Source organism: Halanaerobium salsuginis, assembly GCF_900114545.1.
Lineage (GTDB): Bacteria > Bacillota > Halanaerobiia > Halanaerobiales > Halanaerobiaceae > Halanaerobium > Halanaerobium salsuginis.
This window is the reverse complement of the sequence record NZ_FOTI01000003.1, coordinates 57,672-115,342: the sequence shown is the minus strand read 5'-3', so window position 1 is coordinate 115,342 and position 57,671 is coordinate 57,672. Positions and strand designations below refer to the sequence as shown.

General features: G+C 33.3%; 50 protein-coding genes (2 of these 50 cut by a window edge). 3 read left to right on the top strand and 47 right to left on the bottom strand.

All coding sequences use genetic code 11. The annotated features are described in order from the left end of the window. The 30 genes from BMZ74_RS02290 to secA form a co-directional block, all read right to left on the bottom strand. Positions 1-466, bottom strand: partial view of an acyl-CoA dehydratase activase gene (locus BMZ74_RS02290; RefSeq protein WP_089859011.1) — the 5' portion only. It extends 296 nt beyond the left edge of the window; only the first 466 of its 762 coding nucleotides appear in the window; it begins with the start codon at positions 464-466; its stop codon lies off the left edge, out of view. Between the two features lie 39 nt (positions 467-505). After that, the gene (locus BMZ74_RS02285; protein ID WP_089859008.1) at positions 506-1,345 is read right to left on the bottom strand and encodes a transporter substrate-binding domain-containing protein; all 840 of its coding nucleotides are present in this window, start codon (positions 1,343-1,345) and stop codon (positions 506-508) included. Positions 1,346-1,384: 39 nt separating this feature from the next. Next, positions 1,385-2,044, bottom strand: coding sequence for an amino acid ABC transporter permease (locus tag BMZ74_RS02280; RefSeq protein WP_089859004.1), 660 nt, complete (start codon positions 2,042-2,044; stop codon positions 1,385-1,387). Beyond that, on the bottom strand, positions 2,034-2,801 hold the full coding sequence (locus BMZ74_RS02275) for an amino acid ABC transporter ATP-binding protein (protein WP_089859001.1): 768 nt from the start codon (positions 2,799-2,801) through the stop codon (positions 2,034-2,036). The genes BMZ74_RS02280 and BMZ74_RS02275 overlap by 11 nt, the downstream gene beginning before the upstream one ends. 76 nt (positions 2,802-2,877) lie before the next feature. Further along, complete coding sequence (locus BMZ74_RS02270) at positions 2,878-4,038, bottom strand: double-cubane-cluster-containing anaerobic reductase (protein ID WP_089859124.1); 1,161 nt, start codon at positions 4,036-4,038, stop codon at positions 2,878-2,880. A 94-nt stretch (positions 4,039-4,132) separates the two neighbouring features. After that, positions 4,133-4,705, bottom strand: coding sequence for a sulfurtransferase-like selenium metabolism protein YedF (gene yedF / locus BMZ74_RS02265; RefSeq protein ID WP_089858998.1), 573 nt, complete (start codon positions 4,703-4,705; stop codon positions 4,133-4,135). Positions 4,706-4,825: 120 nt separating this feature from the next. Continuing rightward, positions 4,826-5,788 carry a TDT family transporter gene (locus tag BMZ74_RS02260; RefSeq protein ID WP_089858994.1) on the bottom strand — a complete coding sequence of 321 codons (963 nt, stop codon included), beginning with the start codon at positions 5,786-5,788 and terminating at the stop codon, positions 4,826-4,828. 52 nt (positions 5,789-5,840) lie between these two features. Then, on the bottom strand, positions 5,841-6,305 hold the full coding sequence (locus tag BMZ74_RS02255) for a C-GCAxxG-C-C family protein (RefSeq protein WP_089858990.1): 465 nt from the start codon (positions 6,303-6,305) through the stop codon (positions 5,841-5,843). A 25-nt stretch (positions 6,306-6,330) separates the two neighbouring features. Then, positions 6,331-6,870: a CD3072 family TudS-related putative desulfidase gene (locus BMZ74_RS02250; protein ID WP_089858986.1), complete on the bottom strand. Its 540-nt coding sequence runs from the start codon at positions 6,868-6,870 to the stop codon at positions 6,331-6,333. Beyond that, the gene (locus BMZ74_RS02245; RefSeq protein ID WP_089858983.1) at positions 6,870-7,451 is read right to left on the bottom strand and encodes a CD3073 family putative ECF transporter S component; all 582 of its coding nucleotides are present in this window, start codon (positions 7,449-7,451) and stop codon (positions 6,870-6,872) included. The genes BMZ74_RS02250 and BMZ74_RS02245 overlap by 1 nt, the downstream gene beginning before the upstream one ends. 39 nt (positions 7,452-7,490) lie before the next feature. Then, positions 7,491-8,759 carry a double-cubane-cluster-containing anaerobic reductase gene (locus tag BMZ74_RS02240; protein ID WP_089858979.1) on the bottom strand — a complete coding sequence of 423 codons (1,269 nt, stop codon included), beginning with the start codon at positions 8,757-8,759 and terminating at the stop codon, positions 7,491-7,493. Between the two features lie 168 nt (positions 8,760-8,927). Further along, entirely contained in the window at positions 8,928-10,358 is a 1,431-nt protein-coding gene (locus BMZ74_RS02235) for a sodium-dependent transporter (RefSeq protein ID WP_281244067.1), read from the bottom strand. 203 nt (positions 10,359-10,561) lie between these two features. Continuing rightward, entirely contained in the window at positions 10,562-11,419 is an 858-nt protein-coding gene (locus BMZ74_RS02230) for a sulfite exporter TauE/SafE family protein (protein ID WP_089858972.1), read from the bottom strand. A gap of 54 nt (positions 11,420-11,473) precedes the next feature. Continuing rightward, the gene (locus tag BMZ74_RS02225) at positions 11,474-12,478 is read right to left on the bottom strand and encodes a proline racemase (RefSeq protein ID WP_089858969.1); all 1,005 of its coding nucleotides are present in this window, start codon (positions 12,476-12,478) and stop codon (positions 11,474-11,476) included. Positions 12,479-12,520: 42 nt separating this feature from the next. Continuing rightward, positions 12,521-12,982, bottom strand: a complete 462-nt coding sequence (locus tag BMZ74_RS02220; protein ID WP_089858966.1) for a glycine/sarcosine/betaine reductase component B subunit — start codon at positions 12,980-12,982, stop codon at positions 12,521-12,523. 25 nt (positions 12,983-13,007) lie between these two features. After that, positions 13,008-13,772, bottom strand: a complete 765-nt coding sequence (gene prdD / locus BMZ74_RS02215) for a proline reductase cluster protein PrdD (RefSeq protein WP_177181341.1) — start codon at positions 13,770-13,772, stop codon at positions 13,008-13,010. A 120-nt stretch (positions 13,773-13,892) separates the two neighbouring features. Then, a complete protein-coding gene (gene prdB, locus BMZ74_RS14740; RefSeq protein WP_089859118.1) occupies positions 13,893-14,612 on the bottom strand; it encodes a D-proline reductase (dithiol) protein PrdB in 720 nt (239 codons plus the stop codon). A gap of 15 nt (positions 14,613-14,627) precedes the next feature. Further along, complete coding sequence (locus BMZ74_RS02205) at positions 14,628-14,876, bottom strand: CBO2463/CBO2479 domain-containing protein (protein WP_089859115.1); 249 nt, start codon at positions 14,874-14,876, stop codon at positions 14,628-14,630. Positions 14,877-14,895: 19 nt separating this feature from the next. Beyond that, positions 14,896-16,842, bottom strand: coding sequence for a D-proline reductase (dithiol) proprotein PrdA (gene prdA, locus BMZ74_RS02200; protein WP_089858963.1), 1,947 nt, complete (start codon positions 16,840-16,842; stop codon positions 14,896-14,898). Positions 16,843-16,865: 23 nt separating this feature from the next. Next, complete coding sequence (prdC, locus tag BMZ74_RS02195; RefSeq protein WP_177181338.1) at positions 16,866-18,149, bottom strand: proline reductase-associated electron transfer protein PrdC; 1,284 nt, start codon at positions 18,147-18,149, stop codon at positions 16,866-16,868. A 485-nt stretch (positions 18,150-18,634) separates the two neighbouring features. Continuing rightward, positions 18,635-20,458: a sigma-54-dependent Fis family transcriptional regulator gene (locus BMZ74_RS02190; RefSeq protein ID WP_218142033.1), complete on the bottom strand. Its 1,824-nt coding sequence runs from the start codon at positions 20,456-20,458 to the stop codon at positions 18,635-18,637. 111 nt (positions 20,459-20,569) lie between these two features. Further along, positions 20,570-22,276, bottom strand: coding sequence for a proline--tRNA ligase (locus BMZ74_RS02185; protein WP_089858958.1), 1,707 nt, complete (start codon positions 22,274-22,276; stop codon positions 20,570-20,572). A gap of 204 nt (positions 22,277-22,480) precedes the next feature. Next, positions 22,481-23,365 (bottom strand): selenium metabolism-associated LysR family transcriptional regulator, encoded by an 885-nt coding sequence (locus BMZ74_RS02180; RefSeq protein WP_089858955.1) that lies wholly within the window; start codon positions 23,363-23,365, stop codon positions 22,481-22,483. Between the two features lie 86 nt (positions 23,366-23,451). Next, positions 23,452-24,678: a S41 family peptidase gene (locus BMZ74_RS02175; RefSeq protein WP_089858952.1), complete on the bottom strand. Its 1,227-nt coding sequence runs from the start codon at positions 24,676-24,678 to the stop codon at positions 23,452-23,454. A gap of 86 nt (positions 24,679-24,764) precedes the next feature. After that, positions 24,765-25,607, bottom strand: a complete 843-nt coding sequence (locus tag BMZ74_RS02170; RefSeq protein WP_089858949.1) for a YitT family protein — start codon at positions 25,605-25,607, stop codon at positions 24,765-24,767. Positions 25,608-25,744: 137 nt separating this feature from the next. After that, positions 25,745-26,485 (bottom strand): WecB/TagA/CpsF family glycosyltransferase, encoded by a 741-nt coding sequence (locus tag BMZ74_RS02165; protein ID WP_089858945.1) that lies wholly within the window; start codon positions 26,483-26,485, stop codon positions 25,745-25,747. Continuing rightward, complete coding sequence (gene csaB, locus BMZ74_RS02160) at positions 26,485-27,537, bottom strand: polysaccharide pyruvyl transferase CsaB (protein ID WP_089858942.1); 1,053 nt, start codon at positions 27,535-27,537, stop codon at positions 26,485-26,487. The genes BMZ74_RS02165 and csaB overlap by 1 nt, the downstream gene beginning before the upstream one ends. Before the next feature lie 86 nt (positions 27,538-27,623). Then, positions 27,624-29,579: a DUF5693 family protein gene (locus tag BMZ74_RS02155; protein WP_089858939.1), complete on the bottom strand. Its 1,956-nt coding sequence runs from the start codon at positions 29,577-29,579 to the stop codon at positions 27,624-27,626. A gap of 70 nt (positions 29,580-29,649) precedes the next feature. Beyond that, positions 29,650-30,748 (bottom strand): peptide chain release factor 2 gene (gene prfB / locus BMZ74_RS02150; protein ID WP_218142032.1). Its coding sequence is split into 2 segments (ribosomal slippage): positions 29,650-30,678 and positions 30,680-30,748, totalling 1,098 coding nucleotides; the frame shifts between segments, so codons are not numbered across the junction. Positions 30,749-30,752: 4 nt separating this feature from the next. Next, positions 30,753-33,317: a preprotein translocase subunit SecA gene (secA, locus tag BMZ74_RS02145; protein WP_089858933.1), complete on the bottom strand. Its 2,565-nt coding sequence runs from the start codon at positions 33,315-33,317 to the stop codon at positions 30,753-30,755. Positions 33,318-33,689: 372 nt separating this feature from the next. Here secA and BMZ74_RS02140 point away from each other — a divergent pair, with 372 nt between their 5' ends. Then, positions 33,690-36,881: a hypothetical protein gene (locus tag BMZ74_RS02140; protein ID WP_089858930.1), complete on the top strand. Its 3,192-nt coding sequence runs from the start codon at positions 33,690-33,692 to the stop codon at positions 36,879-36,881. A gap of 134 nt (positions 36,882-37,015) precedes the next feature. Here the strand turns inward: BMZ74_RS02140 and hpf are convergent, their stop codons facing one another. The 7 genes from hpf to BMZ74_RS02105 all read right to left on the bottom strand — a co-directional run bounded on the left by hpf (position 37,016) and on the right by BMZ74_RS02105 (position 43,593). Continuing rightward, positions 37,016-37,600, bottom strand: coding sequence for a ribosome hibernation-promoting factor, HPF/YfiA family (hpf, locus tag BMZ74_RS02135; RefSeq protein WP_089858927.1), 585 nt, complete (start codon positions 37,598-37,600; stop codon positions 37,016-37,018). Between the two features lie 159 nt (positions 37,601-37,759). Further along, a complete protein-coding gene (locus BMZ74_RS02130) occupies positions 37,760-38,506 on the bottom strand; it encodes a ComFC family protein (RefSeq protein ID WP_089858925.1) in 747 nt (248 codons plus the stop codon). Positions 38,507-38,508: 2 nt separating this feature from the next. Next, the gene (gene sigH, locus BMZ74_RS02125; protein ID WP_089858920.1) at positions 38,509-39,135 is read right to left on the bottom strand and encodes an RNA polymerase sporulation sigma factor SigH; all 627 of its coding nucleotides are present in this window, start codon (positions 39,133-39,135) and stop codon (positions 38,509-38,511) included. Between the two features lie 130 nt (positions 39,136-39,265). Then, positions 39,266-39,745, bottom strand: a complete 480-nt coding sequence (gene rfaE2 / locus BMZ74_RS02120; RefSeq protein ID WP_089858917.1) for a D-glycero-beta-D-manno-heptose 1-phosphate adenylyltransferase — start codon at positions 39,743-39,745, stop codon at positions 39,266-39,268. Next, a complete protein-coding gene (locus tag BMZ74_RS02115; RefSeq protein ID WP_089858914.1) occupies positions 39,735-40,745 on the bottom strand; it encodes a bifunctional heptose 7-phosphate kinase/heptose 1-phosphate adenyltransferase in 1,011 nt (336 codons plus the stop codon). The genes rfaE2 and BMZ74_RS02115 overlap by 11 nt, the downstream gene beginning before the upstream one ends. 9 nt (positions 40,746-40,754) lie before the next feature. After that, positions 40,755-41,279, bottom strand: a complete 525-nt coding sequence (locus tag BMZ74_RS02110; protein ID WP_089858911.1) for a hypothetical protein — start codon at positions 41,277-41,279, stop codon at positions 40,755-40,757. A 58-nt stretch (positions 41,280-41,337) separates the two neighbouring features. Continuing rightward, on the bottom strand, positions 41,338-43,593 hold the full coding sequence (locus tag BMZ74_RS02105) for a phosphodiester glycosidase family protein (protein ID WP_177181337.1): 2,256 nt from the start codon (positions 43,591-43,593) through the stop codon (positions 41,338-41,340). A 218-nt stretch (positions 43,594-43,811) separates the two neighbouring features. Here BMZ74_RS02105 and BMZ74_RS02100 point away from each other — a divergent pair, with 218 nt between their 5' ends. Further along, positions 43,812-45,452: a radical SAM protein gene (locus BMZ74_RS02100; protein WP_089858904.1), complete on the top strand. Its 1,641-nt coding sequence runs from the start codon at positions 43,812-43,814 to the stop codon at positions 45,450-45,452. A 45-nt stretch (positions 45,453-45,497) separates the two neighbouring features. Here BMZ74_RS02100 and galU read toward each other — a convergent pair whose 3' ends face one another. The 6 genes from galU to BMZ74_RS02070 all read right to left on the bottom strand — a co-directional run bounded on the left by galU (position 45,498) and on the right by BMZ74_RS02070 (position 52,907). After that, complete coding sequence (gene galU / locus BMZ74_RS02095) at positions 45,498-46,370, bottom strand: UTP--glucose-1-phosphate uridylyltransferase GalU (RefSeq protein WP_089858901.1); 873 nt, start codon at positions 46,368-46,370, stop codon at positions 45,498-45,500. A 177-nt stretch (positions 46,371-46,547) separates the two neighbouring features. Beyond that, positions 46,548-48,293 (bottom strand): phospho-sugar mutase, encoded by a 1,746-nt coding sequence (locus BMZ74_RS02090; RefSeq protein WP_089858898.1) that lies wholly within the window; start codon positions 48,291-48,293, stop codon positions 46,548-46,550. Between the two features lie 143 nt (positions 48,294-48,436). Further along, positions 48,437-49,138 (bottom strand): hypothetical protein, encoded by a 702-nt coding sequence (locus BMZ74_RS02085; protein ID WP_245750788.1) that lies wholly within the window; start codon positions 49,136-49,138, stop codon positions 48,437-48,439. Between the two features lie 67 nt (positions 49,139-49,205). After that, complete coding sequence (locus BMZ74_RS02080; RefSeq protein ID WP_089858895.1) at positions 49,206-50,888, bottom strand: LPS-assembly protein LptD; 1,683 nt, start codon at positions 50,886-50,888, stop codon at positions 49,206-49,208. A 99-nt stretch (positions 50,889-50,987) separates the two neighbouring features. Then, positions 50,988-51,920, bottom strand: a complete 933-nt coding sequence (locus tag BMZ74_RS02075; RefSeq protein ID WP_089858891.1) for a hypothetical protein — start codon at positions 51,918-51,920, stop codon at positions 50,988-50,990. An 18-nt stretch (positions 51,921-51,938) separates the two neighbouring features. After that, positions 51,939-52,907 (bottom strand): hypothetical protein, encoded by a 969-nt coding sequence (locus BMZ74_RS02070; protein WP_089858889.1) that lies wholly within the window; start codon positions 52,905-52,907, stop codon positions 51,939-51,941. A gap of 252 nt (positions 52,908-53,159) precedes the next feature. Between BMZ74_RS02070 and BMZ74_RS02065 the strand changes: the two genes are divergently transcribed. Further along, the gene (locus BMZ74_RS02065; protein WP_089858885.1) at positions 53,160-53,852 is read left to right on the top strand and encodes a cytochrome c biogenesis CcdA family protein; all 693 of its coding nucleotides are present in this window, start codon (positions 53,160-53,162) and stop codon (positions 53,850-53,852) included. Between the two features lie 49 nt (positions 53,853-53,901). Here BMZ74_RS02065 and BMZ74_RS02060 read toward each other — a convergent pair whose 3' ends face one another. The 4 genes from BMZ74_RS02060 to BMZ74_RS02045 form a co-directional block, all read right to left on the bottom strand. After that, a complete protein-coding gene (locus tag BMZ74_RS02060; protein ID WP_089858882.1) occupies positions 53,902-54,600 on the bottom strand; it encodes a porin family protein in 699 nt (232 codons plus the stop codon). 116 nt (positions 54,601-54,716) lie between these two features. Continuing rightward, positions 54,717-56,672 carry an S-layer homology domain-containing protein gene (locus tag BMZ74_RS02055; RefSeq protein WP_089858879.1) on the bottom strand — a complete coding sequence of 652 codons (1,956 nt, stop codon included), beginning with the start codon at positions 56,670-56,672 and terminating at the stop codon, positions 54,717-54,719. A gap of 309 nt (positions 56,673-56,981) precedes the next feature. Then, positions 56,982-57,419 carry a Holliday junction resolvase RuvX gene (gene ruvX / locus BMZ74_RS02050; RefSeq protein WP_089858876.1) on the bottom strand — a complete coding sequence of 146 codons (438 nt, stop codon included), beginning with the start codon at positions 57,417-57,419 and terminating at the stop codon, positions 56,982-56,984. Positions 57,420-57,453: 34 nt separating this feature from the next. Next, positions 57,454-57,671 carry the end of a DUF3084 domain-containing protein gene (locus tag BMZ74_RS02045; protein ID WP_089858873.1) on the bottom strand. Its footprint extends 1,066 nt past the window's final position, so only the last 218 of its 1,284 coding nucleotides appear in the window; the start codon falls outside the window, past its right edge; its stop codon occupies positions 57,454-57,456.

The window sequence follows — 57,671 nt, the reverse complement described above, 5'->3', positions numbered from 1 at the left end:
TTTTTTCAGCAACAGCCTTTCTAGTTAATTCATCAATCTCAGTAATATCTTCTCCAAGAGAATTAATAGTTACTTCTAAAAACTTTCCAGTCCCAGCTGCACATTTATCATTCATAATAAAGTCAATCACTTTGCCATGCTTGTTAATATTAATTCCTTTACTGTCTTGACCCCCGATATCAATTATAGTTCTAACTTTATTATTAAGAACATAAGCTCCCTTCCCATGACAGGTTATTTCGGTAACTACTTTATCTGCAAAATCAACGGCAATTCTACCATAACCAGTTACAACTATTTTATTAACTTGATTTATTCCATTCTTTTTTAATAATTCTATCACAGCATCTTTTCCCGCTTGTCTAGGGCTCCAGCCAGTTGGCAGGATAACTCTATCTACAATATCTCCATCGAAAAGCACTGCTTTAGTAGCTACAGAACCAATATCAATTCCAAGGGAATACATATTGTTAACTCCTCCTAATATTAAATAAATTTCTATACCTTAATTAGCTATTTTAGCATCTGCTGGTTTTGAACTAAAATCAACCCCATACCAATTTTGGTATATTTGAGCCAATTCACCATCTTCCTTCATCTCCTGAATTGATTTTGTGACAATCGCTCTCAGTTTTTCAGATCTTTCATTATTTTTAACAAAAGGATATGCTTTTTCACCAACCGCTATATTTTCTTCTACCATTCTTGCATCAAGTAAATCATTTTTTATTTTATAAGCAGCTTCTGCTCCAGCTAAAATCATTGCATCAACCTTTCCCTGTCTAAAAGCTGACCATAGTAATTCAGAGCTATCATAGGCTATCATATTTATTTCAATCCCTTGTTCTTTAGCAATTTCTTCAAATAAATTACCTCCATTAGAACCAGCAGAAAAACCACAATTCATACCAGAAATATCTTTCAATTTTGTTATATCTGATCGGTCACTATGGACAACTACTTTCTCTGGAATATAGGCATATGGCTCCGAGAAATTATATTTCTCTTTTCTTTTTTCATTAATTGTAATTGTATTACCTACTGTATCTGCTTTACCAGAGTCAAGATAACCAAATAAAGTATTAAACTCACCTGTTATAAACTCTACTTTTAAACCAGTTTTTTTAGCAATAGCATTCCAAATATCAACTTCATGCCCTTTGTGCTCACCATTTTCAATATAACTATTTGGTATAGAAGATGAACCTGAAGCTACAACAATCTTGGTTATCTTATCTGAAGCAGAATTTATTTCTCCTTGAGCAGACTCTTTGTTACAACCAGTAGTTAAAATACTTACCCCCACAATTAATAGCATTATAAATAAAAATTTAGATTTTTTCATTTTATATTTCTCCTTTTTAGATAGTTTACAAATTTTTTATTATATCTTTAATTTTTTTTGTACCCGTGCTTCAATATGTTCAACTACACAAACTAATACTAAGTAAATTAATGTTACACATAAGTAGGCCTCAAAAAAGCGTAGACTTAAAGCTGCTTCAATTTTTGCTTTAGCCATAATATCAGCCAGACCAACTGTAAAACCTAAAGCAGAACCCTTAATAATACCAATAAAACGATTACCAATTGACGGTAATGCTGTCTCTAAAGCTTGCGGTAGTACGACACGTTTCATTGTTTGATATTTTGTCATTCCCATTGCATAACATGCTTCAAGTTGGCCAATATCTACTGATTCAAGAGCTGCCCTTAAATCTTCTGCCATGAAAGAAGCTGTATTTAAAGTAAGAGCTATCACAGTAGCTTGAAATGCTGTCATTGATTTTAGAGAAGTTATTATGCTTGGCAAGCCAAAATAAAGGATAAATAGCTGTGCCACAAGTGGAGTAGCGCGAAAAAAAGTTATGTATCCTTTCCAGAATAAATTCAATCCCCACACTTTATAATATCTGGTAATTGCTATCAAAATAGATAATATTAAAGTAAAAACTAAAGAAATAATAGATATTGCCAATGTAATACGCAAACCAGGTAGAACAATAGAAAACAAATTAAAAAACCATTGCAGATCAAAATTCATCAAGCCCCACCTCATATTCTATATCAGCTATCTGGCTCACAAATTTTCTTATTCGCCTATTTTTACAGTTCTGAAAAATTTGGTCTGGAGTTCCTATGCTACCAATATGGCCACTCTCTAAAAATATAATTTTATCAGCAACTTCTCGAGCGAATTTCATCTCATGAGTTGCAATTAGCATAGTTTTATTATCTTCTAAAGTTAATTGTTTAATTACACTTAGAACTTCTCCAACCAATTCTGGATCTAAAGAAGAAGTAGGCTCATCAAAAAGAATAACCTGAGCATTAACTGCCATCGCACGAGCAATACCAACTCTCTGCTGCTGGCCCCCTGATAATTCTTTTGGATATGAATCTCTTTTATCAATTAAGCCAACCTTTGCAAGCAAGTTACTGGCTGTTTTTTCCGCTTCTTTTTTCTGCTTCTTTTGCACAATAATTAATGGTTCCATGATATTTTCAAGAGCAGTTTTGTTTTTAAGTAAATTATAATTTTGAAAAACCATAGCAGTTTTTTTGCGAAGTTTTAAAATATCTTGTTTAGTATATTTTTCTGAATCAAAAACAAATCCATCAACTATAATCCTGCCTGCAGTTGGTTTAGTTAAAAAATTTATGCATCTTAAAAGAGTTGATTTACCTGCCCCAGAAGGACCAATTAAAGCAATGACTTCGCCTTTATTTATATTAAGTGAAATATTTTTTAAAACATTAAGTTCACCAAAAATAACTTTTAGATTTTCTATTTTTATCAAAAATATCCTCTCCAATTTATTCTCCAAATAGAAATGGACTAACCTTAAAATGATTTAAAACTATAATTAACTTAAATCAATACATCATTTCTAAAAAAGCTGATATTCTTGTTTTTAGTTGTTCAATGTCAGCTGAAGAATAATCTGTTTCTAGACTCATATATGGAATTTCTTTATCAATATTCACAAATTCTTTCATTCTAAGTGTTTCAACATTATAAGTATGGCATGCTTGAAGAACCATATCAATTACTCCATCTATTTGATATTCAGTAATAATTTTAATTAATAGCTCAAATCTATTATCATTAGGACTCATACAAGAGCATGGAATATTTAAATATTTTTGTGTCAGAGCTTCAATTGGATCACAATTTTCTAAAACTAAATCTTCTTTATCTTTTATTCCAGTACAATTTTCAAAGCAAACTACTACACCACCATTTTTTTCAACTAATTTAACAATTTTCTCAGTAGAGTTTCCCATTGGACATCCAGTAATTAAAATTCTGGGGGCAGAATCTGAAATTCTTTTATCTCCATTTTGGTATAATTGTTTTATTTTATCTATAGCTTTTCTAGTTCGATTATTGGCAACCTGCTTATCAAAGGTAAACTGAGATAAGTTTAATAATCTTAAAACTTCAGATCCAAATAACGGAGGTGGAGTTAGTTTTTGCAATTGATAAAGTTCTTTTAAAACTAATCTTTCAGAATTTTTGAGTTTAATTTCAGCAGCTAATTTTTGATTGTTTATCTGAACGTTAAATTCTTTTTCTAACCTCTTTTTTAACCTAATCATTTCTTGCTTCCAAAACTCAAAATAAATCTCATGAGAATTCATTTGGGGCAGCTGCATTACATGAACAGGTTTTAATTCATTTAAATACTCATACATCTTTTTTTTACCATCACAAGTTATTTCTCCTACTATCAAGTCAGAAAAATGAAAATAAGGACATTTATCAGTTATTGCATAGCCATAACTTGATTTAATAAGAGGACACAAATTGCGAGGTAAATATTTCTCAGCATCTGGAATTGTAGATCCATTTTTGCTGCATAAGCTAACTGGAATTGCATTAGCAGCTGAAATAAGCTCGGTTGGGGTAAATACACAATAAATACCAACAATATTTTTTTGTTCATTTTCTTTTAAATTTTTGATAGCTATGGGACCATAATCATTTAAATCTTCGATATGTAGTTGGGCAAAGTAATCATTTAAACTAGTTATACTTTTCACCTCCTTATATTACATTTTTCTTTGCTGTAAAATAACTATTAAATTATATATAAAATGAGTTTATAATTAATAATTTACTAATTAACTATATTTTAACTATATCTTCTGAATTTAAGGACGCAAGAATCTCATACATATTACTAATATTTCCTATTTTTAATTTTTCTGTTAATCCATAGTAGTCAAGACATGTTCCACAAGATAAAATTTCTACACCTTTATCTGCCAGTATTTCTAGACTTTCTAATGCAGCTTTATTAAGTGTTGGTATTTTAACTCCACTATTCATAAAAATTATTTTAACTGGTAAGGGATCAATTTCTAATAAAGTACTAATAAAGCCCTTCATCAATATTTCGCCCAATTCTGATTCACCTTCACCAAGTAAATTAGAAGTAATAAAATATGTTTTACCAATACTAGCTGCTCTAGATTCGCTTGCGTCTAAGTTATCTACCTGTTTAATAGTCAACTTATAATTACCTTTTTCCGCCAATGTAGTTACTTGACAGCCCATTTTTTTAGCCAATTTTGCAACATTATTAGCAGCAACTTCATTATCTACTAAAACTAATAGTTGTTCTTCCTCAGATAGAGCCTTTTTTGTCATTATAACTGGTTTGGGACAAGTAAGTCCTCTAGCATCTACTTCTTTCATTTTTAACATCTCCTTAGATTTTTATAATAACTAAAACAAAGTTAATTATTAACTCTAGTCTAGTATACAAGATAAAAAAGACTTAAAATTATCTTTTAAAAATTAATAAGTTATTCTTTTTTAATTACTAACTACTTTCTGTTTATTAGGTAGACCATTTTTTAAATACTGGTAGCTTTTATGAAAGAAATTAATATAAGCTAGTAAAACAAATAGAACTAATCCAATAGCTAAAATTTCAGTTATTCCAGCCAAATATTTAAACCAATTAAAGCCAAATTTATTCTGCCAAAATTTTGCTGACATCTTTAACCCTATTGCACTTATTACATAAGGGAAAGTAAAAGCAGAAAAGCTCGGATAAAAACCAATTTTAATCATCCTGGGCAGATAAATTGTAACCCCGAGCAACATAACTATAGTTAATAAGGTAAGTACAGCAGTCAGTGTAAAATTATTTTCTGAAAAAGAACTAAGATAACCAGCCAAGCAAAGAGCTGCTGGAGCAGTAAAAATTGTAATAGTTGGTAAAGCAGGACTTTTAATATTTTTAAAAAATAAAACTCGATAAATAACCACTGGTAAAAGTATTAAATAAGCAACAAAACCAAAATAAAATATAAATTGACCTAGTTTTAAATTATTAAATACTGGTGCAGTTACACTTGCTACTACCAAACCAACATAGACAATGAAAAAGCTGGGAAAAACTTGCTTAAGCTTAAAATTAAATATAAAACGGATAGTAAACCATAAAATCCAGCTTATATGTAGTATAATAGCAAAATACCAGATATAAATTGCTAATGATGGAATAATTTCCTTTAAATAAGTGGCTAGAATCATTAATCCCATAAAAAAGGTTGGAGTAACACTTGCAACAATTGGATTATCAAATTCACTTTTAAGAGTATCTTTACTCATAAAAAGCCTTATAATTAAAAGTATAGTAATCAAAAATGATAATAATCCAGCTAAATAACGGTAGTAAATTCCATGTCCTACTACTAAGTTCCCGAGTCCTGCTAAACCAAGCATTAAACCAGCAATTGGAATAGGCGTTTTTCTAATTAAGTTTTTCATACTTAAATTCCCCCTTTTTAGTAACTAATTTAATATATTTTAGTTAATTAAATTACTCAATAACACCATCCTCAATAAAGCGCTTCATTACCCAGGCAGCAACTTCACCTGAGATTTGAATGCAATGAGCTGCTCTTTCTGGACTGCCAAATTCATCAAAATCTTTAGTTAATACCCGACAACATGTAGATCCATAAGTATCTTTTATATAATCATGTAAAGCTGCATTGGCAGGAAAACATTTTTCCGGCATTACTGCTCCTGGCTTAGTTCTGCCATATTTCAAACCAAGTGCCATAACACCACCACTAACTGCTCCACATAAACACTTTGACTTACCTATTCCAATCGGAAATCCAGAAGCTAGTTTAACAATTTCTGGATCAACTTCTTCTCCTAATAACTCATTAATTGTTGTTAAAACAGATTCAGAACAATAAAAATCCCCTCTTCTGAAATAATCTTCTGCTCTTTTTCTAGCTTCTTTAACTAATTCCTCTTGTTTGTTATTCACCATAATTCCTCCAATTAATATTTTTTATTTATAAGTTTTTAATTTTTCTTTTAGTTAAACCAGGTTTTTCTTCATCAATTGCTATTAAAGGAAGCTTTATTTCTTTTTCTTTTAATACTTTTTTTATTTCTTCAATAAATATACCAGATTCAGCAATCATTTCTAAACTCGCGAGCTCAACTGGTTTAAGATCAGTCACTTCACCCTGCCAGCAAGCTGAACAAGTTTTATTAACTCCACAACTCGGACTCCCTTCAACCCCAATTAAAGCAATGATTTCATAACCAGCAGCCTGATAGTCAATTATTTGTTCTAAATAAGGGTTAAATATTTCTCGGCAATGTTTTCGATAGTATGGAGTTGCGAATTGTTCCTTAACATGCCCCCAGCGCCTGCTACCATATATTGTTAATTCAGGACAAGGTAATTGAATAATACCAAGATCTTTTTCTAATAATAAGCGAATAACTGACTTCATTTCTAAGTTAGTTTTGGCAAGTCCAGATACTTTAGAATTAATATTTAAAATACAATGAGCAATTAATACAATCTTTTTGCTTCTTTCCATTAGTTACCATCAATCTTATTCTGCTTTAAATCGCCAAAGCGGCGAATAATATCATCTGCTAAATATTTAATTAAAAAAGCTACTAATAAACAGCTAGCTACTTTATCAACTAAGTTACCTGTAATTCTAGAAAGAAAGGCAGCTTGAAAAATATTTTGTGTAGAATGCAATAACCAGGCAAAAACAAAGTCAATTCCTCCTCCGGTTACTCCACCAAATAACCAGACTACAATAGGAGTACCAATTAAAGGAGCTATAACTGCCAAAATCAAACCTGTTAAAAACGCTACTAAATAATTAAATCCATATTTCCTTGCAATTAAGCCTACTACAATTCCAATTACAATATTAACTAGAGCAAATGGAATATCTCCTGGATTTGTAATCATTCCTTGAATTAAATTTGTTAAGCCACCCGCCATGGCTCCATATACAGGTCCCAATACTGCTGCCACAAAAATAGTTCCTACTGTATCTAGAAACAGAAGTGGTATTTTAAGCATTGCTACAGTAGTTCCTAAAACAAGATTAACTACAATTCCAAGAGCAGCCATAGTCAATGCCAACGATTTATTATTCATATTTACCTCCATATTTATATCTTATATAATTATAATATACTACAGCATCTCCAAAAATGCTTGAATCCTAGTATTTAATTGTCCACTATCATTTTCACTAAAATCACTTTCAATTTGAGTAACAGGAATATCAGCCTTTTTTAAAGCATCTGCAACTTTATTGTATTCCATATTATATGTCTGACAAAATTGCAAATTATAGTAAATAACTCCATCAACATTATATTCATTAGCAAGTCGCAAAATATCATCAACTCTAGCTTCATTTGGAGTAAAGCAGGCACAATTGATATTCATTGCACGCTCTGATAAGTTAACTAATTGTTCAGCCAAATTTTGTCCATTTTCTGCTACTTTAGACTCAAAATATCTAGTTCCTGTACAAGTTTCTTCACAAACTACTACACCACCATTAGACTCAATAATAGAATGTAATTTCCAACTTGGTAATGGCATTGGTGTTCCAGCAATCAAAATACGAGGTGCTTCAGAATTGACAACGCCTTGTTTATTGGCTATTCTTGCTTCTAATTCTTCACAAAGTTTTTCTGTTTTTTCAATGAATCTAGCTGGATCATCAAAAAAAGCTAATTGTGTTATTAGAAGAGTGTCTCTACCACTAATTGGAGCCGGATTAGCTTTTCTGGTATTATAAAGCCTTTCTAATACAGATCTTTTTTTATTAACTAACTTAATTGCTTCAGCTAATTTTTCAGTAGTTATTTTACGGCCGCTACGCTCCTCTATTTCAAGTTTAAACCTTTCAATTTCTGACTGCCAAAGTTGATGGCCAGATGCAGATTTAGTGTTAGGTAATTCCATTACATAAGTAGAAATATGTTCATTTAAAAATTCCCAGGCTTTCTTTTTACCATCACAAGTTGTTTCACCAACTACAAAATCTGATACTTCAAAATAAGGACAAACTCTTTCTAATTTAAAACCAACTGATGATTTAATTAAAGGGCAGATATCATTTGGTAATTCTAATTCAGCTCTTGGAATAGGAAATTGAGCTCCAGCACATAGCCCAATACTTGCCCCACCAGCAGCTATGATTAATTCATCTGGTACAAAAGCACAAAAAGAAGAAATAACTGGATTCCCTTTATCTTTTTCTGCAACTAATTCTTTAACTCTTACTCCATGAATATCTCCAACTACAAAATCATAATAGTCCATACCTTCTGGTCGGTTATCTTGTTTAATAAATATTTCAGTAAATAATTCTGGAACTGGATTTAAAAATTGATCATGTTTTTCTAAGTCAAGGCCCAGTTTTTCCCACATTTCATAATGTTTTGCCATTGTTTTTCACTCCTGTAATAAGTAATTTTTATCTTAAGAATAAGTTTTGCTTATTTGATAAATAAAAAAACATTTTAAATCTAAGATTTCTATATAAAACTACTTTATTTAAGCAAAATTTCAAATGATATATTGGTAATATTACCAATATATCATTTGATTAATTAGTCAGTTTATAAATTTAAGTTTATTTATTAATAAAATCAACAAATAAACTATTATAAATTGAAAAATAATACTACCTAAACTATAAACTGCAAAAGGATTCCACCAATTGCCTGGATACCAGATAATAGATTGCCAAATCCACCAACCAAAAATAAATATAAATATAATGGGGATCAATTTTATAAACTTTGTCCACCAGGAACCAATATAAAGTTGACTATATTCTGTATTAATTTCATTATTTCTTATCTTTTCTGCACCATATTTAATAATAGTTAGACTAACAAATAAACCACTAACTAAAAGACCTACCCCCCAAACAAAATCCTGATTATTTAAAATTTCAATATTATAAGCTGAAGGGAGCCCTAATAAAAAGGCAACTATACCTGTAATAACTGCAGCTTTTTTTCTGCTAACACCATAATCCATTAAGTTTTTAACAGCCACTTCAAACATTGCTATTATTGAAGTTAAAGATGCCATGACCATTGCTAAAAAGAAAAGTATTGCTAACCATTTTCCGCCAACCATAGTCGGAAATAACTTAGGATAATAAATAAAAGCTAAACCAGTATTACTAGAATTAATAGCTTCCATTGCTGCTTGCTGAGAAGAAAGAGCAAATATGGTTGGTATTATACCTAAAGCTGCAATTATTGAAACTAAATTATTACTAATACCTGTTATAAAACAATTAACTGCAATATCAGAATTTTTTTTAGTATAAATTGCATAAGTTATAATAAATCCCCAACCAGCACCTGTTGACCAGGCAGATTGAGTAAATGCCTCTAACCATAGCTTAGGATTTAATAATTCTTGCAATTTAAAAGTAAATAAGTAATTTATTCCTTTGATTGAGTTTGGTAACAAAAGTGCTCTAACTGCACAAACTATCAAAATTATAAACAAAGTTGGTATTAAAAATTTAGTAACTTTTTCAATCCCATTTGTTATTCCTTTATAAACTACAAATACACATAACAATACTGCTAAAAAATGAAAAGAAATTGTCTGATTTGGAGAATTAATAAAAGTTGACCAGATAAAACTAGTATTAGTTGTTAAATTATTAGTTAAACTCAAAATAAAATATTTAATTGTCCAGCCCATAACAACAGAATAATATGACATAATTGCAATGCAAACCCATGTAATCCAGCTACCAAAAAATTTACTATACTTGCTAGCTCCCATTTGGGTAAATGCTTTAATTGTACCTAATCGTGTTTTCTTACCAATTACCATCTCAGCAATTAATAAAGGAATGGACCAAACAAAGAGTGCTACTAGCCAGGCAATAATAAAACTACCTCCTCCATTTTGAACTGCCACTCGAGGAAAACGCCATATATTACCTGTCCCAGCTGCCATACCAATTGCTGCTGCAATAAAGCCCCACCGGCTAGACCATTGTTCATTCTTAATCGCTAATCAAACCTCCTTAACTATATGTGAAATTTAAAACTATTATAATTATAATATTCATTTTCAAAAAAGGCAAAAGAGATAAATGGCACTCTGATAGAGTAATCTTATCTTCTCCTGCCAAAACAAATTATTTAGAGTAAATTACTCATATTTTTAAGCTAACTTAAATTATTTCTTCTGTTTTTAATGATAAGAAGCAACTACTTATTAGATGCAGCTCTAAACATTGTAATTGAAGTGTAGAAAATTACACAGATTACTAACCAAGTTAAAATGTTCAGTGGCAATGTTTTTACTATATAAGCTGCAATAAAAACCCCAATTGCCCCTCCAATAGAGACTGCCAGAGAAGCTTTACGATTATAAGCACCTTCTTTAATAAACTTAACTGAAGCAACAGGCATTAAAAACGCACAGGAACCCATCATAATAGGAAAAGCAACCCGGGCACTCATACCTAACATGTAAATTAAAGCCATACAGGGTGCATAAAGCCCAATTCCAACTGTCATTAAAGCTCCCAAAACAAAATTAGCACCAATTGCAATCATTAACTTTATCCCACTTAAACCTACTGCCTCACCGCCAACTGGCATCCATCCCAGTTGACCAGCAATCATTAAAAAAGCAGTAATAAACAAAGCAAACGACATTCCATATTGAACTTTTTTTTCAGGTAAATCTGAAACAACCCCTGCTCCAATCCAGGCTCCCACTGTTGCTGCAGCTAACATACTAAATAATGTAAGTGGAGCAACCTCAATTACAGAAATAAAAATAAATGCCTCAATAATTACAGGGATAGAACAGGAAACATTTAAAGTACCTGGTAAAACACGGTCACTAATTTGTTTAAAGCCTCTCAGCAAAGCAGTTGTGGGAGCAAAACTACCAATACCAAGTGTATCAAAAAAATTAGTAGTAAATCCAATTAATCCTGATTTAATCCAATCTGTTTTAGCTTCCATATTATTATGATTTTTAACTGTATCTCTAGCCAATTCAACACTAAACCAACTTCCCAACAAGGCTAACATACCCAATAAAATATTAATCAAATTATTCACTCCTCTTAAATACTATTTATTAGTGTTTTATTTAAAAAATAACTACTATAAACAAAATCCATATTGCAAAGGATCTTCAGGATCAATTACAAACTGATTAAAACCAGTTATATAGGCATTAGCAGTTATTTCAGGTACAACAGCCTCAAAGTTTCCTACTTTAGCTAAAGCTATTATCTTTCCTTTAAACATTGTTCCAGTTATACTTTCATAAACAAACTCTTCATTTTCTTTTAGCAGGCCCTTTTTATATAAAGTAGCTAGTTTAGCACTAGTTCCTGTTCCACAAGGAGAACGGTCAAGTTGACCCTGCCCAAAAATAACTGCATTTTTCTTATCAGCAGCTGGGTTAGATGGATCATCATAAATTTCTACTAAGTCAACCGTATTTATATATTTTTTTTCAGGGTGCTCAACTTTAATTGTTTCATTTACAATATCCCGGATTTGAATTCCAATCTTTTTTAATTGATCACTATTAGCATGATTAACTTGAATGCCAAGATCTTTGGCATTAACTATAGCAAAGAAACTACCTCCAAAAGAAATATCTAATTTTATTGGCCCAATTTCTGGCACCTCAATTTCTAGGTTTTCTTGATAAACAAAAGAATTAACGTTAACTATAGAAACAGATTTAGCTTTACCATTTTTAACTTCTACCCGAGCTTTAATTAAACCAGCTGGAGCCTCTAAAATAACCTCTGTATAAGGTTCTTTTACCTCTACCATTCCTGTCTCAACTGCAACTGTAGCTGCTCCAATACTACCGTGGCCGCACATATTTAGATAACCACCACCATCCATAAACACAATACCTAAGTCTGCTTCTTCAGTAGTCGGAGGAAGAATAATGGAACCAAACATATCATTGTGACCGCGTGGTTCAAACATTACTGTAGTTCGAATATTATCTAGATGTTCTGCTAGATATGCTTTTTTTTCAGCCATATTTTTACCTGGTACTTTTGGTACACCACCAGTTATAATTCTGGTCGGTTCTCCCATTGTATGAGAATCAACAGCTTGAATACTTTTAATAAAATTCATAATTTACCTCCCTATATAATTTAAAATACTTTAGTTAGATTTTTATTTTCTCATTTTTAATTTTAAAAATGCAAGTGCTTTTCTGGCATCGAGCTCAATGACATTATTTTCACCAACAACTTCAGTTTCTATACCTGCATCTGACTTATTAAAATCAACAATAGTATCCATGTATTGGTTTGTAACTACAAATTCAGCTTGAGTACCAATAAAATTTAAGCCCACTATTGGAATCTTTTTTTTGCCTACTTCACCAATTGTATTTACAAAATCAAGATCACTATTACCCCAGCCGTCACTAGAAATAATTGCTCCATCAACTCGCATAGCTTCTAGACAATTTGCTGTCCTTTTGCTTATGAATTCTTTACTCTTGTTATCTTGAGGTGTTCCAGCAATAATTACAGCTACTATTTCAACATCTTGGTCAGCATCTACAACATTTAATAAAGGATCTCTAAAATGATGTAAAGTTGTTTCTTTAGTTGAAGGGCCGATGCCCATTTTAATCCCCCCCCGAAATAAAGTTCTACGTCATCGCATGTAAAGCTCCATCTCTGTATTCATTTGGAGTTAATATAACTGGCATATTTCCGAGATCAATAATTGACTTGCCACCTTTAAAACCTGAGGGTTCGTCTGGAAATAATAAATTATCATACATTGTTCCTTGACCTGCGACCTGTTTGATAATTGCCACCCTTTTTTTAGAAGGAGTTCGTTTATCATGAAATATGTGTTTTTCATCACTTTTATTGGCAGAAAGATTTTTCAGTACATTACGAATTAGTTGTATATATTGATCACAAACTCGATGAATTGCAATGGGGCCAGAACGATTAATTGCTGATCCACTTGCTAAAGTAACGTTAAAAGAAATTATAAAATCTTTTTGAGATGGAGTACCAGCTCTACCAAAATAAATTTTATCTTTTAACAAACCAGCTGATGAACCAAAATCAGATATTTGCCTTCCAGATTTATCAATTCCAGTTAACATAAAATAAACGCCTGTTAAAGTATAAGTTATTCCTTCACCAATTTCTCCTAAAACTTTGGTGGAAATCGGTATAATATCCATAATTGTATTAATTTGAAGATTATGGTTATTAGGCTTAATTATTTTTAAATCAATATTACTTACTAACTTTTCTTCAGCAATTAAGTTACTAATATTTTTAGTTGAAATACTAAGAATATTTCTGTCAATTTTAAACTTATCTGCTAAAACAACATCTTTAATATGAAAAGAATTAATAATTAAACTGCTTATTTTTTCTGATTTTTTAATAATTTCCACCTCAATTAACTTAAGCAGTAAAACTCTGTTCTAAACTTTAAAACTTAATATTAAGCTAGAATATATTAGAATAAAATGAAAAGAACAGAGTTTATATCCACCTAAATTTAAAACTTAAACTTCTGCATTATATTCATAATTTAAACTAACTATTTTACCAGCACTTGGAATTTGGATAAGCTGTTCCAAAGTATCCTTAATAATCCCAGTCTGCATTTCTATATTATTAGGTTCACCAGCGTTTGCACCCATTGGAACAATTGGAGCAACTGCTCTTGGTGAACCACTCTGTCTTACAACAGGAGGTAAAGCGGCAATTATAATAGTCGGAATACCAGCACTTTCAATCGCTCTCTGCACAATCACGGCAGAGCGGTGACAGGTACCTCAGCCAGCTGTTAATAATACAGCATCAACTTGTTCTTCTTTCAAAATTTTTGCGACTTCTGGACCAGTATATTCATTAAATTTTTTCTGGTCACCTCCACCACCCATAAATCCTATATGAGTTGGTGCAACTTCTTTGATAAAGCCACTTTCCGCTAATTCTCTCAACCTATCAATTGGAAACATACAATTGATATCTTTATTAACATCAGCCTGATCATAACCACCGTGCGATACCATCAATTCATTAGTTGGAGTATCTCCAGGTATCTTGCGAAAAGTAAAATCACCTGCTAGATTAAATCTCTTATCTGTTTTCAAATGAACTCCTGCTGCAGTAGCTAATGCTACTCGCATTTCTTTTAATTCTTTTTCTACCTGGGCCCAGACAGGCTTTGGTGTAATTGGTACATATATTTCAGATTGTAATCCATTAACAACTGTCATTTTAGTCATCTTTATTCAGCCTCCCTTTATTTCCTTTTTAGCAAGATTGCTAATATATTTTTCATTAACTTCAGGACTTAAAACTTCAAGAAAACTCATCTTAAGACCAACTTCCTGACCCACTTTAAGAGGATAATCACAAATTATCATTCTCTTGGGAACCTTTAAATAACCTAGTCGTCCCTTGAAATCTACTGCAACAGCACCATCTTCAACTTCAACAATAATGCCTTCCATTTTGATAATGCTGTCACCATATTTCATTTTAGCGTCAATGTCTCTTTTATTCATCAGTATCATAAATTTCTTGACGTTTTTTACTTTTAGGTAAGATTTGCTCATTTGGTACAAGCTCAACTTCCCGAGTAGTTTCTTCTTCAATCAAGTCAATATTTTTATCTTTTACATGGTGATTAAAATGTCTTTCTGCCTCTTTAACATCTGCACCAAACATAGCAGCCTTTAGCATTGCCGCTGCTCTCACAGCATCTTCTGGGCAAAGAGTATTATTAGAAAGTATCTCATTTTCAATTCCTTGCTCTGACTTATTATTATCAATCATATATTTCATATATTTATTTCCAACTACTAAAGCACCCTGCTCAGCACAGAAAGACATTCCTACCACAGGTACTCCTCGCATACCAACTTGCTCATGGTGACTAGCAAAGTCAATATGATTATTCCCAAATCCTTCTGTAGTAATAAATGCACCATCAACATCCATTGTTTCAACTAACATACCAAGTCTTTTTGAAACATAAAATTTTTCCGAATTTGCCTGTGGAGATCCAACAAAAACTATCCCTGCTAGATCAAGCTCATCATCAGCCATAATTTCTTTTACTAAAGGTTCTCTCCAATAATGACGAGAAGTTTCTTTAGAGGCAGGTCCAATACAAGTCAAAGCATGGATGCCACCATCTAAGACCTCAAGTGGAGATAAAACAAGTGGTACATTACCCAAATCAACATTAGGTTCCCCACCTAATATACCAACTGGTTCTATGGGTAAAATTATATTATCATGCATTGCACCCTGTCCCATAATTTCTTTGATAATTACAACCTTTTTCTTGGCTGGTCTTCTATATTGAGTAAGTTCTTCTTCTTTAGTAACTAAACTATCATCAACTTCTTTTAAAGCGTTTCGGATTTCTTGAGTGATAAAGTCACTAGCTTTATGAGCTGCTAAAGGACCAGGTCTTTCCATATTAGTTTTTTCTTTAATTATTACTTCTGTTTTAATAAAAATTTCACCTTTATCCGGTGCGCCAGGGCGGTTCCACATAATATTTCTTTCTAGAATACCTTCTGAAGAACCAAATTCACCAATTTGAACTCCTGTTTCATCAGTTCCGGTAACTACAATTACTACCCCATCTAAAACACGAGTTACACCTTCTCCAAGGTTGCAATCTTCTTCTTTGGTAGCTATAGGTTGAACATCCATTATAGTTTCACTGTATTTATCATAATCAGCAGGAGTTATGATATCAAACTTGATTGAACAAACTAAATCATCTGCTCCTACTGCATCTTGACAAATGTTTTCCCTTAAATAGAGAGTAGTTCCTTCTATCTTAGTTTCATCCCCAATTTCTACTTCATCAATCTGGAAATGTTTTTTAGTTAAAGATCTAATTTTTTTATCCTCATTAATTTCCTTTGTTAATGATTCTTCTGCAGGACTTTCAACTTTTTCTGATTGCAAACTATGTTCTGCTCCATCGTTAGAGTTAACAATTGTATTTTCTCCTGCATTAACTCCTGATAGACCAATAGGAATTTCGAGATTTATATCTTTACCTTCACCAATATGAATTTTAACAATACCATTACTAAAATTACTAGTAGTTTGTTTTGACTTAATTTGATCTTCAACTAAATTATCAGCCGAACTACTCTGCTCAGATATCTTTTTCTGTTGATTCTTATTGTCTTGATCTTCTTCGCTTTCACTTTCAGCTGTTAACTCTTTAATACCTTCCAATAAGTCTGGTGTTAAAGGAGTCAATGAATCTACTGTTTTTAACAACTTAGCCCCTAAAACTTCTCCTATCTTTAAATTATCTGATGGAATTTCTAATAAACCTGAATCTTCTAAATCAGGCAAAATATTTGGATCTTCTAGATTACTTGGAGCTAAAATAGTTCCTTCCTCTGTTCGACAACATAAAACTGCTAAATCATTTATATGTTCCTGTGCTGTTTCGTTAGTAATCGACATTTAAATCCCTCCTTATTCTTTCTCTAGTCTGTTTTTCTAATTAATTTATGGCCTATTGCCCTAAGAACATGATCTGTGCTATGATACGTGGGAACTCCTACCCGAGGAGCTACATTCATGACTGTATTAGTTCAGTCACCACAAGTACCTGTTAATAAGACCTGCATTCCTTTATTTTTTAACTTCAGTACTTTCTCTGCCTGGCCAGGACAAACACCTGGTTTATCACATCTATATCGACCATTTACTTCAACCATTCGCTTACATCTATCTACTGCAACTATTTCCGCTCCCATTTGAGTGGCTATTTCTCTTAATCGGGCTTCTTGACCACCACATTCGCATGCTAGTAGACCAATTTTGCGTTTTTCTTCTGGAAAAGGCATGGCAACTAAAATACCACCAGTTGTTTTATTAACTACTGAATCCTCATTGCCTGGTCGACCAGTAAATGGACCACCGAGTACTATTTCTCCATGTGGTTCAAGATATCCACCACATAGATCAATATATTTACTCACAGGTTCTCCAATTGGAACATCCAAAAAAACCTGACCTGTTTTAGCATTTTTAACTCTCCCTGCCACAGTAAAATCTTTTGTTATTACTGGTTTTCTTTCTTCAATTGCTCTAACTATATTTTTAAGAGTTTCAACATTTTGAATTACAGCTTTAGCTGCACTCGGCAATTGACCTGGCTCCAACTCAATTCCCAATATTTCTCTAACAATAACTCTTTCATCACCAGCAGGATACATATCAGGTAAAATTTTTAATTTTATATCATTTTCTAAATATAATGCTTTTTTGAGCTCTTTTACAGCCTTTTTATATTTAGTTTTAATTGCTATATAACAATGATCAGCATTTGTAATTTCTTTAATATATTTTAGTCCTTTAATGACTAATTCTGGTGATTTTTCTATTAACTCAATATTATGGGCTAATACAGGCTCACATTCTACTGCATTTGCAATTACACAGCCTCCAGTCAAATCTATATTCAATTTCACATGAGTAGGAAAACCAGCACCACCAGCACCAACAATCCCAGCTTCTTCAATCATTGCTAACTTATTATCTGATTTTTTTATCTTAATATAATCTGTAGTCTGTTCTCCAGACTCTGATATTTTAATAAATGAATCAGTAACTTCAGTAATCTTACCAGAAACACTTGCATGAATATTAGCACCCAGACCAACAGGTTTTCCAATTAATTGTCCCCGTTTAACTTCTTCACCTTTTTCAACAACTGCTTTACATGTTGATCCAATATGCTGTTTTAATAAAATTACTACACTCACTTTTCATTCACCTCCTTGAAAATTTACACTTGTGTTATTACTCACTATGTTTAATATGCAATTTTCATACCACAAATTCAAATTTACTTAAAAAAAGTATTTGATCTCTCTTTTTTTTTGTTTTTAGGCTAATTATATAGTAAAAATTTGCTTTTTTGTTTTAAAATTATTTTAAAATAGCTTTAAACTAGCTCTGAACTTAACTAATTTGTTAACAAATAAAAAAAACCGTCAGTAAGCTGACGGTTTTAAAATATATTTTTATAATTTAAAAATTGGAAATCAAGTTCAACGTTGTTTTGAAGCATTTAGAAAATAAAAAAACCTCATTGTCAGAAAACTGACACATGTCAATTCACCAACATAAGGTTATTTGAAAGATTTTATATAATTTTTTCTTATTTTTATTATAAACTTGTCTTATTAAAATGTCAAATAAATTTTATGTGAATTATTTATCTTTTCTTAAAAAAACTAAAATTAATTTACATTAATTCAGTTAAATCATAGTATTTAATTTTATAATAAAGTGTACTACGCGGTATTTTTAGCAAACGAGCAGCCTGCTTTTTATTGCCCTTAGTTATAGCAAGGGCTTTTTTAATAGTTTTAATTTCTATTTCAGATATTATCTCATTTAAGTCAAGATCAAGTTCATCCTGATAATTTATTGATTTCCTATCTTTTAGAAATTCTAGCTCCATAATCTTATCATTAAGTTGATTTTCAATTATCTTTTGTGGCAAACTATCAGCTCTAATTTCTCCTTCTTGAGAAAATACGACTAAGTTTTCAACAGTATTCTGGAGCTCTCTAATATTGCCTTTCCATTTATAGCCCATTAATAAAGTTAAGACTTCTGGTTCTAATTTAGGTATTTTCAATTGATTTTGTTGACAAAATTGATGAATGAAATGTCTCACTAAGATTGGAATATCTTCTTTACGCTCTCTTAGTCCGGGTAATTCAATTTTAATTACATTGATTCGATAAAAAAGGTCTTCTCTAAATTTTTCATTTTCAATCATTGTTTCTAATGCACGATTAGTAGCAGAAATTATTCTGACATCAACTTCAATATCTTTTTCTGCACCAACTCTTTTTATTTTATTTTCCTGTAACACACGTAGTAATTTAGATTGCATAAACATTGGCATATCACCAATTTCATCTAAAAATAGTGTCCCATGGTTGGCTAACTCAAAGTAACCTGCTTTTCCCTTTTTAGAAGCACCAGTGAATGCACCACTAACATAACCAAACATTTCACTTTCAAAAAGATTCTCTGGAATTGCACTGCAATTAACAGCGACCAATGGACCCTCTCTTTTACTAGCCTGGTGGATAGCCCTAGCAAAAAGCTCTTTTCCAGTTCCACTCTGTCCAGTAATTAAGATATTTACATTAGTTACAGCAACTTTTTGGGCTCTTGCTATTTTTTCTTTCATAATATTGCTATTACCTAAAATCTTATTAAAAGAATAATTAGCATCACTTATTTTTTTTACTTCCTGTTCTAAATAATGAAGTTTATCTTTAGTTTCTTCTAACTCAGAAGTCAAATTAGTTATTTCAGTTATATTTCTATCTGTAGAAACAGCTCCTACAAATTCATCGTCAATAAAAAGTGGCATTGCACTAATTATTGCATAAGTTCCCTCTTTAGGACTATGACAGACATTTTCTATAGGTTCTCTTTTTTTCATAACCTGATGGATAAGAGCGGTGGGGAAAAAGTCTTTCAAACTCTGATTTATAATATCTGCTGACTTAATTCCATAGAGCTTTTCTGCCTGCTGATCCCACATCACTACATTAGAATCTTTGTCAACTATACAAATAGCTTCATGAATTGAGTTTAAAATATTAACAAAATTATCATTCATAGCCGAAATCACATCATATAATTTATTAATAATATCCTTAATTCTAATTATACCTATTAAATTATCATCTTCTAAAACAGGTAATCGACCAATTTTTCTTGCTTTCATTATATTTTTAGCATCAATCGCCTTAGTTGTAGATTGCACTGTAACGACATCTTTTTGCATAAAGCAGCTTACCTTTTTCTGTAGCAACTTTTCTCGCTCTGCCATATTAAAAATCTTGGCAATATCATGGATAGTAATTAAGCCAAAAATCTGGTTATCATTTGCAACAATGGCATCTTGTACATCATTTTTTAACATTAAAAATACCGCATCAGATAAATTTGTATTTTTATTTATAATAAGCATTTGAATATCCATAATATCTTTAGCAACAAGATTATTTAATTTATCCAAATAAGTAAATTTACTTTCCACTATAATATTTCCTCCAATTTTTAAAACACCAAAATAAAATTTATTATTTAGTAAAATAAAAAAGGAATAATCCAGCTAGCAGCAGGATCATCCCTCCTTTTTTAAAAACAACTAAGCTAATTCTGCAAGTAAATCTTTAATTTTAGTCGCTTCATTGCCTGTACTAATAGTAAATTCTTTACCAGACTGACGATATTTAACTTCTAATTCACCTGCTGCTAGAGAGCGTCCTCCGATCGTAACTCTAATCGGGCAACCAATTAAATCAGCATCATTAAATTTAACTCCTGCTCGTTCATTACGATCATCTAATAAAACTTCAATTCCAGTTGAAGTTAATTCCTGATAAAGTTCTTCTGCTTTTTTTATAACATCTTCACTCTTGCCAAGGGGCAACAAATGTACCTGATAAGGGGCAAGAGCAAGTGGCCATTTTATACCATACTCATCATGATTTTGTTCAATTGCTGCAGCAATTGTTCTGGTAATTCCAATTCCATAACAACCCATTTTCATCAACTGAGATTTACCTGCTTCATCTAAATAAGTTGCCTCAAAAGCTTCACTGTATTTAGTTCCTAATTTAAATACCTGACCAACCTCGATTCCTTCAGCAAATTTCAATTCGCCTCCACAATGAACACACTCTTCACCAGCTTTAACTTCCCGAATATCAAAAGTATCTTCCAAATCAAGGTCTCGAGCAAAATTAAAATGAATCAAATGCTGATCTATTTCGTTAGCACCAATTACTCCATCAACTATTTTACTAACAGAATGATCAGCGACAATCTTGACTTCACCAATATTTACCGGTCCAGTAAATCCTTTGACTGTATTTAATTCTTCGTAAACACTATCACCAGCCATTTCCAGATTTACCACTCCCAATAAATTAGCCAGCTTAACCTCATTTACTTCATAATCTCCTCGAATTAAGGCTAACACAAGTTCTCCATGCTGAGTTTCATAAAGAACAGATTTTACAACCTGGTTAATTTCTACATCTAAGTATTCTGCTACTTGAGCTATAGTTTTGGCATCAGGTGTTGCTACTGCTGATAATTCCTCATCAGATCCATCTATTTCTCTTAATTTAAGAACTGATTCAGCTAATTCTAAATTAGCAGCATAGTCACAACTATCACAATAAACAACAGTATCTTCTCCTACTTCAGCCAGAACCATAAATTCGTGAGAATCATCTCCTCCAATTGGCCCACTATCTGCTAAAATAGTTCTATATTTAAGACCACAACGATCATAAATTTTACAATAAGCATCATACATTGCTTGATAGCTACGGTCAAGACCTGCCTGATCAAGATCAAAACTATAAGCATCTTTCATAATAAATTCTCGACCTCTCAATACTCCAAATCTAGGTCGCACTTCATCCCGATATTTAGTTTGAATCTGATAGAGGTTTAAAGGTAAATCTTTATAAGACCTAATTTCATCTCTTACCAGGTCAGTTACTACCTCTTCGTGGGTTGGTCCCAAACAAAAGTCACGATTATGTCTATCTTTTAATTTCATTAATTCGGGACCATAATCATCAAAGCGTTTTGATTCTTTCCAGAGATCAGCTGGTTGTAAAGCTGGCATTAAAAGCTCCTGGGCACCTGCTCTATTCATTTCTTCTCGAACAATCTGTTCAAACTTTCTAATTACATTATAGCCCAGAGGTAAGTAAGTATAAATACCTGAGGTCAATTTACGCATCAAGCCCGCTCTAAGCATAAGCTGATGACTAACAACTTCTGCATCAGCTGGCGTTTCCTTTAAAGTAGGTATGTACATTTTTGACATTTTCATAAAAAAATCTCCTTTCAAATTACAAACAAATAAACTAGGATAAGATTTCAACTAGCTTATTTTTACTCTCTAGATAATTTTCTAATAAATTAGACTACATTATATCAGTTTATTATATCAAATTAAAAGCATAAAAATAAAGCTTATTCCATAATAATTTACTTAATAATTGTTAATGTAGTTAAAAGCAATCAATTTAAGACCTTATAATTGGGCTATTTTAATAAATTTTTTTATTAATGGTGCTTCAATTTGATTTTTATAATAAGCAAGATATAATTTTCTTTCCATTACTAAGTTTTTCAATTTCAGCTGTTTAACTCGGTTATTTTTAGAAGCTTTTTCAGCAGCTAGTCCAGAAACAAATGAGACTCCTAAACCAGACTCAACCCCAGATATAATAGCTTCTGTACTACCAAGAGAAGCTACTATATGAAAATCATGTTTGGTAAATCCAGTTTCCCGAAGAGCATTAAACATAGCCTGTCTTGTTCCAGAACCTGCCTCACGAATAATCATTGACTCATTATATAAATCTTTTAACTTAATCTCCTTTTGAATAGCGAGCGGGCTATTAAGAGGGGCAATTAAAACAAGAGGATCTTCTGCAACTGCAATTTGATCAAATTGTTTTTCAGTTGGTTTTGAGCCAACAATTATTAAATCTACTTCTTGCTTCTTTAGTTTATTAATCATATCAGTGCTATCCCCAACTTCAACTGTAACTTCTACTTCTGGAAAACTCTTATGAAAAGCAGCTAACAGATCAGGGATCAAGTAAGCAGCAGGAATAGTACTGGAACCAATCACTAATTTACCATACTGAGATCCTTTAATCTGGTCAACGTCAAGCTGAAGTAATTCCCAGGAATTAATTATCTGACGTGATTTTTGATAAACTTTTCTACCAGCAGGTGTCAGAGATATTTCCCCACCCTGTCTAACTAATAACTTAGTTTTAAAGTATTCTTCTAAAGATTTTATTTGCATACTAATAGCAGGCTGACTAACTGAAAGCCGATCTGCTGCTACAGAAAAACTGCCCTGTTCAATTAATTCAATAAACATTTTTAAGCTTTTAAGTTTCATTAATGACCTCCTGGTTAAATATAAATTTTTCACTCAAAAACCACCTCAGAAAGCTGGTGGCTTTTAAGTAGTATTATAATTTTTATTTACTGGCCAGAAGCCTTGTTTTCCTGAAAGTCTCTGACAAAAATCATATTTTTCATTTCTTCAATCGCCTGATCAAGCTGATTATCACTGCCATCTGCTTTGGCTGCTTCAATATCAAGTTCTACTTTAATATCTGGTTTTATACCTTTTTCATGAATATAATTACCAGCTGGAGTATAATAACGAGCAGTTGTCAAACTAACTGCCGAACCATCTTCTAGAGGAACTACAGATTGAACTACCCCTTTACCAAAAGTAGTAACTCCCATTAGTTTACCCCGATTATAATCTTTAACTGCTCCCGAAACTATTTCAGAAGCACTAGCTGAACCTTTATTAGTTAAAATTATAAGTGGAATATCAGGATGTGAATTTATCTCAGGATTAACATCCAGCACTCGCTCTGTTTGATCTTTTTGCCGAACTGAGACGACCACACCTTGATCAATAAAAACTGAAGCAACATTAACAGCTTCATTTAATAATCCACCAGGATTATTTCTTAGATCTAAAATAATTCCTCTGGCTCCCTGGTTCTGCAGATCAGTAACAGCAGCTTCAACTTTACTGCCCACCTCTTCGATAAACTGAGCCAGACTAATATAGCCAATTTCATCTGTCTTCATTTCTGATTCAACATAAGGAACTTCAATATCTTCCCGGGTGATTTCAACTTCAAATTCTTCCTGATCGCCCCGATCAATAGTCAGAGTAACATCTGTTCCCTCTTTCCCACGCATCATTCCAACAGCTTTCATCTGCGACATTTCGCTTGTTTGCTGGCCATCAATTGCTACAATTATATCGCCTGCTCTTAGATCAGCTCTTTCGCCGGGAGTATTTTTAATTGGAGAAACAATAGTTAATTTATTATCCCGCATTGTAATAACAATTCCTATTCCACCATAATGGCCCTCATACTCTTCCTGCATTTCAGCATATTCTTTAGGTGTCATATAGTAAGAATAACGGTCAGCAGTATTTAGCATCCCGTTAATTGCACCCTCAATCAAAGCATCAAATTTAATATCTTCTACATAGTAATTTTGCAGCAAAAACATTACGTCTTGAAAAGCATCCGCCTTCGTATAACTACTCTGCTCCTCAGCTACTGACTGCTGATTATTGTTAGGCTGAGCTGCAGCGCTAACTGCTGCTCCAAATAAAATTAATAAAGTTAAGCTAATAATAAATCGATTTCTAAAATTTTTAGTCAATCTTGCCACCTGCTCCCTTAATTTAATAAATTCTCCTGGCTGAATAATAGAGTCATGCTTTTATTAACTGCTCAAAAAACAGCTTCAGTCAGCAGTTAGTGAACTATTTCAGTAAAACCTTCTCCAAGAACCTCATGAACATTATTAATAATTACAAATGCATTTTTATCTATTTCAGAAACTGCTTTTTTCAGTTCAGATACTTCAGAACGAGATATCACACAAAGTAATACTTCTTTTTTGTTACCAGTGTAGCCCCCTTTAGCTTCAAAGCGAGTTACCCCACGATTAAGATCATTTACTACCATCTGTTTAATAGCAGTTGGTTGTTCAGAAATTATTAAAACACCTTTTTTGAAATTAAGACCTTCCTGCACAATATCAACTGTTCTAGAGTTAATAAAAATAGTTATTGCAGCATATAAAGCCACTTCAAGATTAAAAAATATCCCTGCTAAAGCAACTACACAGCCATCTGCTATTAACAAGCCCTCACCAACTGTTATTCCAGTAAAATGATTAATCAAAGCAGATACCATATCAGTTCCACCAGTAGTTCCCCGGGATCGAAAAACTATTCCTAAACCAATCCCACCTAAGACTCCTCCATAAATCGAAGCTAAAAGAAGATCGTTAGTTAGAGCAGTCATATGAGGCTGCAAGAAATCTGTAAAAATTGATAATGTTATAATACCATAGACTGTTCTAGTGCCGAATCCCCCTCCTAATATTTTAACTCCTGCAATAAAGAGTGGAATATTAATTAAAAGCATTGTAATACCAATCGGAAAATCAGTTAAATAATAGATAACTGTTGCCAGACCACTTACCCCTCCCGCAGCAATTCTATTGGGCACTAAAAAAGTAGTTAGGGCAAGTGCTATCAAGAAAGACCCCAGAGTTATACCAAGGTAATCAATAATAGTTCTTTTGTTCAAAGCTCATCCCCCTCTGCATAAATCTAATACCTTTTATTATTAAACATTATAGCTTAATTTGCAAGTTTTTCTCCTTACTTCTTTATGATAATCCTCAGTTTGATTAACTTTTCAACTTGTTTTGCTGAATTTAAAGATTATTTGATAAATCTATTTTTCAAAACTAAATAAACAAAATAAGGCAGAGCCATCATTCTCCCCAAACGACTTGGCTCCTGTAACAACCGATAAAGCCATTCCAGACCAGCTTTTTGCATCCAGCGAGGAGCTCGATTAACCTGCCCCGCTATTACATCAAAACTTCCTCCAACAGTAAAAGCAGCCTTAACTTTTAGACGAGAAAGATTAGCCGCCAGAAATTTTTCCTGAAGCGGTGCTCCCATTCCAACCAGCAAAAGATCAGGCTGCTGCTGATTTATTTCTTGCAATACTTCGGCTGTATTCTCTTGGTTAAGATAACCATGATGATAACCAGAAATATTTAGATCGGGATAGTGCTCTTGCAAATTATTTACTGCCTGGTCAACTACTCCCGGTTTACTGCCCAGAAAATAAAAACTTCTTTCACCAGACGCTGAGTTTGCCAGAAGCTGCTGCATAAGATCAAATCCAGCTACCCGTTCGGGCAGCTGTTGTCCCATAATTCTGGCCGCAATTACAACTCCAATTCCATCGGCTGTTGCTAATTGGGCTGAGTTTAAAATATTAAACAATTCCTGATCTGAACTGGCTAAAGCTAACATCTCCGAGTTAGGGGTAACTATTAGAGCAGGCCTAGCAGCTGAATCTTGTTTGGTAAATTCAATAACTCTATTTACGGCTCCAGTCAGGTCAAGTATGTCAATTTTTACTCCTAAAATTTTAAGTGTAGTTCTCACTAACTAATTACCTCCAAGACCATCCGGGCAAAAACATTAGCCTGCTGTTTTTGCTGTTTAAGATATGTTTTAATTTCTTTTCTAAGCTGATATCTCTGCTCATGTAATTCAGTCAGAGCAGTTGTAACTTGAGCTGCCTTTAGTTCTGTGATTTCAAGGCAGGGCAAACTATCTAGATCAGCCATTAGGCCAGTTACTTTAGGATCATAGCTAATAGCCAGCAGTGGAATTTGATTTAATAAAGCAAAAATGAGGCTGTGCAATCTAACACCAACAAAAAGATCAAGCTCACTAAAAAAGCTGAGAGCTTTATTCGGTTGGTTAGGAAGTTTAACCAATTCTGATTCAGCTTTTAAAAGCTTCTGCAATTGGACTGCTGTTTTTTCATCACTGCCTTTATGAAAAGAAAACAGCAAAAATTTACAGCTGCTTTCAGCTGAAAATCTATTTAATCCAGCTGCCAATTCTGATATATAATCTGCTGACCAGGGCCGGACAGCAACTCCAATTTCTAACTTACCTTTAATTTTTTTATGTAAATTATATTCAAAATCAGCTAAAGCAAAAACTGGATCAACAGTCAGATTAAGCTTTTGCTTAACTCCAATTTGTTTTAATAAATTATAAGACCCTTGATCTCTAACTCCCAGCAGATTAAATCTATTTAAACTTAGTGCAGTAAGTTTGCGGCTCCAAAATTTATTTAACGGACCAGCTCCTTGAGCATAGTAAATAGTTTTTACCCCCTGCAATTTAGCCAGCCAGGCTAATGATAGATAATAGGGTACAGAGAAGCTGCCAGTTACATCCTGTAACAGGCTACCTCCTCCACTAATAAATAAATCCGCTTCTGCTAGAGCAGCTAAAATCTGTATTATAGAATAACGGCCAATCGATTTAACTCCATATCTTTTACTAGTAATTTCTGGCCGGGCAGATAAAACAGTTATCTCTACTTCAGCTGCTCCCAATAAAGTTATAATCCCCTCCAGAACTGCCTCATCACCAAGATTCTCAAATCCATAATAACCTGAAATAACAATTTTTTTCATGTATTTTTAACCATCCTGTCCTGATTCTTTTGCTTAAAATTACAAGCCAGTTTGTTTTTTTAGTCCGCAATCAAGACCAAGTTGTTTTAATTTGCAGCTTTAAATAAATAACTATATTTATGCCAGAGCTTAAGCAACACTTTATAAAATAAAATTAATAAACTACCAATAATTAATGCTAACCAGTAAGAATGAAAAGTTCTAAATAATGAAATTAATACTGGTGTGTGAAGATGAGAAAAAGTATTAACAGTTGTAATTACTCCAACTGAAGCCAACATTAATAATGGATAAAAAATAAGTTTCTTTTTCTGTTCTCCATTTAAATAAAGAGCAAAAATTAAAAGTGGATAGCCAATTAAAAATTCTTTAAAGCGAGGTCTTACATAGAGAATTTTGGCCAATAAACTTCTAATAGTTAACTCCCAGGCAGGCACAGGCAATAACGGGAAATTTCCTGTTCGACCAATATATATTACAGCTAAAAGAGCTAAGCCAGCAGCTAAAATTAGATGCTTAACTTTAATATTTTTCTCTAAAAGCAAAGGTAGCTTACCAGTAAAATTATGCTTGGCTGGTTGAACTATAAAATAAAAACTAATTAAAACCAGTGGTAACAAAAAGGCTAACTTTATCCCACGGAAGTTATTAACTTTAAAGATAAAATCACTAGTATTTAAAGCAGCACTGACAAAAATAGCTCCTGCTAAAGCAGTTAAAAAAGCTGCTGTATAGTTAAAAATTAAAAAAACTAATTTATCTTTTTTAAGATCAGCTACCCCTGCTTTATTATTTAACAGAAAAGCTATTATTGCTAAAGAAGGAAAAATAATCGCTGCTGCAAATGCTATTATCTGACGCAGTAAAATAATTTTATCTAAATTAATTAAAACTAAAGCCATTAAACCAGTTGCTAAAAAGAATAAAGTTAATGCTTTTAAATAACGACAGCCAACAAAATAGTAAAGCAATAAAATCCCGGCAGCTGTTACTCCGAATAAAACAAATACTAAATTAAGTCTGCTTGAGTTAAAATATCCGAGAGGTCTGGCCTGGCCAATTTGATAACCAGCTGTCTTTAAATCACTTTCTAAACTGTTTAATAAATCAAGATTACGCTCCAGCAATTTATCACCTTTTAGAAAAGGTTTATGATAAATTATTTTAACAGCTCGTTCCCGGACTGCTAATAAATAGCGTTCAATAATTTTAGCTTTAGTTGACTTTTCAACTTCTTCCTGCTGCATACTATGAGTGCGCAGGAGTTTAAAATTAGTTAGTTTAGTTAACTTATCTGCTCCCGACTGATCAGCAATAAATGCTTCAATATTACCATAAATAAGCTTATTTTGCTTAATTAACTCAGCAGTTTTTCTTAAATCAGCTGGATAACCAGTTACTTCATCACCATCAAAAATTAATAACTGCGGCTTAATAGCAGCAATACTATTTTTTAAAACAGCAAAGGCATTTAATTTGTTTCCACTCCGATAGGCAATTTTTAGACCAGCTTTTTGAGCTTGATCAACTAAGTGCTGATTATAGCCAAGACTTAAATTTTCTAAGGTTTTATGCCAGTGAGGAAAATAGAGAAAATACTGATCAGCTATTTCAAATGAATGAACCTGATAATCAGCTTCTAATTCTGGTGCCAAATTTTTAAGCTGTTCAATTAGATTAGGATTTACAGCCATAAAAAGAGCTGTATTGGCTGACTGCTGTAGATCTAGATTAGATGCCTGGAGTTTAGTCCTTAATTCCTGCTGTAAGAAAGCAAAATTAATCTGATCAATTTTCTGCAGACTACCATTTTCGAGTAGATCTTTTAAAGTCTGCTGATAAACAGCAAATCCTGTCACACCAGCTTCCTGTAGTTTTTGCATAGTTAATTGTGGTACAAGTGATTTTAATTCAAGATAACTGTCACCATCAAAAACAATCTCAATCCCTTTTTGCTGAGCAAAATAATTAACTCTAGCCTTAAGTCCTGCCCCAGCAAAAATAAGAGTTATTATAATTATTAAAAGCAAAATTTTTTTCAAGTATCTTCACCTATTTCTTGATAATATCAAATCGATTAAGTTTAGACCAGCCACTACTGCAAAAAAGGGCCTATTGCTTACTCTGTAAGCGTAGATATTCTTCTATAAAATCATCTAAATAACCATCCATAACTTTACTAACATTACCTTCTTCAAAATTGGTTCGATGGTCTTTAATTAAATTATAAGGGTGAAAAACATAAGATCTAATCTGGCTACCCCAGGCAATTTCTTTATGTTCACCACTTAATTCATCGATTTTTTCAGCCTGAGCTTCTTCTTTTAATTCAAGCAGTTTAGCTGTTAAAACTTTCATAGCAGTTGCTTTATTTTTATGTTGAGAACGCTCATTTTGACACTGGACAACAACACCAGTAGGTAGATGAGTTATTCGTACAGCCGAATCAGTTTTATTAACATGCTGTCCTCCAGCTCCACTGGCACGATAAGTATCTATCTTTAAATCATTTTCATCAATCTCCACCTGCAGTTGATCATCAAGTTCAGGCATAACATCAACTGAAGCAAAAGAGGTATGTCGTCGCCCTGAAGAGTCAAAAGGAGAAATTCTGACCAGACGATGCACACCACGTTCTCCCTTTAAATAACCATAAGCATAATCTCCAGAAATAAGCAAAGTTACACTTTTAATACCAGCTTCATCGCCCGGATTAAAATCAAGTGTTTCCAGCTGATAATCATTTGCCTCTGCCCAACGACTGTACATTCTTAGCAGCATCTGGGCCCAATCTTGTGATTCTGTTCCTCCAGCACCAGGATGAATAGCTAAAATAGCATTACTGTCATCATAAGGCTCATTTAACCGTAATTTTAACTCAAGTTTTGCTAACTCTTTTTCTAACTGCTGAAAGGTATCTTTTAATTCAGCTGTTAGATCAGCAGCAGACTCAGCTGCCAGCTCTAAATATACTTCAGCTTCTTCAAAACGTTCTGCTAAAGAATCAATTATTTTTAAACGTTTTTTTATTCGATCTAGCTGTCTTGATTTCTGACGAGCATTTTCTTGATCATCCCAGAAGTCTGCTGCTGCCATTTCTTTTTCAATTTTTTCTTTCTTTATTTTTAATTGATCCCGGTCAAAGTAAATCACTCAAATCAGCAAAACGTTCTTTTAAGTCGATTAGTTTATTTTTAAAATTAGTCTCCATTTAATCATCTCCCACAGCATTTTTTATATTTTTTGCCACTTCCACAGGGACAGGGATCATTTCTACCTGGCTCTTCAGCTTTAACAACTGTATTTTTACCAATACTACCATCACCAGCATTTGAGGTTGAACTACTCTTACTACCAGAGCTAAGTGCATTTTCTGGAGATGAGTAATTAAGCTGTCTTTGATTCAGCTGCTGTGTTTGGGGGCCTTTTTGCTCAACTTCAATTTTAAAGGCAGTTTCAATTATATCTTCCCGAATTGAAGCAGTTAACTCATTAAACATATCAAATGATTCAAATTTATATTCAGTTAGAGGATCCTTCTGACCATATGCTCGCAAACCAATTCCCTGCCTTAATTCATCCATATTATCAAGATGAGTCATCCACTTGCGATCAATGACTCGTAAACAAAGGAATTTAATAATTTCCTCAAATCTTTCTGAATCAACCTGTTCTCTCTTTTCCTGATACGAGGCTAAAGCCTGCAGATAAACCTTCTCTTTTATTTCTGGAAGGGATAGTTTAGCTAAATCTGCTGCAACTAAATTAGCAGCAAGTCCAATCCCACTTAAATACTCAACCATACCAGTTAAGTCCCATTCATCAGGATGAAGATCTTCTGACATAAACATATCTAGAACATTATCCAGCAATTGCTTTAACATGCCGGCAATTTTATCTTCCAGATCAGGAGTTGTTAATAAAGTTCTACGCTGACTATAAATAACTTCACGCTGCTTATTTAAAACATCATCGTATTCCAAAATTGCTTTTCTGATATCAAAATTACGACCTTCGACTTTTTGCTGAGCTCTTTCGATAGAATTAGAAATCAATTTATGCTCAACTGGCTGGTCTTCTTCAACACCAAGTTTATCAAGTAAACCATTTATCTTATCAGAGCCAAACAACCGCAATAAATCATCTTCTAGCGACACATAAAACTGAGAAGAGCCAGGATCACCTTGACGTCCTGCCCGACCGCGGAGCTGATTATCAATCCGACGGCTTTCATGTCTTTCTGTCCCCAAGACATGTAAGCCACCTAACTTTTTAACTTCAGGTCCCAGAACAATATCTGTTCCCCGACCTGCCATATTAGTAGCAATTGTTACACTATTTTTTTGACCTGCGTCTTTGACAATTTCAGCTTCGCGTTCATGATTCTTAGCATTTAAAACCTGATGCGGTATTCGTTCTCTTTTTAACTGCTGACTAAGCATTTCTGAATTCTCAATATCTGCAGTTCCAACTAAAACAGGCTGTCCCTTTTGATAAAGTTCTTTAATTTTTGCAATGGCAGCACGATACTTAGCAGCTTTATTTGTAAAAACTAAGTCTGCCATATCATCTCTGATCATAGGCTCATTAGTTGGAATAACAACAACTGACATATCATAGATTTTAATAAATTCTTCTTCTTCTGTTTCAGCAGTACCTGTCATACCAGCTAATTTATCATACATTCGAAAAAAATTCTGTAAGGTTATTTTAGCAAAAGTCTGACTCCCTTTTTGTACTTCTACTCCTTCTTTTGCTTCAATTGCCTGGTGTAAACCCTCACTATAGCGACGGCCTTCCATCACCCGGCCAGTAAATTCGTCAACAATCTTGACCAGACCATCTTTAACTATATAGTCCCGATCTTTTTTCATTAAAGTATGGGCTTTTAAGGCTTGATTTAATTGATGATTCAGCTGAAAGTTTTCTTCTGAATAAAGATTATCTACATTTAATTTTTTCTCTGCTTTTTTAACTCCTGCTTCAGTCAAGGTTACTAATTTATTTTTCTCATCAATTTCATAATCTACTTCTTTTGCTAAGTTAGGAATTACTCGATTGAATTTACGGTAATCAGAACTTTTTTCCTGAACAGGTCCTGAAATAATCAGCGGTGTTCTGGCTTCATCAATCAAAATACTATCAACCTCATCTAAAATAGCGTAGTGATGTCCACGCTGAACTAACTCTTCTTCGCGGTATGCCATATTATCACGCAGATAATCAAAACCAAACTCATTATTAGTTCCATAAGTAATATCACAGCGATAAGCCTGGCGGCGTTCTGCTGGTGTCATTCCATTTAAAATCACTCCAACACTTAGACCTAAAAACTGATATATTCTACCCATCCACTCACTATCACGAGCAGCCAGATAATCATTAACTGTTACTACATGTACACCTTGACCTGCCAGTGCATTTAAATATACTGGTAGAGTAGCAGCAAGTGTCTTACCTTCTCCAGTCTTCATCTCAGCTATCTTACCCTGATGTAAAACTATTCCACCCAAAAGCTGCACATCAAAGTGGCGCAGCTGACCTTCTGTTGAACGTTGAGAAGCTTCTCTGACTACCGCAAAGGCTTCTGGAAGCAGGTCATCGAGAGTTTCTCCTTGCTGATAACGCTGCTTAAACTCAGCAGTTTTGGCCTGTAGTTCATCGTCTGATAAGCTCTGCATAGTCGGTTCTAAATCATTTATTGCTTTTACAGTTGGTGCTAATTTCTCTAGTTGTTTCTGATTTGGATCTTTAAATAAGTTCTTGAGGAACTTAAACATTTTACTTCCTCCCTAATCAATCTAAGCAGCTACTGAATAGCTAGCTGGATTTTAATTAATTTTTATCGTCAGTGAATTTGCCTGTCTAACTGCTATTACAATCAAATTAATTATATCATCTTAAATATTAAAACTCAATTAAGAAGCTACTGCTGCTGATTAGAATTAGATTAATTCTTATTATTTTTCTTAAATTGGATAATTATCTCTTCTTTAGTTAAAATATCGAAAATTATCGCAAAAAATTTAGAGTTTTTAAAGGTTTTTTTGAATAAATGTCTAATTACTTTATAATAGATTAATTTTTTGAATATGAGAAAGGAATTATCTAAAATATCAAAAAATTAGCACACTAATCAAGGGGGAAAAAATTTGAAAAAACTATTAACAATTTTACTTGTAGTGGGAGTTATCTTTAGCTTTAATTTTAGTGCTGCTGCTGAAAGCAACAATTTATGGCAGCCCAATTTTAATCTGGAAATGAGAACTCAATCTGATGACTCTTTAGGTAAAGTAGGTATAGTCTATCCACTTATCAGCAGTAAAGACTCTATCTTTTATACTGATTTTAGAACCATGTTTAGCAGTGATGATGTTTCAGAATGGAATCTGGGGCTTGGCTATCGACATAAATCTGCTAATGATAAATATATTCTGGGAGGATATGTTTTCCGGGACTACCGGGATGAATACGATGCTGACTGGAATCAATGGACAGTTGGGGGTGAATTATTAACTAAAGCAGCTGACTTTAGACTTAATCTCTATTATCCAATCAAGGATGAGGTGCTTGCCAATAGTAGTAGAGCTGATCAAATTATAACTGTGGGAAATGAACTTCGTTATCAGGCATCAACTCTAGATACATACTATGAAGCTCTACACGGCTATGACTTTGAAATAGGACGACGTTTTTCAGATAATCTACCATTTGATATTGGAGTTTATCTAAGAACTTTTAAATTTAGTGGTGATGACTCGGAAGATGTAAGTGGAAATGGAGTTAAAGTTAACACTCAATTTGGTAATCCTGACAAAGCTCTCTGGACTTTTGGTTTTGATTGGCAGGATGACGATGTTAGAGGTAATAACTTTGAAACAACTTTAGGAGTTTCAATTCCTTTTGGCGGTCAGACTGCTGCTAATCGACCAAGTCAAAAAAGTAAGTTGGCCCGCAGAATGACAGAAGCACCGAATCGTGATATTGATATTATAGTTAATCAGACTAAAGAAGTTAAAAAAGTAATCTCCGAATCTGCTGCTGTTGATCCCGAAACAGGTAAAACAATTACTTCTCCATTTTATGTGACTGTAGATGGAACTGGTGATGGCAGCAAAAGTAATCCAGCCGGTTTAAAAGATCTAAGCAGTGGAAGTGGCCTCAATGATAATGATATTGTCGTTTTACTGGGGGATAAAGGAGATTTTAAACTTACCGATAGCCTTACTCTACAAAACGGTAACAAATTACTCTCTCCAGGCGGAGCAGTAAGATTAGGTTCAGCTAAAAACAATTCTGATTTAGCATATTTTAAACCAACTGGAACCCAGGCTACTTTAACCAGTGCTAATGACATAAATTTAATAGAACTGGCTCATAATAATACAGTTTCTGGAATTAATTTTGTTGGCAGCCAAGATTCAAATATTATAGCTATTAATAGTGAACTAGCTGATAATAATTCAAACAATTTAACTATCAGCAACAACAGTTTTAGCAATCTTAGCCAAGGGATTTTTATTAAAAATGGTCACACAAATACAGTTAGTAATGATTCTAATTCAACAAAAATTACAATAAATAATAATCAATTTGATAATCTAGCTCTAAAGGCAATCCATGTTTCTACCGAAAATACTGCAGATAATCAGATTGAAATTAATAACAACTCACTGATTGGTGAATTTAATAATGGTATTACAGTCGATACCTCTTATAATAAAAATGATAAATTAAATATTGAAAACAACTATTTAGAAGCAGCATCTGCCTCTGCTATATCAGTCCACTCTGGTTATAGTGCTGAATCTTCTCAAATTACAGTTGCTAATAATACCATTGATCAAAGTAACTATGGTGCAATTGATGTTGACCTGACTAGTTCTACCCAGGCTAAAATAACAATTGCTAATAATCAAATCAATCAAGTAACAAGACCAAAATCATATAAGACAATAATTTTAAAAGAAGCAGCTCGGTATCCTGGAGCAATTTATCTATCTGCAAATGATATCGATCAAATTGAGACTAAAGTTATCAATAATACAATTAATGATTCTATGTCAAATGGTATTACCATTGCTTATAATAATAATAATATTTCTAAAAACAAGCTAATTAAAAATAATGCTGATTCTATTTATAGCAATAAAATCTTAGTTGATAATAATATAATTAAGAAAAGTGATGGATCTGCGATTAGTATAGCTGCAGATGGCTATGACAATACAGAATTTACTGTTAGCAATAATCAAATTGGTCAAGTTTTAATATCATCAGGACTATATGGAGTTAGTGCTATTAGTTCCTCCGGAGCAATTGCTCTATCCGCAAATGACATTGACCAGATTAAGACTCAAGTAATTAACAATATTATTAATGATTCTGAAACAGTTGGTATTAAGCTTGATTATTATCTAAATAATAATCTTAGTAATAGTATTTTAATCGATAACAATATTATTCAAAAAAGTAATGAAAGTGCAATTGCTGCTGTTACAAGAGATACCCTAAATACAGATCTGACCATCAGTAATAATCAGATAGCCTATGTATCCGGAAGAGGAATTAGGTATAATGAATTTATAGTAAATGCTATTGATACTCCAACTGGGGCAATTAGTGTTGCTGGAAGCAGTAATTTGACTAGCAACATAAATAACAATACTATAGAAAACTCCCAAATAGCTGGTATTATAGTTGACTATCGAGCTAGAAACATGACAGACCAAAAGTCATTTACAGTTGACAATACTATTAATTCTAATAACTTAGGTAATATTGCTGGTAATGCTGTTGAATTGCTTTATAATAAAGAAAGATCAAATACTGATGATAATTATACACTTGTAAAAGCTAATACTGAAATAACTAATAATCAAGTTAGATTTAGTGGTGGAAGTGGAGTCTTAGTGGAGGCATTAAACTTTACTAATCAAGCTGATAAACTTGCATTTAATGTGAGTAATAACTTGCTTAACCGATCGCTTTCCAATGGATTAGTGGTTTTGAATGAGGGAATTAAAGATCTGCAACTTAAAGTAAATAATAATCAATTTGGTTATGCAGGCCAATATGGAATTAACTTAGAAAGTGTGATTAATCGTAATTATGACTATGATTCTGATCTTTATATTTACTATCCTGCTCAAACAACAGCTGCTATTTCTGGTAATATAATTAACCAGGCTTTAGCAGGTGGTATAGGACTTTATACAGAAAGTATGGGAAATGAACTTGCAAAAATTATTTTTGACCAGGAAAAAGTAATAAGTGAAAATAGTTTTGGAAGCAGTATTGACCCTTTGATTAAAGAAACTAATCACAGTGAACCAACTGATTAATTATTGATAAGTAAACTGTTTAAAGTCAGAAAAGAGTGCCTCAAATGAGGCACTCTTTTTTTATTTATTAATTTATTTTGGTTAATATTTTATCAAAGAATAAAGTCTAACAATCAATTTTACTATACGCTATTTTAGCCAAAAGTTGGTTCGATTAAACCATAGTTACCATCTTTTCTTTTATAAACTACATTAGTTTCTTCAGAATCTGCATTATAAAAAACAAAGAAGTCATGATCCAGCAGATCCATCTGCATGCAGGCTTCTTCCACATTCATAGGCTTCATTGGAAAGCGTTTAGTCCTAACAATTTTTGGTTCAAAAACATCACTTTCTACTTCCTCTGTAATTGTATTCAAACCGTTATTTAAAATTTCTTCTTTCCGTCTTTCTTTATATTCTTTTTTCTGTTCCTGTTTCTTTTCAATATATCTATCATGAATCTTGGTCTTATATTTTCTGACCTGACGTTCTAATTTGTCCATAACACCATCAATAGAAGCATACATATCTCCTGAAGCCTCTTCTCCTCTGAGAATTAAGCCTTTAACAAAGGCGGTAACTTCAACAATATGTCTTTCTCTTTCTACCTCCATGGAGATCTGAACTTCCATCGGTTCTCCATTGAAATACCTCTCTAGCTTCCTTACTTTCTCCTCTGCATGCTCCTTTAAAGCCGGGGTAACATCAATGTTTTTACCATAAGTCATAATTTTCATGAAGCTCACTCCTCTCACAACAATTATTATTTTATTATTTAAACTTACTGGGTTATATATATTATTCTACAAATCAGCAATAATTCCTGCTCAAAATTATAATTATTCCACAAAGGATTAAAAGGAAAGAACCTGCTTAAACAAGCAGGTTCTTTCCTTTTACATTACCTTAACAGGTACAGAAGCAGTTGTCAAAATATATACATTTTCTGCCTGCATAATCTCCAAAATAAAATGAGAAATTTCAGCAGCAGTAGTTCCGGTAGTAATAATATCGTCAATTACTAAAATATTCTGGCCCCTAAAAATATCTGTTTTAATTTCTTCTTTTAGTGCAAAAGCACCTTCTAACTCAAGCTTCCTTGCTTTTTTTGTTAAAGTATAAAGTGGAAGTGAATTTTTAACTCGCTGTAAAATATCTTTATATTCAAGCTTTGTTTTTTGAGAAAGTTGAGCAGCAAGCCTTTCAGCCTGATTATAACCACGATAGTTTTTGCGTTCTCCATGCATTGGGACAGGAATAATGAAATCTATCTCTTTATCGGCTAGATATTCAGCATAATATAAATATAATAAATCAGCAAATGGCTTCGCTAGATCAGGTCGATGGCCATATTTAAACTCCAATAAAATTTCTCTAGCATAACCAGAATAACTAAATACACTCCGGGCCAGTTTAAAAGGAGGCCGCTCTGCTCTACATTCAGGACAAGGCTCTCCGGCAATTAAAGTAGCCGGGATTACCTCACGGCCGCAAATTGGGCAACCTTCTGTAATAAAAGAAAATCTGGTCAAACAGCGATCACATATTCCTTCAATTTCAGAATGATCATATTTTCTACCACAGGCCAGACAAACAGCTTTTTCAGGATAAACTAAATCTTTTAAAATCTCAATTAACCCCAATTTTAGTTAACAACTCCTCTAAGATTATAGTGTTCACGTAAATCATCAATTTTTTTTCTGGCTCTCTGTAAAGCATTGTCAACTGTTTTTACATTAATTTCTAATTCATCTGAAATTTCTTGATATGACTTACTATCAAGATAAAGCATAAAAACATTCCATTCTAAAATAGTTAATTCTTCTGATAGTTCTTCAATAATAGTTGTCAGTGTTTCTTGACAGATAAACTTTTTTTCGAGATCTTCGCCTTCATCAGGCAAAATCTCATTAAAAGTACGACCAGTTTCATTTCCATAATCAAGGCTCTTATCCAGAGAAGCTGATGTATTAAGCGGCATATGTTTCTGCCGATTGGCTTTTTTAATAGCAGAAACAAGTTGTCGATGTACACAGAGTTGAGAAAAGCCACGAAAGGAAGCACCCTTACCTTCTTTAAAGTCACGAATTGCTTTATACAAACCAACCCGGCCTTCCTGAATTACGTCTTCACGGTCAAGTCCTTTAATAAAAAAGAAGCGCGCTTTAGCATATACAATATCCATATTTTGATCAATTAAATACTCAATAGCAAAATTATTACCAGCCTGGGCCATCTCTATGATCTCTTCTTCTTCCTTCTCTTTAAACAAGAAAAACCCCCCCATCCTGGACTCATGGCTTAAAAATTCATGATATCCTGAAAACTAACTCCTAGTTCCAGCAGTGTTGCTCCTAATAAAAGCAAGATTAGCAAAATCAAAATCTGTAAATAGAATTTTTTCATCTGCTGTTTTTCCTTATTTTTTTAATTAGATTAGTTGTAGATCTCCCTTTTACCTGGGTTATTAAAATAATTTTACCACCATAACTATAAACAGTTTCTGCTTCAGGTAAATCCTCTACCCGATAATCTCCACCCTTTACATAAAGTTGAGGTTCAAGTTCAGACAATAATTTTTTGCAATCTGTTTCTGCAAAAAGGAGTAAATAATCTATCATTTCTAAAGCAGACAGCATTTCAACTCTTTCCTGCTCTGGAACCAACGGTCTTGTTTTACCTTTTAATTCTCTAACTGAATTATCATTATTTACAGCTACTATCAATTTATCACCCAGGGCAGCTGCTTTCTTTAAATAGCGAATATGACCTACATGTAAAATATCAAAACAACCATTTGTAAAAACTATTAATTCTCCCTGCTTTTTAGCCAGGTTAACTTCTTTTTTTAAATCAGCTAGTTGTTTAAGTTTAGCTGCCATTATTTTTCACTTCCCTGATTAATTCTGCTGTTGTTACTGCTGCAACACCACTTTTGCGAACTACTATTCCAGCTGCATAATTAGCAATTCTAATCGCTAAATTGGGAGAAGCTCCCGCAGCTAAGGCAAGCAGCAAAGTTCCTACTACAGTATCACCAGCACCTGTTACATCAAATACTTCTGCAAAGTTAGCCGCTGGAATATGATCTATTTTAGACCCGGGCGAAAAAAGTGTCATTCCTGCCCCACCCTGGGTAATTAGCAAATATTTTAAATCTAATTGTTCTCTCATCACTAGTCCAGCCTGCTCAACTTCCGACTGACTTTTTAGTTCCTGACCATAAATTGCTGATGCTTCCTCTAAATTAGGAGTAGCAATCACTGCTCCTTTAAATAGGCCAAGTTGATACCGACTATCTACAGCAGTTATTTTTTGGGCTTTATTAGCAGCAGCAATTAACTTAGCTGCTGTCTGCTGACTAAAAATACCATTCCCATAGTCAGAAAATAACACTGCATCATAGTCAGTTAATTTTTCTGCAAAATAATTGGTGATCTGAGCAGCTAATTCTGGTTTTAGTTTAGAAGTAACTACTTTATCTACTCTGACCACCTGCTGACGTACTATTTGATCTCCCCCGGCCATTATTCTAGTTTTTTCCGCTGTGGGTCGTGAATCATCAATTAATAAGTGCTTTGTATTAATTTTTCTTTTCTCTAATTCGGAACATAAATCTTTTCCCGAACTATCTGCACCAATTACTCCCAGCAAGTCTACTTCAACACCAAAACTAGCAATATTAGCTGCTGCATTTGCTCCTCCACCTGGTAAAACTTTTTCTTGCTGGTGACGTAGAATTAAAACTGGTGCTTCCCGGGAAAGCCTTTCTGGATCAGCAATTATGAAACGATCAGCAATTAAATCACCCAAAACAAGAATTTTTTTAGTTTTAAATTCATTAATATATTTAATCAGTTCTGCGCTGGAAAAATCACTCATAAAGTCCTCCTACAATTTATATTTAATACCAATATTCATTACTTTTTCGTCAAGATCCCAATACTGATTAGAAATACTAAGATCAAGATCACTATGCTGGCCAAGCCGATAAGTAGCCCCTCCTCTATAATAAACATGATCATCTAATCCATCATCAATAAAATAATAAGTTTTTAAATAAAAATTTAGCTGTTTGTTTAAAGTACTAGCTGCAACACCAATTCCTTTGCCAAAATCCTCATTATCAACTTGATCAGTTAGTAACATATTTAAATCAAGTTTAAAATCTGGCTGTGCCATAATATTTAAACCCAGACCTGCGCCTAAATGTAAATCATCACCATCATAAGCTAAATTAAGTAAAGCAGGCTGACCACTATTGAACTCAAATTCTGGTTCTAATTGGAGTGTATCAATATCAAGTGAGTCACCTGAAATAAGATAGTTGACCGATAATAAATCAGCTGCATTAACTCCAGTTACAGCAATTAAAGCAACTATTAATAGAGTTAGTAAGATAATATTTTTTGTCATTTTTGATCCCCTTAGTAAATTTTTTAGTTTATCAATTGGTAAAAATTAAAAACATTTTTTAGCCTTCCTGGTTAACAATAACTCCATTGCCAATTAATCGCTTTTCACTGGGATTATTTACTGTAAATCCTCTAATAACCATACGAGCCGAACCTCCACCATCAAGATTCATTGCCTCAACTGCTCCTAATTTTTGTAATAATTGGGCTACCTCAGCTAATGTCATTCCCACACTAAGCTCATTTTGACGACCATCAATTGTCAGCATTAAAAGATGGTTATCAGCTGTAAGACCAAGAGCAGTCCGCGGTGCTCTTCCTGCCAAAATATCAGATCTAAAACTTTCTTTTTGACCAGTAATTTCTATTTTACCAGCTTTTAAAAGGCGAGGACCACCTCCAACTGCATGCAAAATTTTTAGCTGATCAAAGTCAGGTTGAAATTTGTTATTAATTGAAATCTCTTTATTTCTCAATAAAGTAGTTTCAGGTAGCTCCACTTGTTTTTTGCCAACCCTTAGTACACAACCAGCAGGTGGAATGGGAGTTGCAGTTCCGGGAGATCTTTCTACACCAAGTATTTTGCCATCATTAACTACAATATCATAATAATCAGCTGTTAAAGGAGGCATATGACTGCCATAATAAGCATTAAATAGCACAATTTCATCTGCAGCCGGTGCTCTATTGATACCAGCTAGATTAATATTTTTAGCAAGTTGATCAATAGTAAAACTTCCTGTCCAGCTTACATTAGCAAAAGAAAGCTCACCCTGTTGATTGATTAAAAGTGAAGTTCGATTATATAAGGGTTCACTAACAAGAGTTTTATTTAAATAGATAAGTCCCAGTGGGCGTCCATTATAATGAAAGTAGCCCCCATTAACTCCAGCCAGAGCAGCATTATTCTTAATAATATCAGATAAATCTTCTCGCCCTGGTACAACTCCTTGAGCTAAAACAGGTTTCAGCTTAAGCTGTTTTGCTGTTAAATCATAATCAATAACTGTAATTACCCGGGGACCTGCCCAACTGAACTGTCTAATTTCTTTTAATTGCAAACCATTGGTTATGTTAGCCGTAAATTTAATTTCACTATCAACCAGCTCATTTAACGAGGTAACTTGAGCTCTTTCATAATAATAAGCTAAAATTTCCTGATAATTATAATCTGCCTGGGCCAGTGGAATAAGACCAGCACGCGGTTTTTTTATTGTCTTCAAACTATAGTTTGTATTATAATAAAAGCTTTCATCATTAACAAGTACTAAATTAGCAGTATCTTGTGCTGCTTTTCTAAAAACTGGACTAAGCCGGGAAAAATCAAGCTGAGCTAAATTTTCCAGCTGTGAGCCGGAAGTTTCTAATTGATAAATTAGTGAACTGCGATAAATTATTGCCTGAGCTAATAAAGCCTGCTTTGGGGCTCCAGGATTAAAATAATGCTGCAGCAAATAAGCTGTTATTTCAGTTAAATTACTCTGTAAATTAAAAATAATTCTATCAGCTAAACTGGCAAACTCGAAATCGCCACTATAATTTTTATTTTTTAGTTCAAAATCACCGGTTAGTTCAAAGCTATTTGCTTTAATTATTCGACTGCCATCAGCAGCTGTCAAAAATATAGGCTGTTCAGCTAAACTATCTGCTATGTCAGCTGCAGTCCAATCAATAATGGCCGGTGGCTGCTGCTTATTTAAAATTGGTTCTTTATTTTTATTTTCTATCTTATCTATTTGCGTTAAAGTATATTGACGCACCCAACCTGAAAAACCATGCTGAGCTAAATCCTGCTGTAATTTATCTGCTGCTGGACGATCAGTAAAGTCACCTACAAGTACCTTATATAAATCGGCTTCCTGCTTAACTTTAATAGGATAATTCAGCTGGGCTGCTAACTTACTTTTATAATCAGCAGCAGTATCAGCAGCCGAACTAGCCATTACCTGCACTCCCCAAACTTTTTTTATAGCTTGGGATGCCGCGGAATCATGGCTGGACTTCTGTTCAGCAGAATTATTTTCTGCTGTAATTCGAGTCTCTGGCTCTTGCTGACTTAAGTAATAAATCTTGCCAGCAGGCAAGATAAGTTCTGCACCAGTTGAAGATCTAAGGGTAATTGGTGTTGCTGAATACAGTTCATAAGTAGGTTGAGCAGTAGTAAGTGGAACTAAAATATCCCGATCTGATTGGACAAAATCCTGTAGACCTGAATTAAAATATTCTGCCAGACTGGTCTGAGAAATAGTAGAAAGCAAAAGTATAATTAAAAGTATATAAAACAAAATCGAATTAAATCGGTTTGATTTCTGCAAAATATTCATCTCCATAATGCAAAGTATTTAAGGCTAACTTTCTTACTTACTTATATATATTTCATCTTAAACTGCTAAATCCTGCCTGGATACTAAAATAATTACTAATTTTTTAACCTGCTTTGCTAAACACTAAAATATGATATAATTATCTTATAAATAAAAGTTATTAAAGATTAATAATAAGCTAAGTTATTTTTAAGAAAGGGTTTTATTAAATGAAAATAAATCAACTTAAAATTACAATCATTGATGGTTATCTTGATGAACCATCCTGTCTTGGGGTACCACCCTATCTTTCCCCTCATATTCGATATCTCTGGGGTGCATTATTAACTGCAGGAATTAATCCTGACCAACTTGATTATTTAACTATCGACAGTTTACGTCAGCAAAAAGAAAAATATCTAAATGAATTAGAAGAAAAAGATATTATAATTTTAATTGCTGGTACTACAGTTCCCGGTCATTATTTGGGTGGACAACCAGCTTCTGCAGCTGAAATAAAGGAAATTGGACAAAAGTTATTTTATCCGACTAAAGTTCTGGGCGGCCCAATAACTTTAATTAAAAATATGCGAGACCGTTTTAAAACAAATTATGATATTATAAGTTCGGAAATTACTGCTCTTGATATTTTCCAGCGCCTAACCGAAACAGAAATAAAAACTGATAATCTTCCTGCACATCTAAAAACCTGGGCAGTAAAAGGAGCAGCAGTATTTACTCAGCACCCTGCCTATCCTAATTTAGTCGCAGAAATTGAAACCTTTCGCGGCTGTCCTCGTCCAAGCCACTGTGCATTTTGCAGTGAGCGGTTGAAAAAAATTAATTACTGGCGCAGCCCGGCAGAAATTCATCAAGAAGTAAAAGCAATTGCTGCTGTAGGAATTCATCATTATCGCCTGGGCAGCCAGACAGATATTTTACTTTATGGAGCTGAACGAACTGGCAGCTCTTTCAATTTAAAACCAAATTATCTGCGCCAGCTTTACAGTGGAATTAGGCAGGCTGATCCTGAGCTTCAAGTTCTTCATCTTGATAATATGAATCCAGCTGAAATAGCTAGAAATCCCGTTGAAGCAGCTGAGATAATAGAGATTATAAGTAAATACAACACTCCCGGTGATACAGCAGCTTTTGGACTTGAATCTGCTGATCCGACTGTCCTGCAGAAAAATAATATAGATAGTACTACAGCCGATACTTTTTTTGCGATTAAACTTTTAAATGAAATTGGTGGGCAACGCGAAGATGGGATTCCAAAATTATTACCTGGCTTAAACTTTTTGCACGGTCTAATTGGAGAAAGCAAAAAAACTTTAAACTATAATTATGACTTTTTGCATAAATTATTGAAAGCTAACTTGCTGGTACGGAGAATTAATATCAGACAGGTAGTCCAGTTAGGCAGCTATCCAGAAATAAAATATAGTAAAAATAAGTTTAAAAAATATAAAGAAAAAATAAATCAGGAGATTAATTATGAAATGTTAAAAAGAGTCTTTCCCACAGGAGTAATTTTAAAAAATCTTTATTCAGAAAAAAAGAAAGGTTCCCTTAATTACTGCCGTCAGCTGGGAACCTATCCTATCCTGACTGCTGTAATTGATCAGCAGGCTAACTTCTTTGCTAAAGTAAAAGTTATTGATCACGGTTACCGTTCTTTAACTGCTCTAAATTGGTCAACTAAAAGCAGATGTTTTTCGCAAAAAGAACTGGAAGCTATTCCGGGTATAGGCAGCAAAAGAGCCTCCCGAATCTTAGTGGAAAAGCCTAAATCAAAACAAGAATTTAGAACAATTCTGGGCAGACAATTTCCTGAAAAACTAATTAACGAACTATTTTTAAATAAATAAACACCTTTATTTAAGATTTTTAACTGATAAAAAACTAGCTAATAATTAACTTAATTTTGTCACTAGATCTTTTAAATAAGACTTAAATTCCTGGCCAAGATCTTCATTGGCCAGTGCAAGTTCAACAGTAGTTTTTAAAAAACCCATTTTATTACCAATATCATAACGTTTCCCTTTAAAATCATAGCCATAAACTACTCTTTTAGCCAATAAGGTCTGGAGAGCATCTGTTAGCTGAATTTCTCCTCCTTTACCAGGCGCAGTATTATCTAAAATATTAAATATATCAGGGGTAATTATATAACGTCCCAAAATTGCCAGATTAGAAGGAGCTTCTTCTACTGCTGGCTTTTCAACCATAGCCTCAATTTTATAAACATCGCCTTCACTACGACTATAATCAATAATTCCATATTTACTAACATCTGTTTCTGGAACCTGTTTGCAGCCAATAACTGCTGTTTCTTTTTCTTCATATACTTTCATCATCTGTTTAATAACAGGAGTTTCGGCATGAATAATATCATCGCCAAGCAAAACAGCAAAAGGCTCATTTCCAATAAAACTCCGGGCACAATAAATAGCATGTCCCAAACCCTTTTGTTCTTTTTGTCTGACTGAATGAATGGTAATCATTTCTGAGATATCCTGCACAGTTTTTAACAGCTTATCTTTTCCTTGAGCTGCCAGAACTGACTCTAAAACTGTTGATTTATCAAAATGATCTTCAATACTCTGTTTATCTTTAGAAGTAATTAAAAGTATATCTTCTATTCCTGCTGCAACAGCTTCTTCTACTATGTATTGAATAGATGGTTTGTCTACTATTGGCAGCATTTCTTTTGGGAGTGCTTTAGTAGCCGGTAATAGTCGTGTTCCCCAACCAGCAGCAGGAATTACAGCTTTCTTTATTTTCATTTTATCACTCCTAGCAAGCATAACTAAATTTAATTATGCTTATTTTTATTAAAAAGGACAGCGAAAACTGTCCTCAAATAGTCACTATTAAACTTAAAGATTGTCTGAATTAAATAGCTAAGTTTTATCTATAAATTGTAAAATATTTAACCTAAATAAACAATTAAACTATCATAATTAAAAACTATTAATTAGTTTTTCTACTTGTTCCATAAATTCAGCCTTAAACTGAGCTAATTTTTCTTCAGCCTGCTCTTCATCTTCTTCGCAAACAGCAAAGTAGAGTTTTAGCTTAGGTTCTGTACCAGAAGGTCGGATTGTCAATTTGGCCTGATCAGCTAAGAGAAACTGCAGTACATTAGACTTTGGTAATTTAATTTCTTTTTCTGTATCTGCTGTTAGATCAAATTCTTTACTCTGCTGATAATCTTTAACATTAACTACTTTCCTACCAGCAATTTTAGTTGGTAACTCTTCTCTCAGCTTATTGATAGTTTTACTTATTTTTTCTTGACCTTCTTTACCTTCTAAACGTAGAGATTCTAGATCTTCAAGATAATAACCATATTCTGCTCTTAATTCCGCTAATCTATCTAGCACTGTTTTATTTTGCAGCTGGTAACTCAAAGCCATAATTGCAAATAGAGCAGCAGCTACTACTGCATCTTTATCTCTAGCATATTCACCGATTAAATAACCCAGACTTTCTTCAAAGCCCAGCAGAAATTTTTTGTTGTCTTCTTTTTCAAATTCAGTAATTTTTTCTCCTATATACTTAAACCCAGTTAATACATCAACTATTTCTATATTATAAGCAGCAGCAATCTGAGCTGCCATCTCAGTAGAAACTATTGTCTTAACAATTACTCCTGTAGCTGCCAAACTATTATTTTTTTGACCAGTATTTAAAAGGTAATCTGTAAAGAGAACACCAGTTTCATTGCCATTTAAAGCCTGATATTCACCAGAAGCTGTTTTGACTACTGCTGCCATACGGTCAGCATCAGGATCAGTTGCCAAAATAAGATCAGCTTGTTCCTGTTCAGCTAATTCTAGAGCTAATTTAAAAGCAGATCTATCTTCAGGATTAGGACTTTCTACAGTAGAAAATTCTGGGTCCCCATCTGCCTGAGCTTTAACTAACTTAAAATTTGTAAATCCTATTTTCTTTAATAACTGCGGCACAGCTGTGCTACCTGTCCCATGCAATGGTGTATAGACAACTTTTAACTTTTTACCCTGCTCAGCAGCTAAATCAAGCTGTGGTAATACATCAATTAAGGCCTGCTGATAAGCAGCATCAACTTCCTGATCAAGATATTTTAATAATCGATCTGCTTGGGCAGCTTCTTTACTAATAGTTTTTACTATAGCAAAATCATCAATTTCTTCAATTTCAGCTATAATATCTCTTGCCTGAGCAGGCACAACCTGTCCTCCATCCTGCCAATAAACCTTATAACCATTATATTCAGGTGGGTTATGACTGGCAGTAATTACAATTCCACCTACTGCATTTAAATGTCGAACAGCAAAAGAAAGTTCGGGAGTAGGCCGCATTTCAGAAAAAAGAAAAGTTTTAATACCATTTGCAGCCAGTACTAAAGCAGCCTCCAGAGCAAATTCGGCTGAATTATGCCGCGAATCATAAGCAATTACAACCCCTCGCTGCCGACCATTATCACTATAATTTATAATATAATTTGCTAATCCTTGTGTTGCTTTACGAACAGTATATTTATTTATTCTATTGGTTCCAGCCCCCATTTTACCGCGCATTCCACCAGTACCAAAATCCAGATTTTTATAAAAACGATCTTCGATTTCTGCTTCATTTTCCTTGATGGCTTCTAGCTCTGCTTTAGTTGATTCGTCAAAATAATCACTTAAAAGCCAGTCGCGATATCTGGACATATAACTCAAAATTGATCAACTCCTTTGTTGATAAACGATCTCAAATAATTATGCTACTCATTGGAAATATTATATCACAAAAAAAATTCATTATAAAGTTTTTGCAAAAATAGCAATTATCGCTCAGCAGCCTCTTCATTTAAATGATAGTATTAAATCTTATACTTAAAACTCACCGCTATCTTACGACCATCTTTATTACTTATTTTAGAATTACTATCATTGCGCTGCCAGTCATATTGAAGTTTTGTATCTACTTCAAAATCAGCACTAAGCTCCCAATCCCATTTGAGAGCAATTCGATTTCGCTGATAATCATGTGCATGATTATGCTGATAATTTGTCCACTGTTTTTGCAAAATCAACTGATAAGAATGGACCTGATTATAATCAAATTGCAAAGTGTACTGCAAACGGGCCAATCGGTAGTCCTTGTTTTCATAACCAGATTCTATATAATCTTTATCTCGTAAAAGCAATTTAAATCTATTTCGAAGTCTTTCAGTTAAGTAAAAAGTATAATTACCTTCTGTTTCTAAATTAAGATTATTATAGCCAATACTATTTTCATAAATTCTCTGCTGACGCTGTATTTTTAGGTAATAATATTCTCCTACTGCTAATTTCTGCTTATATTTTAACCACTGTTTATCATAACGATAGTAATCAAGCGGATCATCTTCATCTAGATCACCTGGATCTGTATAAAGCTTATCCCCACTTTCAAAACTGCCACTAATCTCCGGCCGATAATTTTTTGCCAATACTTTGCCTGGCCTAATTAATGCCAAAAATAAGAACAAAGAAACTAAAAAGAAAAAAATTACATTAAAGAAGAAAATTTTCTTTTCCACTAAAATCACCCTTTTCTTTTTAGTTTCACGTTAGCAGCTTTAAACTCCTGCTAGTTTTTAAAATTTATTATATTTCTATACCAAAACTAAAAGCATTATCAACTAAATCATAACCAATATAAAGGCTGTAACAATCTTCATTTTGACGAACTCTAAGATTTATTTCATCCCAATCCTCCAGATCAATATCATACTTAGCATCAGTTTCCAGAGAAATTGAAGAATTTGGCAGTGGCCGCTTAATATTAAGACTTAAAGCCGGTTTCCAGTAATGGTCTTCATCTTCCCGATCATCAGCCAGGGGACTAATTCCCCAGGCATGATTACGCTGATAAAACAAAGCGGAATTTAAAGTTAACTTTTCATTTAATTTTTTTCTATATCGTAATCCAGTATTGATTTGAGTATAATAGTAATTACTATTGTAACCACTCATATAATCATCCAGCCGATAATTATAATTCAAATGATAAGAAAATCCAGCCGGAAGCGGTAAATGATAACGATAATTGAGGTTAAGCCTATTTTTATTTAATTCAACTCCATAATTTTCAACTCGACCACTGGCTAACGTTGTTCGCAGTCCATACCAGGCTGGCAAAGAAACTGTTAAATAACTGTAATAATTATAATCATAACCATCACGATAACGTAAATTCCAGCGAATTGGATATTTATTAAAACTTAACGAATAACTCTCTTTCATTTTTTGTTGTTCATGGAATTCCTGGCGAAAAGACATTGCTAGACCATTTTTTAGACTATAACCACCAGCAATAAACTGACGTGATTTTTTTTCCTCTTCCATTAAATCCCGGCCAAAACCAGCTTCTAATCTAAGTCGGTTTTTGCGATATACTAATGAAGTGTAATATTCCTCATCTTCATCATCTAGTTCTTCATCATCAATATCATAATTATAAAGATAATAATATCTGTTTTTTAAAGTTAAAGTCTCAGTTAAACGCTGATAATTAGTAAAAGTTCTTGTTTCATAACGTTCTTCATCTGTACCTTCTGTTATGTAATGAAGATTACCATAATTGCTATCTGTTAGACGATAGGGATAATTAAAGTCAACTGTTACACCTCGATCATTATTATAACCGATTTTAGGAATTGGCGAACTATCTTTAAAGGGATGTTCTTCATCACTGGGGTCATAAGTAACCGAATAATATGGTAGATAAAAAATAGGTATTTTTTTAATATGAGGAACTATATGATAAATATCGAGAGTATTATCAGCATTAATTTTTACTTGTTTAGACCAGTAATAATAATGCGGACTTTTACGGGAACAGGGAGTAAAGGTAGCTGACTCAATCTCACCTGTAAGGGGAGAAACTGAAAGAATATTTAATTTTTCACCTGTAAGATGCAGCTCACCTACAGTACCTTTTACTCCATAGAGCTCTCCCTGTTCAGTTTCATAATTATAAATGAGTTTTTCACCATAAAGATCGTTTTTATCTGAACTAATTATAACGTTAGCTTCAGCTGTCACAATCTTATTTGCTGTATCAACCTTCATTTTATCAGCAAATACAGTAATATTTGTAGTTTTAAAGGAGGGATCACCCTGAAAAAAAACTAAATTTTGTTCCTGTTTAAAAATAATCTGCTCTGCCTCTAAAATATAATTATCTGTTGTAACTTCTTCGGCCTGTAGAGGCTGAACTATTAATAAAAAAATTAATAACAAAAAATTTATCCATTTATAATTTAAGCTGACTGCTTTTTTTTCCACACTAACTCTCCTAAATTAATTTTTAAAAAAACCTGCCATCAGGCAGCTTAATTTTGCCGGGCAGGTCTTTAAATTCATTGAGTAAATTTAATCACTAAATTATTTAACTTCTACACCATATAATTCCTTGTTTTCAGTTACCTGAATATAAAAAGTAGAACCAGCTGGTATTTCTTCATCTTTTCCTTCTACAAAATAACCAGCTACTACTCCTGGCAGACCAAGTAGAGCAGTCCCCAGAACACTTGCTCCAATTGCTAATTTTTGAGATTCATTTTCCTGCTGGGCTTCTTTCTGAATTGCAACAGTTAGCTTAGTTCCATCGATAGCCTCCAGACTGGGAAAACCTATTTTTATATCACCATCTTTTCCCATTTTACCAGCTTCTTCAATTTTAGTTATCTCAAGTTCACCTTTGGTACCCCGGGGAATAATTAAAGTATCTTGAACTTTGATATCTTCCATAACCTGATAAGGTACTTTTTCGCCTTTACGAGCTGTGCCAGAATTTATTTTTGCTAATAATTTAATTCTAATTAATTGATCATTCATACTTTCAACTTTTTTAACTGGTAGATCCTGGCCTTTAATTGTTAGTTCATATAAATTCTTAATTCTAGTTTTAAGAGGTCCATCTGCTCGCTGACCACTAACTTGTTCTTCTAGATTATTTAGCCGATCAATTAAGTTACCAGTTCCAAGTTCACCAGTAATTGACCACTCAACTGTATTTAAAAGAAATAATAAAGAAGTAGATTTTTCATCAGTAATTAAAAGATCTGAAATTATTTTATTTGAGCGCTGGACAATAGAACCTGACTGTGTAGAATTATAAACTGTTTTTTCAATAACAGCAACTCGCTCCAGAATAGGTTTTTCTGAAACAGATCCATAGAGTAATTCTTCAACTCTTCCTAACTTACTCAATGGTATTATACCAGCTGCCTGAACGTGAGTAAGCTGCATAAAAGGGGTAAAAATTAAGGCTGTTAATAAAAGTGTACTAATTAATTTTTTTAATGTTTGTGACAAATTAACTCCACCATCCTTTTAGAAATTTATTTCAAAAGAAGCTTTAATTTTTTTCTCGGGCTCTTCTGACTGATCTTTACTTTGAATTAATTCGTAACCAAGTGAAACCCCATATTGATCATTAAGATTAACTCCCAAGCCTAAATCCCAGGCAGTTTTTTCTTCTGCTAAAACAGATTCTACTGCTTTCGGATCGAGTAATTTATAAGAAGCACTAAAAGTAGCTAGATTATTAAAAGCAAAATCAACCCCGGCGATTCTCTGAGTCACATCATCTCCCAGGTCAACCTGATATCTAGCTCTAATTGAAGATCCGCCTGGATCATCATATTGAAGACCAAATACAGTTGAATTACCGTAAACATCAAGATTTTCATTATAATAACTACCAAACTCATTATTCTCAATAAAATCTGCCGAAACAGTAACTCGATCGGTACTTTTATAAGCCAGACCAACACTTTTACTGCTTTCAAGATCATCAAAATAAGTTTTATCACCAGCTGAAGCCAGGCTGCCAGCTGAATTATTACGTTGTACATCCCAACCTTCCTCATTAATAACTGAATAACCAGCTCTAATTAAGGTACGCGGGTTTAAAGAATATTCAAGTTTTAAATCTGCCTCACTCTGCAGCTTATTATCAATAACTGATTTAGAATAATCTGCATTAAAATTTAAGTCAGTCAATAAATTTAAATTTTGTTTATCTTTAATTTGATTTTCAATAATAGTAAAATCTTTACTGCCGATTTCTACCTCAGTATTTTGTTCAGCAAAAACATCTTCATTATCATATTGGGAAGCAATACCTAATAACTGCTGCCGGGCTGCTTCAGAAAAAACTTTACTTTGAGACAGGTCAAGTTCAGCTGTGGTTTGATCGGTAAGTTTTTCTGCTGCCTGTTCCTGCTCAGCAGCAAAAACATTGATTCCACCTGTTAAAAGTAAAATTAAAGTTAAAAGTAACACAATAAATTTCTGCAACTGCCTGCCTCCTTTCTTGATTCTATCTAGTCAAATTTATTATATCAGAAAATAGACTAATTATCCAGATCAGCAGACAGATTAAGCTAAGAAAATCTAATATTTTTTTATAATTCTACAGAATATTTTCACATTAATTTGAGCAGCTATTTACAGACCATTTAAATCAGATTGGTGGTATTATTTAGACTTACGAGAGCTTCTCTGGTATAATTAGCTTAGCAAAATAATATAACTTAAAGAGGTGATTAAGTGTCAATTGACATTAGTCTTTTAACAGCTTTTTCAGCTGGTATTTTGTCATTCTTTTCTCCCTGTATCTTACCTTTAATTCCAACTTATCTGGCCTATTTGGTTGCTGATTACAGCACAAAAGAAAAACAAAGTGCTAAACTCACCTTATTAATTAGTGCAGCCAGTTTTATTACTGGCTTTACAATTATTTTTGTTCTGCTTGGCTTATCTGCTACTTTATTGGGTAAATTTTTACTGCGCAACCAGCTTTTACTAACCCGCCTGGGTGGTCTAATAATTATTGTTTTTGGCCTTCATTTAACTGGTCTAATCACAGTTAGCTCTTTTTATCAGGAAAAAAAACTTAATCTTCCTGACTCCTTAACTGGTAATTTGAAAGCTTTTCTGTTGGGCATAATTCTAGCCCTGGGCTGGACTCCCTGTATAGGCCCAATTTTTAGTTCAATCTTAATTATAGCTGGCACCAAAAGCAGTCTCAGCAGTGGTGCTATCTTGCTGCTCTTTTATGCTCTTGGGCTGGCTATACCCTTTTTAATAACTGCTATATTTATGGAACAACTGCTGCCACGATTAAAAAAATTTAACCAGTATCTACCCCTAATTAAAAAATTAACCGGTATTTTGTTAATTATTTTTGGTCTATTGATGATCACTGGTTATCTGGAAATATTAAACAGACTTTTACTTTAAACTTAAATTATTAAGCAAAAATAAAAGCGGCTGTACAGCCGCTTTTTATCTAAAAGTTATAGCTTACAGCTAAGTTATAAATCAAGCCTTTACTGTAAACATTACCTTCATCTTCATCATCAAGTTCCATATAGAGATAATCTAAGCCAGCATTAAAATCCCAGTTAGTAGAAATTTCTTTTTGATAATTAACTCCAAATCTGTAGCTAACTGCATCCAGATCATAATCTTCATCAGCAGCTAAACCAACTGCTGTAAAAGCAGGACCAGTTAATTTTTTACTTTTAGTTCCTTTATAAAAACCTACTCCACCACCCAATGACCAGTTGTCATTTAAGCTATAATCAGTTAAAAAGGCAATCCCATGCAGATCAACTTTAATTTCACCTTCATTATCTACATAAGATGCACCATTAAAAGATTCAAATTCTGTCTCTACAGCTCCAAAAATATACTCGTATTCAATTCTGGCAGACCATTTATCAGATAATGCCTTTTCTGCTCCTAAAGAAAGCATGGGAACTTTCTCAATATTATCCATTTCATCTACATTTGTAGTTGGGATTAGGCCATTAAAATTACCATCAACTAAACTATTTAGATCATCAATAGTAGAATTCCACTTATCTAAAGTTACATTAATAATTGAAAAACCACCTGTCACTTCCCAATCAGAAGCAGCAGCACTTGCGGTTGCTGCCAGAATAACCCCAACCATCACCAACAAAACTAATATTTTTTTCTTCAACTTTAAAAATTCCTCCTTTTATTATTTTACATATTTTTCCTTATGACATAAAAAACCCGAGGGATAAATCCCCCGGGTTGTTTTAGCTTCGTTATTCAGCTAATATTTAACTGTTTTTAGAAGCTAACTGATAACTGAGTTGTAATAAAGTTACCATTGATATCAGCATTGTCACCATTAGCAACATAGCTATCAACACTATCATCAGCTGAATGATTAGTCAATTGATCAACATCACCAGTGATGTATTGTACATCTGTAATCCAGCTAATGTTATCAGCTAATTGATGATCAATTCCTGCTTGGAGATAAGTGAAGTTCATATCTTTATCCCAAACATCTGAATTATCATAGAGATCAGCATTTTTGTTAACAATCTTAGCTCTTAAGTCAGTTTTTGCTGTCCAGTCATAAACTGTACCTAACTCAATTACTGTAGTATTGTCATCAGTTTCATCTGTATAATAGTCATTTTCAACATATTCTAAACCAACATGGTTAGTAAATTTACCATAGGTATTGTTCCAACCAATACTATAAATATATTTGTCTTCATCAGTATCACTGCTGTAACCTAAATCATCTACAAAATCTTGACTAAATGCAGTATCAGCATCATAGCTAACCATAGCTACATCAAAGTCAAGACTATTATTAGTATTAACTACATAAGTAGTTCCTAAAGTATATTTATCAAAATCATAATCTTCTTCCATATCTGCTTGAACATCAGCAAAATGGTCTACACCACCATTAAACTCATCACCAACAGTCTGGAAACTACCTCTGAAGCTCAGAGTATCAGTATAAATGTAGTTAGCAGCTATTTTAAACATACTGTCATCTGTATCAGCTTCATCTAGCTCATTATAAACTGCTTCTCCACTTAAAGTTAAAGAATCAGTTAAGTCTGTACTAACTGCAACTGCAATATCAGTAACCTTTTCGTCAGCAGAGTCTAAATCAGCCTGATAGACTTTACCAGTTACTACAGTATTATTCATGAATTCTTTACTAACTGCAACACCATAGTATAAGTCATCACTAGTAGCAAACTCATCTAAGTTACCATCATCATAACCAACAGCAAAAGCTTTAACACCAAATCCGTAAACAGGACCAGTGAATTCAATACCTTCAGCATCTTCTACATCATAGAAATAAGCGCTATCATCTACATCATAGTCACCCATATCACCAATTTTTACAGTCCAGTTATCTTGAGTAATAGTTAAAAGTGCTGTATCCATATCGATACCGTTTTCATCACCCTGTTCACCTAAAACCTTAGTGTAATCATCATAGTTATAACCTTCATAGTCAGTAAAACCATTAGTAATAGTATCTACTGCTAAGTCAAAATTGATTCCTTTTAAACTTCCGTTTAACAGTAAATCAATTTCTTGATAAAATGCTTGTTCAGCAGGGAAATCATCATAATCTCCACCACCATTGTTTGATAAGTCAGCATCTAAAACATCGCCATCAGCTAATGCTTCAGCAGTTGCAGCTTGCTCATCATCATCACCATAGCTACCAACTTGAGCATAAGTTGTAACTACACCAGAGAATTCGATATTATCTTCTGGTACGTCTAAAGCAGCTATAGTAGCTTTGATTTCGTCAACATCTTTACCTAAAGTATCAACTTTAGCACCTAATACTTTAAGTTCAGCTTTTAATTCAAAAGTTAAAGCATCTACGATGTCAGCAACTTTTTTAGCTTGTGCATCTGTAAATTCTTCACTTGTGTTTTTTTCCATTAAGGCTTTAACAATAGCTGTTACGTCTTCTGCCTGACCAGTTGTTAAACCAGCAGCCATTTCTTTTTGTTCGTCTGCAATGTTGTCTAAAGCACGGCTAACCATTACAGCCATTTCGTAACGAGTCATTGATTGTTGGCCTTTAAATTCACCATCTGGATATCCTTCAACGATACCAGCAGCAACAAGTTTGTTAATAGCACTATATGCCCAGTGATCAGAAGGTACATCTGAGAAAGAAGCACCAAATACTGGCATAGCAAATGCTACAACGAGTAATAAAGCAATTGTAATTGTAAGTTTCTTCATTAATAAAATCCCCCTTGATTGTTTGTGTTTACTATCTATAAGTCCTAAGCGACCTATCTAAACACAGAGGACATCCGAGCGAGTTTCCTTGTTTCCTCTTCAGCTATCCTTTGCTTCTGATAAGCATTAGAACTCTTATAACTCTCCCACTACGCAGCGTTCGGGGGGCACCTCCTTCCAGCTACATTTTAGCGTCGAGTTGATAAGCGTTATTTAAAACATTAATTAAGCAAAAAAAAGCTTACAATTTGCTTGAAGTATTCAATTTTCAAAATCCAATTTTTTAATTCAATTTTAATTTTTGTATCCTCATTCACTATTGTACTTGTCAGCTGGCTCTTTGTCAAGCTTTTTTAGATATTTTTCTGCAATAATTAAAGCTGCATAATCATCAAGTGGTTTTTTTACCTTCCAGCTGATAAATTTCCGGAGTAATTTTTCGTAATTTGACATTGGCTTTTCAGCTAAATATCGAGCCTGAGCAGCTTCTGTAGTATAGCTTTCTTCTACCAGCTCTATTTCCTGTTCAGGCAGTTCATTATTTAACATTGCAAGTAACTCGAGAGCGGTAGTTCCATTACCAATTATTATTTTTACAATTTGATAATGCTTAGCTAATTCAGCTAAGTAAGCAGTTAATTCTGATTGGCTGAGAATTGTCTTTTCCTGCAGTTGAGCATTGAAATCCACAACTGCTGCTCCTATTTTATGACTGCCAGGATCAAATGCTAATAAAACCTGATCCATTTTTGCTCATCTCCTTATATTAGCCGGCTAAAAATTATTCTAATTTAAAGTTAATATTATCAGTTAAGCGATCTTCCCGCCAGATAGCAGTTTTAGCATAAACTTTAACAGTAACTTTTTTTTCTGCTGCTTTAACTTGATTGAGAATATCATAAAACTCACTAAAGTTAATACTACCTACCTGACCTGAGTTATCAGGTAATAATCCCTGATTAATAGCTTTTTCATTTATTTCCTGTAGCAGAGATCGCA

Coding starts and splice junctions, on each gene's coding strand:
- rfaE2 (WP_089858917.1), bottom strand. CDS start 39,745: ATGGCAGCTAAACTTAAACAACTAGCTGATTTAAAAAAAGAAGTTAAC.
- BMZ74_RS02225 (WP_089858969.1), bottom strand. CDS start 12,478: ATGAATTTTATTAAAAGTATTCAAGCTGTTGATTCTCATACAATGGGA.
- ruvX (WP_089858876.1), bottom strand. CDS start 57,419: ATGGATCAGGTTTTATTAGCATTTGATCCTGGCAGTCATAAAATAGGA.
- prdA (WP_089858963.1), bottom strand. CDS start 16,842: ATGTCGATTACTAACGAAACAGCACAGGAACATATAAATGATTTAGCA.
- BMZ74_RS02240 (WP_089858979.1), bottom strand. CDS start 8,759: ATGGCAAAACATTATGAAATGTGGGAAAAACTGGGCCTTGACTTAGAA.
- secA (WP_089858933.1), bottom strand. CDS start 33,317: ATGTTTAAGTTCCTCAAGAACTTATTTAAAGATCCAAATCAGAAACAA.
- BMZ74_RS02280 (WP_089859004.1), bottom strand. CDS start 2,044: ATGAATTTTGATCTGCAATGGTTTTTTAATTTGTTTTCTATTGTTCTA.
- BMZ74_RS02255 (WP_089858990.1), bottom strand. CDS start 6,305: ATGGTGAATAACAAACAAGAGGAATTAGTTAAAGAAGCTAGAAAAAGA.
- hpf (WP_089858927.1), bottom strand. CDS start 37,600: ATGAAAATTATGACTTATGGTAAAAACATTGATGTTACCCCGGCTTTA.
- BMZ74_RS02250 (WP_089858986.1), bottom strand. CDS start 6,870: ATGGAAAGAAGCAAAAAGATTGTATTAATTGCTCATTGTATTTTAAAT.
- BMZ74_RS02260 (WP_089858994.1), bottom strand. CDS start 5,788: ATGAAAAACTTAATTAGAAAAACGCCTATTCCAATTGCTGGTTTAATG.
- BMZ74_RS02180 (WP_089858955.1), bottom strand. CDS start 23,365: ATGAAACTTAAAAGCTTAAAAATGTTTATTGAATTAATTGAACAGGGC.
- BMZ74_RS02110 (WP_089858911.1), bottom strand. CDS start 41,279: ATGACAAAAAATATTATCTTACTAACTCTATTAATAGTTGCTTTAATT.
- BMZ74_RS02245 (WP_089858983.1), bottom strand. CDS start 7,451: ATGAATAATAAATCGTTGGCATTGACTATGGCTGCTCTTGGAATTGTA.
- BMZ74_RS02055 (WP_089858879.1), bottom strand. CDS start 56,672: ATGAAGAAACTTACAATTACAATTGCTTTATTACTCGTTGTAGCATTT.
- BMZ74_RS02285 (WP_089859008.1), bottom strand. CDS start 1,345: ATGAAAAAATCTAAATTTTTATTTATAATGCTATTAATTGTGGGGGTA.
- yedF (WP_089858998.1), bottom strand. CDS start 4,705: ATGAAAGAAGTAGATGCTAGAGGACTTACTTGTCCCAAACCAGTTATA.
- galU (WP_089858901.1), bottom strand. CDS start 46,370: ATGAAAATAAAGAAAGCTGTAATTCCTGCTGCTGGTTGGGGAACACGA.
- BMZ74_RS02115 (WP_089858914.1), bottom strand. CDS start 40,745: ATGAGTGATTTTTCCAGCGCAGAACTGATTAAATATATTAATGAATTT.
- BMZ74_RS02100 (WP_089858904.1), top strand. CDS start 43,812: ATGAAAATAAATCAACTTAAAATTACAATCATTGATGGTTATCTTGAT.
- csaB (WP_089858942.1), bottom strand. CDS start 27,537: ATGAAAAAAATTGTTATTTCAGGTTATTATGGATTTGAGAATCTTGGT.
- BMZ74_RS02185 (WP_089858958.1), bottom strand. CDS start 22,276: ATGAAAATGTCAAAAATGTACATACCTACTTTAAAGGAAACGCCAGCT.
- BMZ74_RS02205 (WP_089859115.1), bottom strand. CDS start 14,876: ATGAAATATGGTGACAGCATTATCAAAATGGAAGGCATTATTGTTGAA.
- BMZ74_RS02220 (WP_089858966.1), bottom strand. CDS start 12,982: ATGGGCATCGGCCCTTCAACTAAAGAAACAACTTTACATCATTTTAGA.